This window comes from Mesorhizobium sp. WSM4841 (assembly GCF_055811515.1).
On the sequence record NZ_JBVVQC010000011.1, the window covers coordinates 1 to 57,671 of the forward strand.

50 protein-coding genes and 3 pseudogenes (1 of these 53 running past the window's edge) are annotated in these 57,671 nt (G+C 63.1%); 26 read left to right on the forward strand and 27 right to left on the reverse strand.

Features of this window, described 5'->3' with window-relative positions:
- The first annotated feature begins 85 nt into the window (after positions 1-85).
- Positions 86-250: a putative quinol monooxygenase gene (locus AC0L14_RS15200; protein WP_473749993.1), complete on the forward strand. Its 165-nt coding sequence runs from the start codon at positions 86-88 to the stop codon at positions 248-250.
- A 105-nt stretch (positions 251-355) separates the two neighbouring features.
- On the opposite strand, the gene AC0L14_RS15205 is transcribed toward AC0L14_RS15200, so the two are convergent.
- From AC0L14_RS15205 to AC0L14_RS15220, 4 genes are all read right to left on the reverse strand, one after another.
- A complete protein-coding gene (locus tag AC0L14_RS15205; RefSeq protein WP_473749994.1) occupies positions 356-1,849 on the reverse strand; it encodes an aldehyde dehydrogenase family protein in 1,494 nt (497 codons plus the stop codon).
- A 68-nt stretch (positions 1,850-1,917) separates the two neighbouring features.
- A complete protein-coding gene (locus AC0L14_RS15210; RefSeq protein WP_473749995.1) occupies positions 1,918-5,064 on the reverse strand; it encodes an efflux RND transporter permease subunit in 3,147 nt (1,048 codons plus the stop codon).
- Positions 5,065-5,313: 249 nt separating this feature from the next.
- Positions 5,314-6,453 (reverse strand): efflux RND transporter periplasmic adaptor subunit, encoded by a 1,140-nt coding sequence (locus AC0L14_RS15215; RefSeq protein WP_473750090.1) that lies wholly within the window; start codon positions 6,451-6,453, stop codon positions 5,314-5,316.
- A 71-nt stretch (positions 6,454-6,524) separates the two neighbouring features.
- Entirely contained in the window at positions 6,525-7,142 is a 618-nt protein-coding gene (locus AC0L14_RS15220) for a TetR/AcrR family transcriptional regulator (protein WP_123146932.1), read from the reverse strand.
- A gap of 274 nt (positions 7,143-7,416) precedes the next feature.
- On the opposite strand from AC0L14_RS15220, the gene AC0L14_RS15225 reads away from it, so the two are divergent.
- A complete protein-coding gene (locus AC0L14_RS15225) occupies positions 7,417-7,770 on the forward strand; it encodes a VOC family protein (protein WP_292187017.1) in 354 nt (117 codons plus the stop codon).
- Positions 7,771-7,773: 3 nt separating this feature from the next.
- Positions 7,774-8,754, forward strand: a complete 981-nt coding sequence (locus AC0L14_RS15230) for a PhzF family phenazine biosynthesis protein (protein WP_473527404.1) — start codon at positions 7,774-7,776, stop codon at positions 8,752-8,754.
- 132 nt (positions 8,755-8,886) lie between these two features.
- Here the strand turns inward: AC0L14_RS15230 and AC0L14_RS15235 are convergent, their stop codons facing one another.
- Entirely contained in the window at positions 8,887-9,405 is a 519-nt protein-coding gene (locus tag AC0L14_RS15235) for a DUF417 family protein (protein WP_473749996.1), read from the reverse strand.
- A 69-nt stretch (positions 9,406-9,474) separates the two neighbouring features.
- Positions 9,475-9,885: a YybH family protein gene (locus AC0L14_RS15240; protein WP_473749997.1), complete on the reverse strand. Its 411-nt coding sequence runs from the start codon at positions 9,883-9,885 to the stop codon at positions 9,475-9,477.
- 253 nt (positions 9,886-10,138) lie between these two features.
- Between AC0L14_RS15240 and AC0L14_RS15245 the strand changes: the two are divergent.
- Positions 10,139-10,249 (forward strand): annotated as a pseudogene (locus AC0L14_RS15245) (IS110 family transposase); the annotation flags it as partial.
- A 240-nt stretch (positions 10,250-10,489) separates the two neighbouring features.
- Here the strand turns inward: AC0L14_RS15245 and AC0L14_RS15250 are convergent.
- The 4 genes from AC0L14_RS15250 to AC0L14_RS15265 form a co-directional block, all read right to left on the reverse strand.
- Complete coding sequence (locus tag AC0L14_RS15250) at positions 10,490-10,783, reverse strand: hypothetical protein (RefSeq protein WP_473749998.1); 294 nt, start codon at positions 10,781-10,783, stop codon at positions 10,490-10,492.
- 114 nt (positions 10,784-10,897) lie between these two features.
- Positions 10,898-12,544 carry an acyl-CoA synthetase gene (locus tag AC0L14_RS15255; RefSeq protein ID WP_473749999.1) on the reverse strand — a complete coding sequence of 549 codons (1,647 nt, stop codon included), beginning with the start codon at positions 12,542-12,544 and terminating at the stop codon, positions 10,898-10,900.
- 73 nt (positions 12,545-12,617) lie between these two features.
- Complete coding sequence (locus AC0L14_RS15260; protein WP_473750000.1) at positions 12,618-12,920, reverse strand: type II toxin-antitoxin system RelE/ParE family toxin; 303 nt, start codon at positions 12,918-12,920, stop codon at positions 12,618-12,620.
- Positions 12,921-12,937: 17 nt separating this feature from the next.
- Positions 12,938-13,183, reverse strand: coding sequence for a type II toxin-antitoxin system ParD family antitoxin (locus AC0L14_RS15265; RefSeq protein ID WP_473750001.1), 246 nt, complete (start codon positions 13,181-13,183; stop codon positions 12,938-12,940).
- A gap of 163 nt (positions 13,184-13,346) precedes the next feature.
- On the opposite strand from AC0L14_RS15265, the gene AC0L14_RS15270 reads away from it, so the two are divergent.
- Both AC0L14_RS15270 and AC0L14_RS15275 read left to right on the forward strand, forming a co-directional pair.
- Positions 13,347-14,312, forward strand: a complete 966-nt coding sequence (locus AC0L14_RS15270) for a sugar-binding transcriptional regulator (protein ID WP_473750002.1) — start codon at positions 13,347-13,349, stop codon at positions 14,310-14,312.
- A gap of 87 nt (positions 14,313-14,399) precedes the next feature.
- Entirely contained in the window at positions 14,400-16,454 is a 2,055-nt protein-coding gene (locus AC0L14_RS15275) for a bifunctional aldolase/short-chain dehydrogenase (RefSeq protein ID WP_473750003.1), read from the forward strand.
- Between the two features lie 70 nt (positions 16,455-16,524).
- On the opposite strand, the gene AC0L14_RS15280 is transcribed toward AC0L14_RS15275, so the two are convergent.
- From AC0L14_RS15280 to AC0L14_RS15290, 3 genes are all read right to left on the reverse strand, one after another.
- Positions 16,525-17,580 (reverse strand): substrate-binding domain-containing protein, encoded by a 1,056-nt coding sequence (locus AC0L14_RS15280; RefSeq protein ID WP_473750004.1) that lies wholly within the window; start codon positions 17,578-17,580, stop codon positions 16,525-16,527.
- A gap of 61 nt (positions 17,581-17,641) precedes the next feature.
- Entirely contained in the window at positions 17,642-18,661 is a 1,020-nt protein-coding gene (locus tag AC0L14_RS15285; RefSeq protein WP_292186995.1) for an ABC transporter permease, read from the reverse strand.
- A 37-nt stretch (positions 18,662-18,698) separates the two neighbouring features.
- A complete protein-coding gene (locus tag AC0L14_RS15290; protein WP_473750005.1) occupies positions 18,699-20,240 on the reverse strand; it encodes a sugar ABC transporter ATP-binding protein in 1,542 nt (513 codons plus the stop codon).
- 136 nt (positions 20,241-20,376) lie between these two features.
- Here AC0L14_RS15290 and mtnK point away from each other — a divergent pair, with 136 nt between their 5' ends.
- From mtnK to AC0L14_RS15305, 3 genes are all read left to right on the forward strand, one after another.
- The gene (mtnK, locus tag AC0L14_RS15295; protein WP_473750006.1) at positions 20,377-21,648 is read left to right on the forward strand and encodes an S-methyl-5-thioribose kinase; all 1,272 of its coding nucleotides are present in this window, start codon (positions 20,377-20,379) and stop codon (positions 21,646-21,648) included.
- Positions 21,645-22,736, forward strand: coding sequence for an S-methyl-5-thioribose-1-phosphate isomerase (gene mtnA / locus AC0L14_RS15300; protein WP_473750007.1), 1,092 nt, complete (start codon positions 21,645-21,647; stop codon positions 22,734-22,736). The genes mtnK and mtnA overlap by 4 nt, the downstream gene beginning before the upstream one ends.
- Before the next feature lie 340 nt (positions 22,737-23,076).
- The gene (locus AC0L14_RS15305) at positions 23,077-23,904 is read left to right on the forward strand and encodes a phosphogluconate dehydrogenase C-terminal domain-containing protein (RefSeq protein WP_473750008.1); all 828 of its coding nucleotides are present in this window, start codon (positions 23,077-23,079) and stop codon (positions 23,902-23,904) included.
- A 178-nt stretch (positions 23,905-24,082) separates the two neighbouring features.
- Here AC0L14_RS15305 and AC0L14_RS15310 read toward each other — a convergent pair whose 3' ends face one another.
- Both AC0L14_RS15310 and AC0L14_RS15315 read right to left on the reverse strand, forming a co-directional pair.
- Positions 24,083-24,814: a hypothetical protein gene (locus AC0L14_RS15310; RefSeq protein WP_473750009.1), complete on the reverse strand. Its 732-nt coding sequence runs from the start codon at positions 24,812-24,814 to the stop codon at positions 24,083-24,085.
- A 63-nt stretch (positions 24,815-24,877) separates the two neighbouring features.
- Positions 24,878-26,575, reverse strand: coding sequence for a polysaccharide biosynthesis/export family protein (locus AC0L14_RS15315; RefSeq protein WP_473750010.1), 1,698 nt, complete (start codon positions 26,573-26,575; stop codon positions 24,878-24,880).
- 693 nt (positions 26,576-27,268) lie between these two features.
- Between AC0L14_RS15315 and AC0L14_RS15320 the strand changes: the two genes are divergently transcribed.
- The 8 genes and pseudogenes from AC0L14_RS15320 (at position 27,269) to AC0L14_RS15355 (ending at position 34,458) form a co-directional block, all read left to right on the forward strand.
- Positions 27,269-28,210, forward strand: coding sequence for a substrate-binding domain-containing protein (locus AC0L14_RS15320; protein WP_473527416.1), 942 nt, complete (start codon positions 27,269-27,271; stop codon positions 28,208-28,210).
- 94 nt (positions 28,211-28,304) lie between these two features.
- Entirely contained in the window at positions 28,305-28,979 is a 675-nt protein-coding gene (locus AC0L14_RS15325) for a DUF2291 family protein (protein WP_473527417.1), read from the forward strand.
- Positions 28,976-30,532, forward strand: a complete 1,557-nt coding sequence (locus AC0L14_RS15330) for a sugar ABC transporter ATP-binding protein (protein ID WP_473750011.1) — start codon at positions 28,976-28,978, stop codon at positions 30,530-30,532. The genes AC0L14_RS15325 and AC0L14_RS15330 overlap by 4 nt, the downstream gene beginning before the upstream one ends.
- Positions 30,525-31,589, forward strand: coding sequence for an ABC transporter permease (locus AC0L14_RS15335; RefSeq protein WP_473527419.1), 1,065 nt, complete (start codon positions 30,525-30,527; stop codon positions 31,587-31,589). Before AC0L14_RS15330 ends, AC0L14_RS15335 begins: the two co-directional genes overlap by 8 nt.
- A gap of 2 nt (positions 31,590-31,591) precedes the next feature.
- Complete coding sequence (locus AC0L14_RS15340) at positions 31,592-32,626, forward strand: Gfo/Idh/MocA family protein (RefSeq protein ID WP_473750091.1); 1,035 nt, start codon at positions 31,592-31,594, stop codon at positions 32,624-32,626.
- Positions 32,623-33,795, forward strand: a pseudogene (locus AC0L14_RS15345) (D-apionate lactonase family protein); the annotation flags it as partial. The gene AC0L14_RS15340 and the pseudogene AC0L14_RS15345, both read left to right, overlap by 4 nt.
- A gap of 47 nt (positions 33,796-33,842) precedes the next feature.
- A pseudogene (locus tag AC0L14_RS15350) lies at positions 33,843-33,956 on the forward strand (D-apionate lactonase family protein); the annotation flags it as partial.
- Positions 33,957-34,014: 58 nt separating this feature from the next.
- Complete coding sequence (locus tag AC0L14_RS15355) at positions 34,015-34,458, forward strand: D-apionate lactonase family protein (RefSeq protein ID WP_473750092.1); 444 nt, start codon at positions 34,015-34,017, stop codon at positions 34,456-34,458.
- Between the two features lies 1 nt (position 34,459).
- On the opposite strand, the gene AC0L14_RS15360 is transcribed toward AC0L14_RS15355, so the two are convergent.
- A complete protein-coding gene (locus AC0L14_RS15360; protein WP_473750012.1) occupies positions 34,460-35,173 on the reverse strand; it encodes a transcriptional regulator NanR in 714 nt (237 codons plus the stop codon).
- 140 nt (positions 35,174-35,313) lie between these two features.
- On the opposite strand from AC0L14_RS15360, the gene oiaX reads away from it, so the two are divergent.
- The 8 genes from oiaX to dhaL all read left to right on the forward strand — a co-directional run bounded on the left by oiaX (position 35,314) and on the right by dhaL (position 44,895).
- The gene (gene oiaX / locus AC0L14_RS15365; RefSeq protein ID WP_473750013.1) at positions 35,314-36,564 is read left to right on the forward strand and encodes a 3-oxo-isoapionate-4-phosphate decarboxylase OiaX; all 1,251 of its coding nucleotides are present in this window, start codon (positions 35,314-35,316) and stop codon (positions 36,562-36,564) included.
- Between the two features lie 13 nt (positions 36,565-36,577).
- On the forward strand, positions 36,578-37,912 hold the full coding sequence (locus AC0L14_RS15370) for a four-carbon acid sugar kinase family protein (protein ID WP_473750014.1): 1,335 nt from the start codon (positions 36,578-36,580) through the stop codon (positions 37,910-37,912).
- A gap of 169 nt (positions 37,913-38,081) precedes the next feature.
- Complete coding sequence (locus AC0L14_RS15375; RefSeq protein WP_473750015.1) at positions 38,082-38,966, forward strand: helix-turn-helix domain-containing protein; 885 nt, start codon at positions 38,082-38,084, stop codon at positions 38,964-38,966.
- 137 nt (positions 38,967-39,103) lie between these two features.
- Positions 39,104-39,763 carry a 2Fe-2S iron-sulfur cluster-binding protein gene (locus tag AC0L14_RS15380; RefSeq protein WP_473750016.1) on the forward strand — a complete coding sequence of 220 codons (660 nt, stop codon included), beginning with the start codon at positions 39,104-39,106 and terminating at the stop codon, positions 39,761-39,763.
- Positions 39,764-39,766: 3 nt separating this feature from the next.
- Entirely contained in the window at positions 39,767-40,753 is a 987-nt protein-coding gene (locus tag AC0L14_RS15385; protein WP_473750017.1) for an FAD binding domain-containing protein, read from the forward strand.
- Positions 40,754-40,762: 9 nt separating this feature from the next.
- A complete protein-coding gene (locus AC0L14_RS15390) occupies positions 40,763-43,048 on the forward strand; it encodes a xanthine dehydrogenase family protein molybdopterin-binding subunit (protein WP_473527426.1) in 2,286 nt (761 codons plus the stop codon).
- Positions 43,049-43,237: 189 nt separating this feature from the next.
- Positions 43,238-44,245: a dihydroxyacetone kinase subunit DhaK gene (locus tag AC0L14_RS15395; protein WP_473527427.1), complete on the forward strand. Its 1,008-nt coding sequence runs from the start codon at positions 43,238-43,240 to the stop codon at positions 44,243-44,245.
- A gap of 11 nt (positions 44,246-44,256) precedes the next feature.
- Positions 44,257-44,895 carry a dihydroxyacetone kinase subunit DhaL gene (dhaL, locus tag AC0L14_RS15400; RefSeq protein ID WP_473750018.1) on the forward strand — a complete coding sequence of 213 codons (639 nt, stop codon included), beginning with the start codon at positions 44,257-44,259 and terminating at the stop codon, positions 44,893-44,895.
- Here the strand turns inward: dhaL and derI are convergent.
- From derI to AC0L14_RS15415, 3 genes are all read right to left on the reverse strand, one after another.
- On the reverse strand, positions 44,892-45,335 hold the full coding sequence (gene derI / locus AC0L14_RS15405; protein ID WP_473750019.1) for a D-erythrulose-4-phosphate isomerase: 444 nt from the start codon (positions 45,333-45,335) through the stop codon (positions 44,892-44,894). The genes dhaL and derI overlap by 4 nt on opposite strands.
- Positions 45,336-45,363: 28 nt before the next feature.
- Positions 45,364-46,149, reverse strand: a complete 786-nt coding sequence (locus AC0L14_RS15410) for a triose-phosphate isomerase (RefSeq protein ID WP_473750020.1) — start codon at positions 46,147-46,149, stop codon at positions 45,364-45,366.
- 83 nt (positions 46,150-46,232) lie between these two features.
- Positions 46,233-47,000, reverse strand: a complete 768-nt coding sequence (locus AC0L14_RS15415; RefSeq protein ID WP_473527431.1) for a DeoR/GlpR family DNA-binding transcription regulator — start codon at positions 46,998-47,000, stop codon at positions 46,233-46,235.
- 292 nt (positions 47,001-47,292) lie between these two features.
- On the opposite strand from AC0L14_RS15415, the gene fba reads away from it, so the two are divergent.
- On the forward strand, positions 47,293-48,357 hold the full coding sequence (fba, locus tag AC0L14_RS15420) for a class II fructose-bisphosphate aldolase (RefSeq protein ID WP_473527432.1): 1,065 nt from the start codon (positions 47,293-47,295) through the stop codon (positions 48,355-48,357).
- 180 nt (positions 48,358-48,537) lie between these two features.
- Here fba and AC0L14_RS15425 read toward each other — a convergent pair whose 3' ends face one another.
- The 8 genes in view from AC0L14_RS15425 to AC0L14_RS15460 are tightly spaced (at most 49 nt apart) and all read right to left on the reverse strand, a layout consistent with a single transcriptional unit that may run on beyond the window.
- The gene (locus AC0L14_RS15425; RefSeq protein WP_473750021.1) at positions 48,538-49,479 is read right to left on the reverse strand and encodes a sugar phosphate isomerase/epimerase family protein; all 942 of its coding nucleotides are present in this window, start codon (positions 49,477-49,479) and stop codon (positions 48,538-48,540) included.
- Positions 49,479-50,996, reverse strand: a complete 1,518-nt coding sequence (locus tag AC0L14_RS15430; protein ID WP_473750022.1) for a glycerol-3-phosphate dehydrogenase — start codon at positions 50,994-50,996, stop codon at positions 49,479-49,481. The genes AC0L14_RS15425 and AC0L14_RS15430 overlap by 1 nt, the downstream gene beginning before the upstream one ends.
- 49 nt (positions 50,997-51,045) lie before the next feature.
- Entirely contained in the window at positions 51,046-52,086 is a 1,041-nt protein-coding gene (locus AC0L14_RS15435; protein WP_473750023.1) for a 2-hydroxyacid dehydrogenase, read from the reverse strand.
- A 10-nt stretch (positions 52,087-52,096) separates the two neighbouring features.
- On the reverse strand, positions 52,097-53,650 hold the full coding sequence (locus AC0L14_RS15440) for an FGGY family carbohydrate kinase (protein ID WP_473750024.1): 1,554 nt from the start codon (positions 53,648-53,650) through the stop codon (positions 52,097-52,099).
- A complete protein-coding gene (locus AC0L14_RS15445) occupies positions 53,650-54,774 on the reverse strand; it encodes an ABC transporter ATP-binding protein (RefSeq protein WP_473527436.1) in 1,125 nt (374 codons plus the stop codon). Before AC0L14_RS15445 ends, AC0L14_RS15440 begins: the two co-directional genes overlap by 1 nt.
- On the reverse strand, positions 54,771-55,889 hold the full coding sequence (locus tag AC0L14_RS15450) for an ABC transporter ATP-binding protein (protein ID WP_473750025.1): 1,119 nt from the start codon (positions 55,887-55,889) through the stop codon (positions 54,771-54,773). The genes AC0L14_RS15445 and AC0L14_RS15450 overlap by 4 nt, the downstream gene beginning before the upstream one ends.
- Before the next feature lie 5 nt (positions 55,890-55,894).
- On the reverse strand, positions 55,895-56,752 hold the full coding sequence (locus tag AC0L14_RS15455) for a carbohydrate ABC transporter permease (RefSeq protein ID WP_095518160.1): 858 nt from the start codon (positions 56,750-56,752) through the stop codon (positions 55,895-55,897).
- Between the two features lie 9 nt (positions 56,753-56,761).
- Positions 56,762-57,671: the 3' portion of a carbohydrate ABC transporter permease gene (locus tag AC0L14_RS15460; RefSeq protein WP_077381507.1), read on the reverse strand. 14 nt of this gene lie beyond the right edge of the window; only the last 910 of its 924 coding nucleotides appear in the window; the start codon falls outside the window, past its right edge — the gene reads right to left on this strand; the stop codon is at positions 56,762-56,764.

Below are 57,671 nucleotides of genomic sequence, written 5' to 3' on the forward strand. Positions count from 1 at the left end.
TTTCCGGCAAAACGAAACCCAAATTCAGGCGAAAATCTTAAATTAAATCAAAGCGTTCCGCGTTCTTCACGGACGACGCGATAAGGTGCTGGTGATTGAAGGCTACGCTGATCAAGCGGCCTATGAGGCGCACCTCACCACGCCACATTTTCTCAATTACAAGACTCAAACTGCCGACATGGTGAGATCGCTTCGGCTAATCGAGACGGACCCGATCTCGCTCAAAGCGAAAAATCAGATTTCAAACTGAGACACTACCCGAGCAACGACCCGCCGCCGAGGCGGGTTTTTTGTTTCAGGCTTTGCCGGCATCTTGGCGGTCAGCGCCGCGGTGGAGGATTGGCAGGCGGATCGCTCAATCGATCTTGATGAACACGCCCTTGGTGTTGAGATACTCGTCGAGGTGCTCGGCACCGCCCTCGCGGCCGTAGCCGCTCATCTTGTAGCCGCCGAAAGGCACGGTCGGATCTATGGCATGATAGGTGTTCACCCAGACCGAGCCGGCGCGGATCTTCCTGGAAAGCTGATGCGCGGTGGCGACATTACGGGTGAAGACCCCGGCAGCAAGACCGTAGGGCGTGTTGTTGGCCCGCTCGACCGCCTCATCGAGCGTATCGAACGGCAGCGCCGAAATGACCGGTCCGAAGATTTCTTCGCGCGCGATCCTCATGTCGTCCGAGACGCCGGCAAAGACCGTCGGCGCGACGAAATTGCCGGCGGCCAGCGAACCCTCCACAAGGCGTGTGCCGCCGGTGACGAGGGTCGCGCCCTCCGCCGTGCCGGCTTCGAGATACGAGGCGACCCGTTGCAGCTGCTTTTCGGAGACGAGCGGGCCGATCTCGGTTGCCGGGTCAATGCCGTCGCCGACCCTGAGGCCCTTGGCGTAGGCCGCCAGCCGCGCGACGAACTCATCATGGATGGAGCGCTCGACGAACAGGCGCGAGCCGGCGATGCAGATCTGGCCGGAATTGGCGAAGACCGACATCGCCGCCACCGGCACAGCTGTGTCGAGATCGGCGTCGGCGCAGACGATGACCGGCGACTTGCCGCCGAGTTCCAGCGAAACGCGCTTGAGGTTGCCGGCCGAGGCGCGGACGATCGACTGGCCGGTCGCCGTCGAGCCGGTGAAGACGATCTTGTCGACGCCCATATGCTCGGCAAGTGCGGCACCTGCCTCGGCGCCAGTGCCGGTCACGATGTTGACGACGCCTGGCGGAACGCCGGCCTCGTTCATGATGTCGGCGATCAAAAGCGGCGTCAGCGGTGCCTCTTCCGAAGGTTTCAGCACCACCGTGCAGCCGGTCGCCAGCGCCGGCCCGATCTTCCAGATCGAAGCGGCCGTCGGTGCGTTCCACGGGATGATGGCGCCGACGACGCCGACCGGCTCCTTGCGGGTGAAGGAGACGATTTCGCCCGGCAGCGAGTTCTCGATCGTCTCGCCATGCAGGGACGTCGCCATGCCGGCGTAGTAGCGGAGCATACCGATGACACGGTTGCGGTTGGCGCGGGTGCGCACGATCGGCATGCCCATGTCGGTCGTGTCCGAGCGGCTGATCTCCTCCCAGTGTTTTTCGAAGAGGTCGGCGATCCTGAGCAGCAGCACCTGCCGCTCATAGGGCTTGAACCGGCTCCATGGCCCGTCGAAGCCCCTGCGCGCCGCGGCCACTGCCACTTCGACATCCTGGCGGTCGCCGCGCGGCACCGTGGCAATGACCGCGCCGGTGGCCGGATTGCGGGTCTCCATGGTCCGGCCCGAGCGGGCGTCGACCCAGGCGCCATCGACGAACATCTGACGGTGGCGCCCGTCGATCGGCAGGCGCTGCGCCACCGGTGTCTGAGCTATGGTCATGACGTCCTCCTCCAGCGCTCCTGCCGGTGGGCGGATTTAACCCCTACACGTCACATCTGCCAACAGCTCTATTCGGCGGCCAGAGGCAGTCGCGGTCTGTCGTCGTTTTCTGCCAGCTTCGGCTTCGCCGCCTGCTCCGCGTCCCCAGCCTTCTTGCGCTCCCTGCCGAAGAACAAGGCATAGCCTGCCGGAAGGACGAGGATGGTGAGCACCGTGGCGACGAGGATGCCGCCCATCATGGCATAGGCGAGCGGACCCCAGAAGACGCCGCGCGAAATCGGGATCAGCGCCAGGACCGCCGTCAGTGCCGTCAGCATGATCGGCCGGAAGCGGCGGACCGCCGAGCCGATGATGGCCTCCGAGCGTTCCATGCCGGCCGCGATATCCTGGTCGATCTGGTCGACCAGGATGATCGAGTTGCGCATGATGATGCCGAGCAGGGCGATCACGCCGAGGATGGCGACGAAGCCGAACGGTGCGCCACTGATCAAAAGTGCCGCCGCCGCGCCGATGATGCCGAGCGGACCGGTCGCCAGCACCAGCATCGCCTTGCCGAAGTGCTGCAGCTGGATCATCAGCAGCACGACGATGACGGCCAGCATGATTGGAGCTTTCGCAGCAATGGAGGCCTGACTTTCGGCCGAATCCTCGGCGCCGCCCTGGATCTCGATGTTGTAGCCGGGTGCCAGACCGTCGCGCAGGCCTTGCATCTCGCTGTACATCTTCATCACGACATCGTTCGACTGCACGCCATCCGGCAGCGTGGCACGCACGCTGATGGTCGGCAGGCGGTCGCGCCGCCATTCGACGCCTTGCTCCAGCACCGGGACGACCTTGGCGACCTGCGACAGCGGCACGAAGCCACCGAAATCCGTCGGGACAGAGACCGAGTCGACCGCCGACAGCAGGTGGCGGCTCGCCGCCGGTTCCCGGGCGACGATCGAAACGGTCTCCTCGCCGTCGCGGAAATCATCGAGCGGCGCCCCCGACATGCTTGCCTGCAGGATCTGGCGGATGCGCTGCGAGGTGACGCCGAGCGCCCGGGCGCGATCCTGGTCGATCACCAGCTTCATCTCCGGCACCGGCTCCAGCCAGTCGTCGTGAACGGCGCCGAGCAGCGGATTTGCCTGGAACTTCGCCTTCACCTCGTCGGCGATGCGGCGCACCTCCTGGCGATCCGGGCCCATGACGCGCATCTGCACCGGCCAGCCCGTGGGTGGCCCGAGGAACAGGCGGTCGACCTTGGCGCGGACCGACGGGAAATCCTCGGCCAGAATGGTGCGCAGCTTGACGATCAGCCGTTCGCGGGCCGGTTCGTCATTGGCCATCACCAGAAGCTGGGCGAAGTTCGGATTGCGAAGCTGCTGGTCGAGCGGCAGGAAGAAGCGCGGCGCGCCCTCACCGATATAGGTGGCGATGAAGCGCTTGTCCTTGTCGTCCATCATCCTGGTTTCGAGCGCCTTGGCCTGCGTCTCGACTTCCTTGATGCTGGTGCCCTCCGGCAGCCAGAGGTCGACAAGGATTTCCGGACGCGATGACTGCGGGAAGAAATTCTGCGGGATGAACTGGAACGCCCACAGGCTGGTTGCGAAGGTCATCAGTGTCATGACCAGCACGATGATGCGGTGGCGCACCGACCAGCCGACGGTGGCGCGAAGCCGGCGGTAAAAGGGCGTATCGAAAACATCGTGATGGCTGCCGGCGTGTTTTCGCTGCTTGAGGATCATATGACCAAGCCACGGCGTGAAGTAGACCGCCACGAACCAGGAGACGACCAGCGCGATGCCGACGACGTAGAACAGCGTGCGTACGTATTCACCGGCGGTCGAGGCCGCGAAGCCGACCGGAATGAAGCCGGCGGTGGTGATCAGCGTGCCGGACAACATCGGGAAGGCCGTCGAGGTATAGGCGAAGCTCGCCGCCTCGACCTTGACAAGTCCTTCCTCGAGCTTGCGCTCCATCATTTCGACGACGATCATCGCGTCGTCGACGAGCAGGCCGAGCGCGATGATCAGCGCGCCGAGCGAAATGCGCTGCAGATCGATGCCGATCTCGTACATGATGGCGAAGGTGGCGGCCAGAACGAGCGGAATGGTGATCGCGATCACCAGGCCCGAACGCCAGCCGATCGTCAGGAACGAGACGACAAGCACGATCAGCAGCGCCTCGCCAAGCGCTTCCATGAACTCGGTCACCGCTTCCCTGACGACTTCCGGCTGGTCGGCGATCTGATCGACCGAAACGCCGTAAGGCAACGCCTCTTCGAAGCGGTGATAGGTCGCCTCAACGTCCTTGCCGACATCGGTGACGTTGAAGCCCTTGGCCATGACGACGCCGACCTGGACACTGTCGTGGCCGTTGAAGCGGTATTTGCGCTGATAGGGATCCTCGAGGCCTGTGGTCACGGTGGCGATGTCGCCGAGGCGCGTCACCTGGTTGCCGGCGCGCAGGCGAAGTTCGCGGATGTCGGCCGCCTCCGTCACGTTGCCTTCGACCGAGATGCGCACCGAACGCTGGCCGGTATCGACCGAGCCTGCCGGATCGACATTGTTCTGGCCCTTGATCGCGTTCTGCAGATCGGTGAGCGTCAGGCCACGCTCGGCAAGCACCTTGGACGAAACGTCAATGTAGAGTTTTTCCGGCTGGTCGCCGATGATCACGGCCTTTTCGACGCCGGGCGTCGTCAGCAGCATGTCACGCGCCTGGATGGCTAAGTTCTTCAGCTCGGGATAGCTGTAGCCGTCGCCGCTGATCGAATGCAAGGTGATGAAAGTGTCGCCGAACTCATCGTTGAAGTAGGGTCCAAGCAGCCCCTGAGGCAGCTCATTGGCGATATCGCCGACCTTCTTGCGTACCTGGTAAAAGGCATCCGCGACCTGCGTTGGATTGGTGTCGCCTTCCACCTGCAAGGTGATGATGGCGCTGCCGGCGCGCGTGTAGGAACGGACGAAATCGAGATGCGGCGTTTCCTGCAGCTTGCGCTCGATCTTGTTGACGACCTGGTCCTCCATCTCCTGGATCGAGGCCCCCGGCCAGACAGCCTGGACGACCATGACGCGGAAGGTGAAGTCCGGGTCTTCCTTCTGGCCCATGCGCATCAGGCCGAGCGCACCGGCAACGATGATCAAGCCGAACAGGAACCGCGCAATGCTCGGGTGCCCGATTGCCCAGCGCGAAAGATTGAAGGGCCGCTTTTCATTGGTGTCGGTGGTCATAGCGCCAGTCCATTTGTCTGATCGTCAGCGCACGCACACGGCATGCCCACGGAGCTTCTAATGCTGGCTTCCGGGCGGCGAGGCTTTCCGAGCGGAGAGACACTCATCGCGGTGGGACGCGAGGATCGATGTGGGGGGTTTACATCGACCTGACGTCTCGACAATCGGGCACCTGCCGCCCGGAAACCATGAACCGCTTGACCTCGCAGCTTGCGCCGATGCGAGGAAAAGCCGTTTTATTCTTGGCCGTCAGCGCACGCGCTTGGCGACGTCGCTATCATCGTCCGCCGATGCGGACTGTTGCACCGCATCGCCGCTCAGCTTGACCTTGAGATTTTCGGTCATGAATTGCGTGCCCGCCGCAACGACGACGTCGCCGGGTTTCAATCCTTCGGCAACATGCACGCCGTCGGCGGTGAACTCGGCGACCTTGATCGGACGCGCATGGACGGTCTCGCCGTTGCGGTCCACGGTCCAGACGATCTGCTGGCCATCTTTTTGCGCCAGTGCGCTCAACGGGATCGATACGCTTTGCGGGCTGCTGTTGGCCGCCGAAGCCTCGATGTTCGCGGTCATGCCGAGAAGCACGCGCGGATCGTTGGGCAGGCTGACGCGAACGGCAAAGGTACGCGACTGCTGATCGGCGCTGCCGGCGACTTCACGGACCTTGCCGTCGAGCGTCAGCGCATCGTCGGACCAGAAGCTTGCCCTGACATTCTTGCCCGGCCTGAACTGGGCGATATCCATTTCCGGAACGGCGATCAGCACTTCCTTTTCGCCATCAACGGCAACCGTCACAACCGGCGTGCCGGAGCCGACCACCTGACCGACATCGGCGGCGACTGATGTGACGATGCCGCTCCTGTCCGCCTTGAGGTCGGTGTAGAGGACCTGGTTTTTCGCCTGGTCTAGCGCTGAGCGGGCGGAGTTTCGGGTGGCGACCGCCTGATCATAGCTGAGCGTCGCCTGTTCGAGCTGCGATTTCGATGCAAAGTTCTTGGCAAACAACTGTTCGGCACGACGGCGGGCAAGGCCTGTCGTCTCGACCTGCCGCTCGGCCGCCTCGAGGCTGGCCTCGGCGCTGTTGACTGAAAGGTCGTAGTCGGCGGGATCGATGCGGGCAAGAACATCGCCCGGCTTCACGCGCTGGCCGATGTCGACCAAGCGCTCGGTGATCTTGCCGTTGATGCGGAAGCCAAGGTTCATCTCGGTGCGGGCGCGCACCGATCCGGAGTAGGAAAGCTCTCGGGTATCGTTCGCCTTGGCGATCTCGACGACCTTGACCGGCCGGACGATGTCCTTGACTTCCACTTTTTCTTGCGAGCAGCCGGCGAGCCCAAGCGCCGCGACGACGACCAGAGCCGGACCAATGGCCGGCAGCCTGTTCATGATGGATTTGGACAAAGGCACTTGCGTACTCCCGAACTGGATATGGATTGTCGACGACCGGCGGATGCCGGTCATTTTTTCAAGGCCCTGATCGCAAACTCGATAAGCTCGTCCGGCATCGCCCGATTCTTTTTGGCAAGGCACTGGGCGACCATCTGCGGGTGACAGAGGGTGATGATAGCGGCGCTGAAGCATCGCGAAGCGACTTCCGGGTCCTGATCGGCAAACTCGCCGGTTGCGATACCGTCGCTGATCACCTCCGCCACCAAGCCGCGGATCCTGTCGATATGCTTCTCGATGACATGCCAGTCGCGTTCGATGGCAACGACGACCATTTCGTGCACCTTCTCCTGGTCGAGCATGGTGTCGCGGGTCCACTGATAATGCGTTTGAACGTAGCGGCGAAGCTTTTCGCTGGCTGTTCCGGGACCATGGCAGGCGTCGTAGGTCAGTTGGTAGCAGGTAGCGAGCATGCGGCCGCAAACGGCCTGGTGGATCTCGACCTTGGAGGCGAAGAAACGATAGATGTTGGCCGTCGACATGCCGAGTTCACGCGCTATGTCGGCGACATTGGTCTTGCCGTAGCCGTAGTGGCGGAACAGCCGCTCTGCGCAATCGAGGATGCGCGCGACATTCTCCTGCCGGACCACGTCGGCCGCCGTGTCGAGGGTATCAAGGGTATCATTCATCGTGTTTCATTTGCTCAATTACGAGTGACGAATTTTGAATTTCGTCACTCGTAATTCGAAATCACTCGCCTGTCAACTGCGACATTATCCGTCTTGGGCGACTGGTGACATCTGTTGACACAACTTAGGCGTGAACAGCGTTAATGAAGCCTGCTGCGGGCCGTGCACGGGCCACCCGCCAGGCTCAGGTGATCGGGCGCCTTATTTTATTCAAGACGTGCTCCGCGGCGCGCAGCAATGCGTTATCATCCAAGCCGCGGAAAGGAGAGTTGGGATGACCGTGCTGCGCATCGTCTCGAATATCGCCACAGACAGCATTCCGGATGTTCGGAAGTTCTATACCGACCTGTTCGGGCTCGATGCCGTCATGGATCACGGGTGGCTCGTCACGCTGGCGTCCAGCGAAACCACCATCCCCCAGATCAGCATCGCCAGCGAGGGCGGCTCAGGCACGCCGGTGCCAGATCTGTCGATCGAGGTCGACAATGTCGACGCGGTTTATCTTCGCGCAAACGAGATCGGTTGCAGACTGGTCTATGATTTGACCGACGAACCGTGGGGCGTAAGACGTTTCTTCATTGCCGACCCGACCGGCAAACTGCTCAACGTGCTCTCGCATCTTCGCTAGAGATTGTTCTGCAATGCAGGACATTGGCAACCGTCCCAACATTCAGCCGAACGACTGAAACGGGCCCGCGGGTCATCGGAGGAAACCATGAGCAGAACAATTCCATTTCATTTCGTCGATGTCTTCGCGGTAGAGCCGCTGACGGGCAATTCACTTGCGGTGGTCGACGGCGGTGGCGAGTTGGCGCTCGAGCTCATGCAGAACATTGCACGTGAGTTCAACCAGTCCGAGACAACCTTTGTGCTACCGGCGACCCGGGAGGACGCCGACTGGAAGTTGCGCTCTTTCACGCCGAAAGGCGTAGAGGTTTTCGGTGCAGGCGGCCACAACACGCTAGGGGCTTGGTGGTGGCTCGCTGCAGCGGGGCGGCTCGATCTGGGCGATGGGCCAACATGGTTTCACCAACAGATCGGCGACTTGGTGTATCCATTGGCTATCTGGCAAAGCCAAGGGAAACTCGAAAGGATCATTATGCAGCAAGAAGCCCCAGCGGCCGGCCGGCAGCTCTCAAACCTTGGCACTCTTGCCACGGCACTCGGCCTTAATGCTGAAGAAATAGCGGCTGAGGTCGTGCCTTGCCAGGTGGTCTCGACCGGTGCTGCCCATCTCCTGGTGCCGATCCGCGATCGCGAAGCCGTCGACCGGATTTCGCCGGATGCCAAACAGCTTTTCGACCTGCTCAACCAGGTCGGCGGGGAAGGCTGCTACGTCTTCTCACTCGATCCACGGCTGCCCGAAACCACGGCGTATGCACGCTTTTTCAACCCGACTGTTGGCATTTCCGAGGATCCGGCAACCGGTACGGCGGCTGGTCCGCTCGCCGCACATCTCGTTGCACACGGTCTTGCACAGCCCGGCGCAATCAAGATCGAGCAAGGCACGGCGCTCGGACGTACCAGCATCATCGAGGTAGATGTAGATGCCGGCTCAGTGAGCGTCTCTGGACGCGGCATCGTGGTGGCGAGCGGGGCGTTTTCGATCTAGTCGAAGGTGTAGTCCGGGTGGGCGCGCAGGCAGCCTGTGCCTGTCCCACAATGTCGCAGCAGGTGGCGCCCCGCCATTTGGCGCGGCTGTGCGGATGGCGTGGTCTGCCACTCGCCTTCGGCCTGGATTCGCTTAGGTAGCCGATTTGTTTAATCTGTTCAGGCTTTCGCCCAGTATGACAAGCGCGATGCCGAGCAGCGCAATGTCCTTGATCAGGAACTGACCGGCGGGACCGAGCGCGGGAAAGCCCAACGCAGGCTCCCAGATCGGCAGGGCAACCATGATCGAACAGGTGACCAGGAAAATCAGGGCGGCCACTGCCCCGCCGGCGACACCGGCGCGCGTCGACCAGGGAGAGGCAATCAGGAGAAGCGCGGTCGCGATCTCGACGACGCCAAGCACATAAGAGGCACCGGCTTCACCAAATACCGGATACATCCAGGCGAGCCAAGGCGTGCCGCCGATCAGCGGCCTCAACGCCTCGATCTCAACAGTCGTGAACTTCATCCCGCCGATCATGAGAAGCGGCATTATGACCCCGGTCAGGGCGAGGATCCGACCGGCTTTCCTGACCGCGGCGGCTTTTCGCGCCCATGGCCGAGGAAGGGTCTCGTCTTGACCTTCAGGCTCTGATGTTCTGAGAACCGGCATGAGTTTCCTCCTCCAACCGCCAATTGCACCACCCGCGCTGTCACGATCGCTCGACCCCGATGCGCCTGCTCAGTCCGGCTTGTAAGGATACGAGTGATGCTCGTGAGCGATGATCCAAAGGTCACCTTCCTTCCGTAATCCGACGGTGAGCCGGAGGCGGGTTGCCGGGTCCTTTTCAAGCTCTTCCTTGGTGCCGCACCGCAGCAATGCGGTAGCAAAAGCAACCCGGTCGCCCGCCGTGACATCCAGCCGCTCGATCACGAAAACGCCGCCCTGCTTGAAGTGCTCGAAGAACGGGCCCCAGCTATCCCGGTAGGCCTCAATTCCCCTGAGTTCGTTCGGGGGTGGGACATCGAACATCACAAGGTCCGTCGCGTGATCCGCAATGATTGTCTCCAGGTCTTGCTGCTGCACGGCATTCGCCCAACGCTCGATGAGCGCCTGGATGTGTGCCTCGGCGTCGCGCTCCGTGTTCTCCATTGCAATGCTCCTCCTGCTAATCTTCCTCCGTCGAGTTGGTTCTGTATCGAGGACGATCGGGAGGCGCTCGATCCGACACTGAGTGATCTTGTTTGCTCCGTTCAGCCGATCCAGCCGCTGCGAGGCAATCGCGGGAGCGATCCGCCAAGGCCGGAAGGTCACGGCATTGAAGAGCGGGTGGTTGTTCCCCGATAAGATGGAGATACGGGCTCACGACTGGACGCCGGGCCCAAGCATCGAACGGAGAACAACCATGAGCGAGTATATCGGGCTCGACATGCCGTTGAAAGAGGCGGCACTTTCTGTGCGGCGCGATCGCAAGCGGATCTGGCGCGGTAAATGCTCGTCGGGACCGAGCCTGGTTGTGAGCTTGCGAGGTTGCAATTAATTGGCGCCCGAGCCGTGTCGAGGTCAATGTCCGTGCCCGCCTTCGACACTCGAAAGCAACAGCCGACCTTCGCGTCTTGGCGATGGCCGGCCGGCACCCTAAAGCGCGTCGCGTTTGACCGGCCACATGCGACGCGCTTTAGGTTATTGTTTTATGCACGTCGTTATCGCAAAACCGCTGCACACTTTTGCGCGACATGCATTAGAGCGACACGTTTTATCCCGCCGCTGTGCGAATGCAGCGCAAATCACGCGGGCCGCTACGAGGGATATTTCCCTTTTTGCGCGCGCGCTCGAAGCGGCGATTGCATTCGCGACGCGCGCGATCGCAGGCGTTGTCCAGTTTGGCGGCGGAGTCGTATCCCTGTATTGCGAGTTTTCCGGTCACGACGCCATGACCGTCATGGTACAACCGATAATAGCATCCGGCGGCTTCAGCGGGTGCAGTCGATCCAGAGACGATAACAAGGCCGAGGGCGGCTGTCCCGGCAAGCAAGAGTAAGCTCTTCATGTGTTCTATCCTCGATTTTGGATTACCTCCGCGACTGCAGAGTAATCGGAACACAGCTATGTCGTCGGGCACGACTGAAAGGTTCATTCATGCTGGATGCCAGCGGCCACTGGCTTAAAGCTGTGGCGCCTTCGCCATCTCCCTCAGCCTGAACTTCTGGATCTTGCCGGTTGAGGTCTTCGGGATTTCGGCGAAGAGAACTGCTTTCGGCACCTTGAAGCGGGCGAGCAGCGCACGGCAGTGATCGATGATCTCGGCTTCGGTCGCCGTCCTGCCCGGCTTCAGCTCGACATAGGCGACCGGCACCTCACCCCATTTGTCGTCGGGCCTGGCGACGACGCCGCAGGAGGCGACGGCAGGATGCTTGTAGAGCGCCTCCTCGACCTCGATCGAGGAGATGTTCTCGCCGCCGGAAATGATGATGTCCTTGGAGCGGTCCTTGAGCTGGATGTAGTCGTCGGGATGCCTGACGCCGAGGTCACCCGAGTGGAACCAGCCGCCGGCAAAGGCCTCGTCGCTCGCCTTGCGGTTCTTCAGATAGCCCTTCATGATGATGTTGCCGCGGAACATGACCTCGCCGATCGTCTCGCCGTCGGCCGGCGTCTCCTCCATCGTCTCGGGGTCCATCACCGTCAGATCCTCGAGCGCGGCATAGCGCACGCCTTGCCTGGCCTTCCTCGCCGCCCTGAGACCCTTGTCGAGCCCGTCCCACTCGCCATGCCATTCGTTGACGACGGCCGGGCCATAGGTCTCGGTCAGGCCATAGAGGTGAGTGACCGCAAAGCCTGCATCGGCCATGCCCGACAGCACTGCTTCCGGCGGCGGTGCCGCGGCCGTGCTGAAGGTGACCGTCTGCGGAAATTGCCGCTTGTCCTCGTCCCTGGCATTGATCAGCACCGACATCACGATCGGCGCGCCGCACAGATGGGTGACGCCATGATCGGCAATGGCGTCATAGATCGGCTTCGGCCGCACCCAGCGCAGGCAGACATGGGTGCCGGCCTGCACGGCCAGCGTCCATGGAAAGCACCAGCCATTACAGTGGAACATCGGCAGCGTCCACAGATACACCGCATGCTTGCCCATAGCGGCATGGATGGTGTTGGCGTAGGCCATCAGCGCCGCACCGCGATGGTGATAGACGACGCCCTTCGGATTGCCTGTCGTGCCGGAGGTGTAGTTGAGCGAGATCGCGTCCCATTCGTCGTCCGGCATCGACCAGGCGAAATCCTCGTCGCCACCCGCGACGAAGTTCTCGTAGTCGAGCGTGCCGATCCGCTCGCCCTTGGGATAAGGGGCATCAGTGGCGTATTCGGGATCGTCATAGTCGATGACCAGCGGTTTTACCTTAGTCAGCGCCAGCGCCTCGCTGACGACATTTGCAAACTCGCGATCGACGATCAGGACCTTGGTTTCGGCATGATCGAGTTGGAAGGCGATAACCGCGGCGTCGAGGCGGGTGTTGAGCGAATGCAGTACCGCCTTGGTCATCGGCACGCCGAAATGCGCTTCCAGCATCGGCGGCGTGTTGGACAACATCACGGTGACGGTGTCGCCCTTGCCGATGCCGCGCCTGGAGAGCGCCGAGGCAAGCTTCAGCGACCGCCGCCAGAAATCACGATAGGTCGTGCGCTCGCGACCATGGATGATAGCAACATGGTCGGGAAAGGTCTTTGCCGCCCGCTCGAGATAACTGAGCGGCGTCAGCGGCTGGTGGTTGGCTGGATTCCTGTCGAGATCCTGTTCGTAGGGATTTCCCATCCCGTCCTCCCCAATATCGAGCGCTTCCAACCACGGGACACCGCGGACGAGGCCGCCTCAGCTACTCCCGCCGCTACTCCTCGCCCTTACCTTCTGACCCTAAACTATCGATGTCCCGATGCCCTTCGACGATATTCGCTACCTCGAACCAATCGCCGTTATAGCGGAAGAAAATCACGTATCCTCTGAAAGCGAAACTTCTGATATCTGGCCGGAGATCGGGACGAGCACGGCCAATCGTCGCCGGCAAGCTCGACAGATCACGGCATTTCTGGCGCAGAGCATCCACAAAACGTCGGCCGATCGCCAAGCTGCCGCTTTCGCGAGTTATGTATTCAAAGATATCAACCAAATCTGTCTGGACCGACGGCAACATGCGCAGCCGTGGCACTCCTAGAAGCCTTCCTTTGCGAGTTGCTCAGCCTTGGCTTCCATGGCCGCATCGACATCCTGCTCGGTCGCTTCGCCGTTGTCGGCAAACGATTTGTCCAGCATGGCGCGCAAGGCCTTCAGCTTTTCCTCGCGTTCCTCGACCAGGCGCAGCCCCTCGCGCACGACTTCGCTGGCAGAGCCGTAGCGGCCACGCTTCACAATGTTGGCCACAAAGGCTTCCCAGCGATCTCCCAATGAGACGTTCATTCTCGAGCCTCCTGTTTCGTAAATGGTACTGCAATAACAATGAACGCGCAATTACTGACATAGTGGAGATCTCGCGCTCCGTTGCCTGGCGGGCGAAAAGGCCAGCACCTCGGTCGCGTTGACTTTTTTCGAGAGCCATGAATAATGTCAGCGAGGAGATGGCATGGCGATCCGACCGGCAGAACAGCTTATCCACAAGGCCGCCTGGCTCTACTATGCCCATGGCTTGCGCCAGGACCAGGTGGCCAGCCAGCTCAAGATTTCCCGAGCCTCGGTCGCCATGTATCTGCGCAAGGCGCGCGAGACCGGCATCGTCAACATCTCGACCTCGACCCAGCTTTTCACCGACGATGTCATGGCGCGCAAGCTCGAAGACGCATTCAAGCTCGATGCCGTCTGGATCGCGCCGGAAAACGGCCATGTCGCCGATCCGTCGACCGACATCGCGGTGCTGGCGGCCAGCGTCTTTCTCGAACTGATCAAGAAGGGCGATCGCATCGGCGTCGCCTGGGGACGGACCATCTATACGATCGCCGACATCATGTCCTATGCCGATCTGCAGGATGTCACGGTGGTGCAGCTCTGCGGAAATCTGGGAGCCCCCTATTCCTACCGGCCCGACCAATGCACCATGGAAATCGCCCGCCGGCTCAACGCCAAGGGGCTCAATTTCTATGCACCGCTGGTGCTGACGACGGAAGAACTGGCGCGCGGCCTGCGCGCCGAGCCGGTGATCCGCGAGCAGTTGTCGGGCATCAGCGCGTGCAATCTGGCGCTTTACTCGGTCGGTACCGTCGACGCCGACAGCCATGTCGTCAAATGCGGCGCGCTGACGGCGAGCGAAATGGAGGTGCTGCGCCGTGCCGGGGCTGCCGGCGTCATCGCCGGGCAGATCATCGACGCGCAAGGCAAGGCGCTCGACTGCAGCTACAACCGGCGGATCATTTCGGCGGAGCTGTCATCGCTGCGCAAGATCGAAAAGCGTCTCGTGGTGTTGCAGGAGGACAGCAAGTTCGGACCGCTGGTGGCGGCGATCGCAGGTGGGCTGTGCACGCATCTGGTGGTCGGCGCTCGCATGGCGCGACGGCTGCTCGATCATGCCGGGCCGGCGGCGGAAAAGGTCGCCTAGACACGCAAAACTCCGCCGCGGACGCATTGTCATCAAGGCGTCGCGGCATTCCTGTTTCACAACGAGAGCAAATCGGACGAAGCGAACATGAAGAACCTGTGGAATGACGGCGACGCGGAGAAGCTGGTTGCCGACTATGCAAAAAGGGGTGTGGCCCGCGACCTGGCGCTGCGCGTCTATACGACCAGGCTTCTGGGCGGCGAACCGCGGCTTGTCCTGCATGGCGGCGGCAACACCTCCTGCAAGACAAAGGCCACCGATCTGGTCGGCGACGAATGGGACGTGCTCTGCGTCAAGGGCAGCGGCTGGGACATGGGCGTCATCGAGCCGCAGGGCCTGCCGGCGGTCAAGCTCGGCGCCCTCTTGAAGGCGCGATCGCTCAAAAAACTCTCCGACGAGGATATGGTCGCCCTGCAACGGGTGAACCTCATCGATCCGTCTTCGCCGAACCCTTCGGTCGAGACGCTGCTGCACGCCTTCCTGCCGCACAAATTTGTCGACCATACCCATTCAACCGCCGTTCTGGCCGTCGTCGACCAGGACGACAGCGAGGCGCTGAGCAAGAAGGTCTTCGGCAGCAAGATGGGGTTCGTGCCTTACATCATGCCAGGCTTCGACCTGGCGAAGGCGGCGGCCGATGTCTTCGACGCCGACCCGACGGTCGAAGGCATGATTCTCGACAAGCATGGCATTTTCACCTTTGGCGACGACGCCAAACAGGCTTACGACCGGATGATCCATTATGTGAACGTCGCCGAGGATTTCATCGCCAGCCACGGCAAGCCGCGCACCGAAAAAGCCGCCTTGCCGGCCAGGCTGGCGAAGCCTGCGGATATCGCGCCGCTGCTGCGCGGCGCGGTGGCGGTGGCGCGCGGCGAAGGCCGCTTCGATCGCATGATCAGCGATTTCCGCACGTCGGAGGCAATCGTCGATTTCATCAATTCCGCGAGGATTGCCGACTATGCCGGGCGCGGCGTGTCGACACCCGACCTGTCCATCCGCATCAAGACCGGACCGATGGCGCTGCCGGCACCCGACGCCGACAAGATCGGCGACTACAAATCCGTCATTCGCCAACATGTCGAGACGTTCGCCAAGGACTATCGCGCCTACTTCGAAACCAACGACGCGCTCGACGATGTGGAGCGCACGATGCTCGATCAGATGCCGCGGCTGACGCTGGTGCCGGGCCTCGGCATGTTCGGCCATGGCCGTACGCTCAAGGATGCGAAGATCGCCTCCGACGTCGGTGAAATGTGGATCGAGGCGGTGCGCGGAGCCGAAGCGGTCGGCGATTTCCGCCCACTCTCAAAAGCCGACCTGTTCCCGCTAGAGTACTGGTCGCTGGAACAGGCCAAGCTCGCTTCCAACAAGCCGAAACCGCTGACCGGCCAGGTGGTGCTGGTCACCGGCGGCGCCGGCGCAATCGGTGCCGCCACCGCAAAGCTGTTCGCCGACAACGGCGCCCATGCGGTCGTCGTCGATCTCGACGCGGCAAGGGCGACGGAAGCGGCGAAGAAGGCAGGCAACAGTTCGATCGGCATCGGCGCCGACATCACCGATCCGGCGCAGATGCGCGCTGCGTTCGACAAGGCGGTCGCCGTCTACGGCGGCCTCGACATCCTCGTCTCGAATGCCGGTGCGGCCTGGGAGGGCAGGATCGGTGAGCTCGACGACGCCACTTTGCGCAAGAGCTTCGAGCTCAATTTCTTCGCCCACCAGTCGGCGGCGCAGAACGCGGTGCGGATCATGCTCGAACAGGGCACCGGCGGCGTGCTGCTTTTCAACACCTCCAAGCAGGCAATCAATCCAGGTCCGAAGTTCGGCGCCTACGGCATTCCGAAGGCGGCGACGCTGTTCCTGTCCAGGCAGTATGCCCTCGACTACGGCGCCCATGGCATCCGCTCGAATGCCGTCAACGCCGATCGCATCCGTTCCGGGCTTTTGACCGACGCCATGATAGCCAGCCGCTCGGGCGCGCGCGGCGTGTCGGAGAAGGAATACATGGCGGGCAACCTGCTCGGCCAGGAAGTGACGGCCGAAGACGTCGCCCAGGCCTTCCTGCATCAGGCGCTGGCCGAGCGGACCACCGCCGATGTGACGACGGTGGATGGCGGCAACATCGCGGCGGCGCTGAGGTAGGCTCAAGAACAGTCCAGACGCAAAAAGAGCGGCCCGAAAGCCGCTCTTTTCTTTTGCCTGCGATAAAAAGCTATTTGGCGTTGGGGTTCGGCATCCAGGCCGGCATCGCGACATCGGCATGGGCGAACTGCGGCAGCTTGGCCGATAAGTCTTCCATGTTCTTGATGTCCTTGTCGATCAGGTCCTTCTGGGTGATCAGCGTCGGCGGCACGATGACGTTGTGGCCGGGGTCTTCGCCGGCCAAAAGCTGCGCCAGCGCGCGCACCGAAACCTGGCCGACGACAGCCGGATTGGTGGCGGCGGTTGCCGCCCAAGCGCTGTCGGGCTCGCGCATTGCGGCGATGTCGGAGGTCGAGATGTCGGCCGAATAGATCTTGATGTCCTGGGACAGACCGGCCTCGTCGACGGCGATCTTCACGCCCTTGGCGAATTCATCATAGGGCGCGAACATCACCTTGATGTCGGGGTTGGCCGACAGCACCGAGCGGGCTTGGTTGGCGACGGAATTGGCGATCGGATTGTCGAGCGTGCCGAACATCGCCGCCTCGTTGATTCCCGCATATTTTTTTTTGAAGTCGACCCAGGTCTCGTTGCGGCGGTCGAGCGGCGCGATGCCGGCGACGTAGACGTAGCCGGCCTTCCAGCTCTCGCCATTGTCCTTGACCGCCTGTTCAAGCGCGAGGCGCGCGAGGTCGCGGTCGGACTGCTCGATCTGCGGTATCCTGGGGTTTTCGACATTGACGTCGAAGGCGACGACCTTGATGCCGGCGTCGACCGCGCGCTGGGCGGCTTCCTTCATCGATTCCGTCAAGCCGTGCTGGATGATGATGCCCTGAACGCCGAGCGCGATGGCCTGGTCGACCATGTCTGCCTGAAGGGCGGCGTCCTGACGGCTATCGAGGACACGCAGATCGACACCGAGCGCCTTGGCCTGCGCTTCGACGCCGGAAAGGTAGGCCTGGAAGAAGTCACCGGTCGAGAGATAGCGGACCAGCGCGATCTTGACGGCGCCGGGTTTGTCGAACGGCGCCGGCTTGTCCTGCGCCATCGCCGGGACCTGCATCAGCAGCGCGGCGCCGGCAAGCCCAAGCGCTGCCTTCCCCAAAAGTCTTCTTGTGATCTTCATGTTGTTTCCTCCACTTGTTGAACTCAAATTTCAGCCGGTCGAAATCCTATCTGTCGAAATCCTATCTCTTGCCCCTGCCGGAAAGGGCGAAGGTGAAGACAAGGGCAACCACGAGAACCAAGCCCTTGATGAAATCCTGCGTGTAGTAGGGCGCGTTCATCATCGTCAGGCCCTGCAGCAGCACGCCGACAAACACCGCACCGACGGCCGTGCCGAAGGCGTTCGGCTTGGCAGCGCCGAGGACCGCGTAGCCGATGAGCGCCGCCGCTACAGCATCGAGCAGGAGATTATTACCCGAGGCGATGTCACCGCGTCCAAGCCGGGCAGCGAGCAAAATGCCGCCGATCGAGGCAAAAACCCCTGAAATAACGTAGGCCCAGATTTTGTATGCCTTGACAGGCGCGCCGGCGAGCTCGGCAGCCCGTTCGTTGCTGCCGACCGCATACATCATACGGCCGAAACGGGTGTATTCGAGAAAGAACCAGATCAGCACCGCAAGCACGAGCAGGACGACCACCGAAACCGGGATGAGGTTGGGGATGAAGAAATCGAAGCGGTGGCGGCCAAGCGCCAGAAAGCCAGCGCCGAACGTGCCGTTGGCGACCGAGCCATCAGGCATCGTCATGCCGGTGGCGATCGAGCGGCCCTCGGTCGGGATTCGCTGCAAGCCGACGAGCAGGAACATCATGCCGAGCGTCGCCAGAAGGTCCGGTACACGCATATAGACGATCAGCCAGCCATTGATGAGCCCGACGATGACGCCGATCGCGAGACAGGCGACAACCGCGACGACAGCGTTCTGCTCCAGCACCACCATGACATAGGCGGCCGCCATCATGGCGCTGGTGGCGACGGAGCCGATCGACAGGTCGAAGCCGCCGACGACCAGGGTGGCGGTGACGCCGAGCGCCAGCACGCCGGTGATGGCGACGGACTGAAAGATGAAGACGGCGCTCTGCGGTGAGACGAAGCCATCGGCGGCGACGGCGAAATAGGCAATCAACCCGAACAGCAGAACGATGAAGCCATAGCGGATGGCATGGTCGCGCGCCGCTGCCATCCTTACCCAACCCGAACTCATGCCCTCTCCATTCCAGGTCCCATGATCTGCCCGCCCTTTACGCTGCGCTGTGCAACGGCCCGCCCGCCACTTCGGCCAGCAGGCGCTCGAGGTCGATGTCGGCATTGCGATGTTCGCCAACGATTGTCTGCTCCGACATCACCAGGATGCGGTCGGCGGTCTCCAGCGCTTCGTCGAGTTCGGTGACGAACAGCAGCGTCGCACGGCCGTTCGCGCTCGCCCGCAGCTTGGCCGCGATATCGCGCCTGGCCGAAATGTCGACGCCCTGAAACGGCTCGTCCAGGATGAACAGTTTTGCGGCCTGCGAAATCCAGCGGGCGACCATCACCTTCTGCTGGTTGCCGCCGGAAAGGGCAGACATTTCGTCCTTCTCCGAGCGGCAGACGATGCCCAGCTCCTGGATCTGCCGGCGCGCGGTGGCGCGCTCGATGCGGCGCTTGAGAACGCCCAGACGCGACATCCGCCTGTGGAACGGCAGGCTGATATTTTCCTGGATGTTGAAGTCGCCGACGATCCCGTTTTCGCCCCGGTCCTTGGCGACGAGAAACACGCCGGCGGCGATCGCCTCGCCTGTCGAACCCGGTGCATAGGGTTTGCCGTTCAGCATCATGGCGCCGGACAGCGGCTTGCGCACGCCAAACAGCGTCTCGGCGAGTGCGGTCTTGCCGACGCCGACGAGGCCGGTGATGGCAACGACTTCGCCGTCGCCGAGCGTCAGCGAGATCGGCCTGGCGCCTTGCGCAATGCGCAACCCGTCGATCGTCAGGACAGGCCTGGCCGAATTCCTGGCGACGATCCGGTCGAGGTGGATCTTGCGGCCGAGCATGGCGTTGACCGCGCCTTCATAGTCGAGCGGCTTTCGGTCGAAAACGCCTGAGATGACGCCGTCGCGCATCGAGACGATCCGGTCGGCAAGCCGCCTGATGTCCGACATGCGGTGCGAGATGTAGAGGATTGCGACGCCGTGCTCGCGAAGCCTGTCGAGCAGCGCGAAAAGCCGGTCGGCCTCGGCGCTGGACAGAGAGGACGTCGGCTCATCGAGGATCAGCACTTTCGGCTGATGCGCCATGGCGCGGGCTATTGCCACCATCTGGCGGTCGGCCAGCGAGAGATCGCTGATCCGGGCTCTCAGGTCGATGGCCAGCCCCATGCGGTCGGCAACCGCCTTTGCCTCGCGACGCACCCGGCCCGGATTGAACAGGGTCGGCGCGCCGCTGCCGCTCAGCCTGTCGAGCGTCAAATTGGTGGCGACGTCGAGGTCGGCTACGACACCATCATTGATGTTTTGATGAACGGTGACGACACCGGCGCGTATCGCCTCCGCCGGCGTATTCGGCGCGAAATCCTGGAGCGCAAAGTCCTGGGGCGCGAAGTCGTGGCCGGCAAGGCTCATCGTGCCGCCGCCGCGCTCGTAGACGCCGCTGATGATTTTGACCAGGGTGGATTTGCCGGCGCCGTTGGCGCCCATCAGCACGGTCACTTCACCAGCATGCAAATCGAGCGAGACGCCGCCAAGCACCTCGATATGGCCAAAGGACTTCCTCAGGCCGTGCACGCGGAACACGGCATTATTGCCCATTCGTTCCTCCCTGACCATGACGCTAGAGGCTGCCCCAGCAATTGTCAACACGATTGACAATTGCCAGAGAGCTTCCTAGCTTGGACCAACCGCCTTGGCTCCACTATGATGGGAGCACATCAGCGGGAGGGTGAGGATGACTGGGAAATTGCCGTTCGAAGCACTGTCGGTCGACACCCTGGCAGCACGTCTCGGCGCCAACGATGCCCTGTGTTCGCATATCGGCAAAGATACAATCCGCTGGAAGGTCCGCGAGGTCGGCGACGGCAATCTGAACCTGGTCTTCATCGTCGAGGGCGCCACGGGTGCGGCCGTCGTCAAGCAGGCCCTACCCTATGTCCGCCTGGTCGGCGACAGCTGGCCGCTGCCGTTGAAGCGCTCCTTCTTCGAGTATCACGCGCTGACGCGGCAGGAGGCGAGAGCGCCCGGTTCGGTGCCTGCGATCCATCACTTCGATGAGAGCCAGGCGCTGATCATCATGGAATATCTGTCGCCGCACATCATCCTGCGGCGCGCGCTGATCGAGGGCCGGCAGCTGCCGAACATCGCCAGAGACATCGGCCTGTTCATGGCCCGCACCCTGTTTCGCGGCTCCGACCTGCATATGGCGACCAAGGATCGTAAAGCCGATCTGGCGCTGTTCGCCGACAATGCCGAGCTCTGCGACATCACCGAGAACCTGGTGTTCTCGGACCCGTATTTTGACGCCAAGATGAACCGGCATACGAGCCCGCAGCTCGACAGCATCGTCGCAGAGTTGCGCGCGGACCGCGATCTCAAGGTCGAGGCGCAGCGGCTGAAGCACATTTTTGCGGCCAATGCGGAGACGCTGCTGCATGGCGACCTGCATTCCGGCTCGATCATGGTCACCGAGACAGAAACGCGGATGATCGATCCCGAATTCGCCTTTTACGGCCCGATCGCCTTCGACGTCGGCATGCTGCTCGCCAATTTCTGGATGGCGTTCTTCTCGCAGCGTGGCCACGAGCAGAATGGAAAGCGCGACACCATGCGCGCCTATCTGCTCGATGTGACGGTCGACACATGGTCGGTCTTCCGCACCGAGTTCTCGCATCTGTGGCGAACCGAGCGCACGGGCATGCTCTACCAGAAGAGCCTGTTCGAGGATCAGGGCGACAGGCTTGGCGCCGAACAGGCGCTCGACCACATGCTGCATCAGGTGTGGACCGACATGCTGGGCTTTGCCGGCGTCGAGGTGCACAGGCGCATTCTGGGCCTCGCGCACAACGCCGATTTCGAGACCATTGCCGACGAGGATCTGCGCGCCACATGTGAGGCAAAGGCGCTGAAATTCGGCCGTCACATCGCCGTCAACCGGCGCCAGATCCACAGCATCGACGAGGTCAACAAATTGGCCGCGCTGATCGAACAGGAGAACAGAATTTGAACGTCGGCGACCGCCACTATCGCACCATCTGGCTGAGCGACGACGGGCGTTCGGTGGAGATCATCGACCAGCGCTGGCTGCCGCATGATTTCCGCGTGGAAAAAGTCGGCACCGTTGCCGGCATCGCCACGGCGATCCGCGACATGTGGGTGCGCGGCGCGCCGCTGATCGGCGTCACATCAGCCTATGGCGTCGCCATGCAAATGGCCGACGATCCTTCGGATGCGGCACTCGACGGCGTCTGGGAGGTCTTGCACGAAACACGCCCGACAGCGATCAATCTGCGCTGGGCGCTCGATGAGATGCGAAACGTCCTGCGGCCGCTTCCATCTGGACAACGCGCCGAGGCTGCTTACCGGCGCGCCGGCGAAATCGCCGACGAGGATGTCGGCCTCAACCGCGCCATCGGCGTCAACGGCCTTGAAATCATTAAGGAAATTGCGGCGCGCAAGCAGCCGGGCGAACCGGTCAACATCCTGACCCACTGCAATGCCGGCTGGCTGGCCACCGTCGACTACGGCACCGCCACGGCGCCGATCTATCTGGCAACGGAAGCGGGCATTTCCGTTCACGTCTATGTCGACGAAACGCGCCCGCGCAACCAGGGCGCCCAGCTCACCGCATGGGAGATGGCCGGCCACGGCGTGCCGCATACGCTGATCGTCGACAATGCCGGCGGCCATCTGATGCAGCGCGGCCAGATCGACATGGTCATCGTCGGCACCGACCGCACCACCGCCGACGGCGATGTCTGCAACAAGATCGGCACCTATCTGAAGGCGCTGGCCGCTGCCGACAACGACGTGCCGTTCTATGTCGCGCTGCCGTCGCCGACGATCGACTGGACGGTGGGTGACGGGCTGGCCGAAATCCCGATCGAACAGCGCTCCAGCGACGAGGTTTCGCTGGTCTGGGGCAAGACCGCGAATGGCGAGATTGCGATGGTCCGCATCTCGCCGGAGACGACCCCCGCGGCGAACCCGGCCTTCGACGTGACGCCGGCACGGCTGGTCACCGGATTGATAACGGAACGCGGCGTCGCCAAGGCGTCGCGCGAAGGCTTGAAGGCAATGTTTCCCGGACGCTGATGATCCTGCTCCCACGAATACTGCTGAAAACGGTTGGCAGCGGACCACCGCCTAAACGTCAAGACTGCCGGTCTCGCCGGACCCTGAAAAGACCCGCCCTCGCGGGCAATGCAAAAGATCTGCGTCTACAAGACTCGGGCATTCCGATGTCGATCCACCTCATGATCCGAGAAGGCCGCCACCAAGTGGCGCAGCCAACGGCGCGGGACTGCGCCAATGGAATTGGCTCTCTTGAACTCGTTCGTCCCAAATCGGATTGCCAATCAATGGTAGTGTGATTATACCAGTTACTAAGGTGACGATCGGCAGGGCCATCGTTCGAGATCAGGAGTACGGCTAGATGACAACGATTGCGCTGTTTGGTGCCGGCGGCAAAATGGGTTACCGCCTGTCGACCAATTTTCGCGGCTCTCCCTACACCATACGCCATGTCGAGGTCAGCGCCGCCGGCCGCGAGCGGCTGAAGACGGGGCTGGGCATCGACGCGGTCAGCGCCGACGAGGCCCTCAATGGTGCCGAGGTGGTGATCCTCGCGGTTCCCGACACCCATATCGGCAAGGTTGCGGCCAGCATCGAAGGCAAGCTTGCTTCCGGCACCATGGTCGTCGTGCTCGACGCCGCAGCACCTTTCGCCGGCCATTTGCCGAAGCGGCCGGACCTGACCTATTTCGTCACCCATCCCTGTCATCCGCCGATCTTCAACGACGAGACCGACATGGCGGCCAAGAAGGACTATTTCGGCGGCGTCAAGGCCAAGCAGCATATGGTCAGCGCACTGATGCAGGGACCCGAAGAAGACTTTGCCAAGGGCGAAGCGATAGCCAAGATCATCTGGGCTCCGGTCATGCGGTCGCATCGCGTCACCGTCGACCAGATGGCGCTGCTCGAACCGGGCCTTTCGGAGACCGTCTGCGCCTCCCTGCTCGTCGTCATGAAGGAAGCGGTCGACGAGGTCGTCGCCCGCGGCGTCGACCAGCAGGCCGCGCTCGACTTCCTGCTTGGCCACATGAACGTGCTCGGCGCCGTCATCTTCGGCGAGACCAAGGGCGTGTTCTCCGACGCCTGCAACAAGGCCATCGAGTTCGGCAAGCCAGTGCTGATGCGCGACGACTGGAAGCGGGTCTTCGAGCCTGAGGAGATCGCGGCCAGCATCCAGCGCATCACCTGAGGCGGAAGTAACTGAAAATGGAAGCATTTTGAGCCGTCCGCCCCGGGCGGCTTTTCATTGATTGATTTGCTCCCTCAACAATGCGGTTGTGGCCCGGCATCGAGGAGGGGCAATCTCATGCAACGCTGGCCAATCCTGACTGTGTTTCTCGTGCTACCCTTTGCGTGACAGGCGCGTCCTATGTCACCGCGGTGACCCTGCCCGCCGCATCGAGGCGACAGCCGACTCGCGCCTGCCGAACCTCGATGCCACCTTGTCTTGCGTAGTGTATGCGCACCTCGATCCGCGCCGTGAGTGCGCCCCGACGTTGCTGCAACGGACCTGCGCTTACCGCGTGAACACGCACGGCACCAAGGGGCGCCGCAGCCGACGCGATCGCCGTGCGGCAGGCGCGCACCACAGCTTGTGGGATACCGGGTTTCGCTTTCAGTGGCGCCACAAATACCAACGGATAGCCATTGGTGATTGGCGTCAATGCGTCGCGACCAGTTCCGGAAGGCCTGAGCGCGCGCGGCAGTACGGCGAATTGTCTCGCGGCCTTGGCCTTGGCGGCGGCAGGCGTGATGCCGGCGCTGCCGCTCGCGACTTGCCCAGAGCCCGCGGCCGATCCGGACGAACGGTCGCCAACACCGACACCTGTGGATAGGCCGCCGCTTGCGCCGCCGAGGTTGCCGCTGACGCCAAGTCCGGCACTGAGCGATCCTTTGCCCGCGCCGAGCGATCCGCCAAGGCTTGCTCCCCCTACTCCGTCGACGCTCGCGCCTCCCGCCACAGAGGCGCCTTTCGAGCCGACGCTCACACCAGCACTGACCCCGACACCGCCAAGTTTACCGCCAAGCCCCGCGTCAAGAGCCGAGGCAGGGCCAATTGCGATCGCGATTGTCAATGCGGCTGCGACGTATTTATTCATTACCATATTCCTCCTGCGGCATGTATTTCGGCCCACGGAAATGCCCTCCGCCATCAGCCCTCGCTAGCGAGAGCCGAGCTTCGGCGGTCGCGTCGGGAGCAATGCGTCGGGAAGCGCGATGGTCGCCACCAGGACAGGTCGCGATGGCCTTTTGACCTTCACTTTGCGGTTTTCCCGCAACCCCGGTTGACGGGCTGGTTGTGCCCCCGAGCGTGCAGACACATCTGCACGTGAAGTTGCGGTGGCACGTGCTTTCGGAGCGCGGTTCATACGCTCAGTGCGACGCTCACCCTGGGCCTTGCTGAGGTCAATTGCCTTGCGCGCGGCGCTGAGGTCGCGGGCTAGACCGATGGCCTTGTTGCGTTCTTGCTCCAACGCTACGCTCAGCTCTATCGAGACGCGGCTCGCTTCCTGCTTTGCCGCGTCGCGTTCCCGGCGAGCCCTGTCGAGATCACGTGCGGCTGAATCTGCCCGTTCGCGTTCCAGTTCGAGTGCGTCGCCAGCTCGCTTTAAAGCCGCCTCGGCCACCTGTCGGTCCTTGATGGCGTTGGTCTGCGCGACCACAGCCAGATTTGCGCTTGTCTTAAGAGCGTCGATAGTTTGGCGCGCCGCGCTGAGTTCGCGTTCGAAGCGCTCAGCCTTGTGCCTCTCCTCATCAAGCGCTCGCTGCGCCTCAGCCAGATTGGCCTCCATAGAGTGACGCGCTTCAAGCATGGCGGCCTTCTCGTGATCCGCGAGAATGGCTTTGGCCTTTAAGCCTTTGACTTCGCGTTGCGCCACTTCCAGATCGAGCGCGAGCTCTTCGGCTCTTCGCCGCTGCTGTTTTAGGGCTTGTCCTTGTTCAGCCATCATGTCGGCTACCGCACGTGCCTGCGCGCTGGCGTCGCGTGCGCCGCGCTGCATCGCGCCCAGTTCCGCTCGCGCCGCCGCCAATTCGCGGCGCTCATGATCACCGCGGGCCGGCTGCACGCTCTTCCTGAGCGCGTCGACTTCCCTCCGCGCCGCAAGGAGCTTCTGTTCCAGTGCGCCGCGGTCAGTCCGCACCGCATCGAGTTCCTGCACCAAGGCGGCAGCCCGTTGACGCGCCGTCGCAAGGTTCTGATTGTCTCGGACGGCATCGTTGCGAGCAGTCTGGCGAGCCGCAAGTGCTTCCCCGCGAGCTGCCGCGACTTCCATACGAGCGGCCGACAGCTCATTCAGCAATTCATTCATTTTCAACCGTTCCCCTTCCAGAGCTTGCTGCTGCTCCGCTGCAGGCTCCCAACGTGTGTGGGAACCGCGCACGCTCGGTTGCGTCCCGGCCTGGCCCTTCTCGACACTGGCGCGTTCCGAAGCCACGGCCGAAGAGCTGTCGTCGGCTGCGTCTGCCGGCGGTTCGGGCGCTTTTTGTTTGCCCGGGTGTTCCACCGAACCTGTGATGTCCGAGGGCGGATTTTGTATCAGTTTGACGGTTGTATCCGCCCGTTCTTGACGGCCGCTCCTGGCTTGCAAGCGATCGGAAATCAGCTCTGCCAGCTCCTCCTCACGCAGACCTGCGGCGGCAATGTTCCCGATCACTGGAAGGTCAAGCGTGCCAGCCGAGTCGATGGTGAAAGTATGGTTGAGCTGCAACGCCTCCAAAACGCCATCGCGCAAGGCAGTCCATCGCCAAACGTGCAGTTCGATCGTGTCTCGCGGGGCAAGTCTGTCGTCAGCCTTCGGCCGACCGTGTGCAGCGGATTCCAGCAGCAGGATGATACAGAACGAAATGAGGCACAACATGGCGCTGCAGCTCCTGCCGCAGATGCCACGAAATGAAGCCAAATGCCGTCGGTCAGCAAAGCTTAGCGCGGGGCTGCAGGATGACGGCCTGGAACTCTGCACAAAATTCATAGCTGAACCTCACCGGCAACGCGATCCTTGCCGCGAACGGATTCATAAGAAACCCGCGCGCAGGCTGGGGCCGCGGAGAAATTCCACAACCAAAGCGCGATACTAGCAAAGCCCGCGCGTACCGCTGAGCACCGAATAAGGCTTAGGAGTGTCTCCTCTTTACTTACTTATTACGCTCTCACCCCGCGTATCATACCCCTTACGGTGGTGGTTATCCGGCTTGGCCAGCTGCCGGCGCATCGTAGGGAACGAAGTATCGCTCTTGGTGGATGACTCTCCGATGGCCGGTGGCTGATGCAGGAGCCGCTCGCTGCTCATCAGATACATATCATCTGAATTTGTGGTTGACTCATTATACCAGCTGGCTTAGCTGTTGGAATGGCTTTGGCCAGCCGAGGCCGGGCTGAAAATTGGGTAGATGGCAGGTGGAGGGGCAGCCTGGGGACGGAATCGAACAGGATGATCCGCCCAGGTGAGCCGGCAAATGACCGATCCGCGACACGGACGCGATCCGCCTGGCGAACTGGGATGCATTTTAGCCTGGGCCGCGGAGGCACAGGCTTTTTCAAACGGGAGGAAATCATGAAACTCACTCGCAGAATGACACTTGCGGCTTTCGCCGGCATGCTGGCGCTTGGCACCGCCGCACCCGCCTACGCGGCGGATCTCATTGCCATCATCACGCCCTCGCACGACAATCCATTCTTCAAGGCCGAAGCCGTCGGCGCGGAAGCCAAGGCCAAGGAACTCGGCTACGAAGCACTGGTGCTTGTCCATGACGACGACGCCAACAAGCAGTCCGAGCTGATCGACACCGCGATCGGCCGCGGCGCAAAGGCGATCATCCTCGACAATGCCGGCGCCGACGCCACCGTTGCCGCCGTGCAGAAAGCCAAGGATGCGGGTGTTCCCTCGTTCCTGATCGATCGCGAGATCAACGCCACCGGCGTCGCCGTCGCGCAAATCGTCTCCAACAACTACCAGGGCGCCCAGCTCGGGGCGCAGGAGTTCGTCAAGCTGATGGGCGAGAAGGGCAATTTCGTCGAGCTGGTCGGCAAGGAATCCGACACCAATGCCGGCATCCGCTCCAAGGGTTACCACGATGTCATCGACGACTATCCGGACCTGAAGATGGTGGCGCAACAGTCGGCCAACTGGAGCCAGACCGAGGCCTATTCCAAGATGGAATCGATCCTCCAGGCCAACCCGGACATCAAGGGCGTGATCTCCGGCAACGATACGATGGCGATGGGCGCCTATGCAGCGCTTGCCGCCGCTGGCCGCAAGGACGTCATTGTCGTCGGCTTCGACGGATCGAACGACGTGCGCGACTCGATCGCTTCAGGCGGCATCAAGGCCACAGTCCTGCAGCCGGCCTATGCGCAGGCGCAGATGGCAGTTGAGCAGGCCAACAACTTCATCAAGAACAAGAAGTCTCCGGCCGAGGAAAAGCAGCTGATGGACTGCGTCCTGATCAATGGCGACAATGCCGCCAAGCTGGAAACCTTCGCGCTGACCAACTGAGCCGGCGTGACATCAATAGCAAGGGACGAGCTTCCGGCTCGTCCCTTGCTTCCATTTCCTGGGTGCCCCTGACCGCCATGCCGAGCAAGCCGACATGTTGAACAAGCTGATTTGGCCGACCGTTGCCTGGCCGATCCTCGCAGCGCCGATGCTTGCCGTTACCGTCGGCATCAGCCTGACCGCCTGCAAGATCCTGCCGACACCATCCGGAGAAAACGACGGCAAAGCGCCGGCCTTCAATGCGGACAAGATGGTCGGGGATATCTGGGCTGCCAAGGTGGTGCCCTATCTCCAGCAGAAGGCCGGGCCATTTCCCGAAGTTCATGCCTTGGCGAAAGCCGCTCCAGCGGCTGCCGGCGCCAAGTATGGCAATCCGAAGAAGCAGGCGAACTCGCCATGGACCTTTGCGGTTCACCTCGAAGGCAAGGTGGTCACGGCGAATACACAGTCACGCGCGGCGACCATGGACGTCGATGCCGACGGCGACGGCAAGGCGGATGCGCGGGTGCAGATCGGACCGGCGATGCGTGGCACCGCGCTGCGCGACAGTCTCGACTTCATCCAGTTCAACGATTTCACCAACCAGATCGACTTCGCCCAGTTCGGCAAGGCGTTCAACATCTATGCCGACAGGACAGTGCTTTCCAAGCTGCCGCGCGAAGCGCTGGAGGGCCGGAGCGTTAGGGTTGTCGGTGCCTATGCCATGGGCAGCGGCCAGGACCTGCCGCTGGTGACGCCGGCGGAGGCAGAGATCGGGCCGAAGCCATGAATGCCGCCGTCGATCACGATGTCATCCTGAAACTGGAAGACGTCTCGAAGGTTTACTCGGGCACCGTCGCGGTCAAGCGCGCGAATTTCGAGGTGCGCAAGGGCGCGGTCAACGTGCTGGTCGGCGAGAACGGCGCCGGCAAATCGACGCTGATGAAGATCATCGCCGGCGTCGAACAGCCGACGCTCGGCCGCATTCTCCTGGAGGGCGAGGAGGTTTCCTTCTCATCGTCGGGGGACGCGGTGAGCCGCGGCATCGGCATGGTGTTCCAGGAGCTGAACCTGTTCGGCAATCTCACGGTCGCCGAGAATATTTTCGCCACGCGCGAGATCACCAACCGGTTCCGCAAGATCGACAGCCGCGAACAGGAGCGCCGCGCGGCGGAATTTCTCGAGCGCCTGGAAGCCGGCATCCGGCCCGATATGCTGGTCGAGGATCTGCGCATCGGCCAGCAGCAGCTGGTCGAGATCGCCAAGGCGGTTTCGCTCGATGCGCGGATCCTAATCATGGACGAACCGACCTCGGCGCTGAGTGCGGCGGAAGTCGAGATCCTGTTCAAGGTGATCGCCGACCTCAAGGCGCGCGGCGTGGCGATCGTCTACATCTCGCACCGGCTCGAGGAGCTGATCCGCATCGGCGACTACATCACCGTACTGCGCGACGGCCGCATCACCGGCCAGGAGAAGATGAAAAACGTCGACACGCAATGGATCGTGCGGCAGATGATCGGCTCGGACGCCAAGGACTTCGCCAAGGCCGACGGCCACGTTCCGGGCGAAGAGATATTCCGCGCCGAGGACGTCTGCCTGCCGCGCGTGACGGGCGGGCTTGCGGTCGATCATGTCTCGCTGTCGCTGCGTGCCGGCGAAATCCTTGGCATTTACGGGCTGATGGGCGCCGGTCGCAGCGAGTTGTTCGACTGCATCATGGGTCGCCACGGCCATGCAACCGGAACGATCTTCATTGCCGGCAAGAAGGTGAAGGAGCGCGACACGACACGGCGCATCCGGCGCGGGCTGGCGCTGATCCCCGAGGATCGCCAGCGCGAAGGTCTGGTGTCGATCCTCTCGGTCGCCAGCAATCTGACGCTGGCCAGCCTGTCGCGGTTTGTCCGCCTGTTCCATATCCGCAGCGCCGGGGAAAACCAGGCCGTGGCGCAGATGGTGCGGGAACTGGCGATCAAGGTCGCAGACCCGGCGCAGGAGGTCTCGTCGCTGTCGGGCGGCAACCAGCAGAAGGTGGTGATCGGCAAGGCGCTGCTCACCGGACCGAAGGTGCTGCTGATGGACGAACCAAGCCGCGGCATCGATGTCGGCGCCAAGGCCGACGTCTTCCGCACCATGCGCAAACTGTCCCGCGACGGACTGGGCATACTTTTCGCCACCTCGGATCTCGACGAGGTGATGGCGCTGTCAGACCGGATCGCGGTGATGAGCAATGGAAAACTGACCGGCATGTTCGATCGCGCCGAGGCGACGGAGGCGGCACTCGTCGCCGCATCGGCGCTTGGTCACGGGCCGGTCCCGCACACGGAGAGCCACGCCCATGACTGATATCCCGGCCAAGGCTTCTGTTGCCTCCGCCTCGAACGGCTCCGTGCTGCTGACGCTGATGAAGGCGAGGACGTTCATCGCGCTGATCGCCGTCCTGATCTTCTTCTCGATCGCAGCGCCGAATTTCCTGTCGGCCGCCAATCTGATCCTGATGTCGAAGCACGTGGCGCTGAACGCCTTCCTGGCCATGGGCATGACCTTCGTCATCATCACCGGAGGCATCGACCTGTCGGTTGGTTCGATCGTCGGCCTGTGCGGTATGGTCGCCGGCTATCTCGTGCTCAACGGCATCGACCTGCAGATCGGCTACACGATCTATTTCAACGTCTTCGAGATCGCACTGATCACACTTGCGGTCGGCATACTGATCGGCGCCGTCAATGGATTGCTGATCACCAGGCTGAATGTCGCGCCGTTCATCGCCACGCTCGGCGTGCTCTACGTCGCGCGCGGCCTGGCGCTCCTCTCGTCCGATGGCCGCACCTTCCCGAACCTCGTCGGCAGGCCCGATCTGGGCACGACAGGATTCGGCTTTCTCGGCGCCGGCCGGCTGCTCGGCCTGCCGGTCTCGATATGGATTCTTGTCGTCGTAGCACTTGGGGCGGCTTATCTGGCCAAATACACCCCGCTCGGCCGCCACATCTTCGCCGTCGGCGGCAACGAACGGGCGGCGCGGATTTCGGGCGTCCGGGTCAACATGGTGAAGATGTTCGTCTACATGTTCTCCGGCTTTTGCGCGGCGATCGTCGGCCTGATCATCTCGTCCGAGCTGATGGCCTCGCATCCGGCGACCGGCGAAAGCTTCGAGCTCAACGCCATCGCAGCGGCGGTGCTCGGCGGCACCTCGATGTCGGGTGGCCGCGGCACGATCGGCGGCACCATCGTCGGCGCCTTCGTCATCGGCATTCTCTCCGACGGGCTGGTGATGATGGGCGTTAGCTCGTTCTGGCAGATGGTGATCAAGGGCCTCGTCATCATCGTCGCCGTCGTCGTCGACCAGGCGCAGCGCCGGCTGCAGAGCCGCGTGACGCTGATGCAGATGGCAAAGGCAGGCTGATGGTGGCGGAACTGCGTGGAGCGCTGATCGGCTGCGGCTTCTTTGCCGTCAACCAGATGCACGCCTGGCGCGACATCGCCGATGTCTCGATCGTCGCCGTCTGCGACCGTGACCCGGAACGGCTCACGGTTGTCGGCGACCAGTTCGGTATCGCGCGACGCTACACCGACGCGGCAGCACTTTTTGCCGGCGAAAGCCTGGATTTCGTCGATATCGCCACCACCGCGCCGAGCCACCGTTCGCTCGTCGAGATGGCAGCACGGCACGGCGTTCCGGCGATCTGCCAAAAACCATTCGCGCCGTCGCTTGCCAATGCCAAGGCCATGGTGAAGGCATGCACTGACGCCGGCGTGCCGTTGATGGTGCATGAGAATTTTCGCTGGCAGTCACCGATCCAGGCGGTGCGTGCCGTGCTCGACAGCGGCGACATCGGCACGCCCTTCTTCGGACGGGTCTCGTTCCGCTCGGCCTATGACGTGTTTTCCGGCCAGCCCTATCTGGCGACGGGAAAGCGTTTCATCATCGAGGACCTCGGCATCCATAGTCTCGACATTGCCCGCTTTTTGCTGGGCGACGTGGCGACGATCACGACACGAACCGCTCGCATTAATCCCAACATTGCCGGCGAGGACGTCGCTACCATGCTGATGGACCACAAGAGCGGCGCAACGTCTGTGGTCGATTGCAGCTATGCGACCAAGCTCGCTACTGAGCCGTTTCCGCAGACGCTGGTCGAGATCGACGGCAGCGATGGCACGATCCGGCTTGCACAAGATTACCAGCTTACCGTCACCGGCAGAAACGGAACGATGGTCAGCGACGTCTCGCCGCCGCTGCTGCCCTGGGCATCGCGCCCATGGCACAACATCCAGGAAAGCGTCGTCGCCATTCAAAAGCACTGGGTCGACTGCCTGGCGAACGGGACCGAGCCGGCAACCTCGGGAGCGGACAATCTTAGGACTTTGGCACTGGTGGAGGCCGCCTATGCGGGTGCTGCGAGCCGGGAACCGGTGCAGCTCGACGCTTTGCTGAGATGATCGCCGACGCCTTCCTCCTCTATGGCACGCATGCGGTCGAGGCCGAGCCGGTCGGGCTGCGCGCCGGCGCGCTCACCGCCGACTTCGTCAACGGCAATCTGCGCACCATCCGCCATGGCGGCATCGAAGTGCTGCGCGCCATCGCCTACATCGTCCGGGATCGCGACTGGGGCACCTATGAGCCGGCGCTTACGGATTTAGTCATCGACCAGGGCGCCGACACTTTCTCCGTCAGCTATTCGGCAAGTTGTGCCGGACCAGAGCGAAGCCGGCTCGACTTTCGCGCGACGATCAAGGCTTCCGCCGACGGCCATCTGGCTTTCGACGTGAGCGCACTCCCCGAAAGCGATTTCGAAACCAATCGCTACGGTTTCTGCATCCTGCATCCGATCGCCGGCCTGGCCGGCAGCCCGGTCACGGTCGAGCACACCGACGGCAGCGTGGTGGAAACAAAGCTTCCGCATCTGATCGACCCTTGGCAGCCTTTCAAGGATCTGCGGGCGATCACCCATGAGGTCCGGCCCGGCGTTATCGCCGAATGCCGGATGGAAGGCGATGCGTTCGAAATGGAGGACCAGCGCAACTGGTCGGATGCGTCCTACAAGACCTATGTCCGGCCGCTCGCGCTGCCGTGGCCCTATATGCTCCCCGCCCGCGAGACTCTGCGCCAGACGATCAGTCTGCGTGTGACCTGCGACGGGAAAGTGCCTGCTGCCGAAGCAGCCGACGAACCTGTCCGCATCGAGCTCGGCGAAGCCGGACCGCTGCTGCCGGATATCGGCGTGATCATCTATCCGGGCGAGGTCGAGGCAGCGCTGGCGAACCTGCCGGCACTGTCGGCGCTTAGCCCGCACCAGCTGATGTTCCACTACGATCCGACGCGCGGCCACGACCTCGACGTCTTGCAGTCCTATGCCCGGCTTGCCGCCGCCTACCCGGTCGAGACGACGCTTGAATGCGTCGTTTCCTGCGAGGGTGATCTCGACGCGGAGCTTTCAGGCGTCGCCGGCATGGTGCATCACGCCGGGCTGAAGCTCTCAGACATTGCCGTTTCACCTTCGGTCGACCGGCAATCGACGCCGCCGGGCAGCGCCTGGCCTGAATGTCCGCCGCTTGAAGACGTCTATGCCGCGGCGCGGCGGGCCTTCCCCGACATCCGCCTCGGCGGCGGCATGTTCAGCTCACCGAACTCAACCGCAAGCGCGTTCCCGCCGGCCTGCTCGATTTCGTCACCCACTGCACCTGCCCGATCGTGCACGCCGCCGACGATCTCAGCGTCATGCAATCGCTGGAGGCGCTGCCGTTCATCACCGCATCGGTGCGGGCGATCTTCGGGGCAAAACCCTACCGGATCGGCCCGTCGACCATCGCCATGCGGCAGAACCCTTATGGCGGCGCGACCAAGGCCAACCCCGCACAGTCAGCGCATCGCCATGGCCGACCGGGATCCCCGCCATGCCGGCCTGTTCGCGGCAGCATGGACGATCGGCTATGCCGCGCGAGTCGCGCCGGCCGGACTGGAGATGCTCACGCTGTCCAGTTTTACCGGATCCCTCGGCGTGCTGGCGGCATTCGGGGAACCCGTCGGCGAAGGTGACGCCAGGCCGATCTTCCGGGCCGTGCAGGGGCTTTGCGAACTGGCCGGCTTCAGGCACGTGGCGGCGAGGACGAGCGATGAGACGCGGCTGCTCACGCTGGCCGCCCGTTCTCCCTCGGGCAAGAACGTCATGTGGCTAGCGAACCTGACGGCGAGCGAAGTGACGGTTGATATTTCCGGGTTCGAACGACGCCACCTTGTGATGACGCCTTACGCGATCACCCGGATCGGGTGAATCAGCTGCCGGAATTCAGCACGTAGAGCGCGCGTGAGCGCTCGAGGTGCTTGATCATCGCCTTCTCGGCGCCGTCCGCATCCTTCTGCTCGATGCGGCCGATGATCTCTTCATGCTCGGTCAGCGTGAACTTTTCCTTGCCGGTCCAGATTAGCATCTCGGTGTGATATTCCTTCAGCCAGCCAAGCATCGCTTCGCTGACCGCGACATAAATCGGGTTGCCGGATATTGCCGCGATCTGGGTATGAAACTTCATGTCAGCGGATATGAAGGCCTCGGAATCGCCGCGGAAGCTCCGCTGTTCGGCAACGGTTGCCCGCAGCCGCTGAACGTCCTCTGCTGTGGCCTTTTCGGCGGCCTCCCTGACCATGCCGCGCTCGAAGAAGATGCGGGCGTTCTTGAGGTGCTCCAGCGTGTCCTTCGATGACGACAGGATGATCTTGGCCGCGCCGTCGACCTGTTTGATGATCGACTTGGCGGTCAGCTGAAGCACTTTCGCCCGCTCGCCATGCGAGATCGCGACGAGACCCATATTGCTCAACGCCTGCATCGCTTCGCGGATCGCCGGCCTGCCGACCTCGAAGCGTTCCATCAGCTCGCGCTCCGACGGCATGTCATCGCCCGGCTGCAATTCGCCGCTGGTGATCAAGCGCTTCAGTCTCAAAAATACTTCGTCGGAAAGTTTGCGCCGGACGATCGGCTCCGAACGGTTCATCGTCGCGATCACTCCCTTGACCGGTCTCTGTTTAGCATTGCCATCACGAATCCCAGAATGCCTGCCGAGCAGGATATCGCTTGCAATACTTATGTACTCATTATACCAGATTTCCAGGATCAGGGAATTTTTTTCGAACTATGATCACCCTCACCTACCGCATCGAAACCTCAGGCAGCATCGAGGCGCTGGCGGCCAAGATCGCCAGCGACCAGTCGACGGGAACCTTCGTCGCGCTGGCCGGCGAGACCGAAGAGCTCAAGGCGCGGGTAGCGGCGCGTGTTCTTGCGATTAGGCATCTGCCGGACGCCGATCGCTCGTCCCTTCCCGAAGCCGGCGACGGGCCTTTCAAGCGCGCGGATGTCGATATCGCGTTTCCGCTCGATGCCATCGGCACCGACCTTTCGGCGCTGATGACCATCGCCATCGGTGGCGCCTTTTCGATCAAGGGCCTGTCAGGCATCCGCGTCGTCGACATGAAGTTGCCGGACGAATACCGGGAAGCGCATCCGGGCCCGCAATTCGGCGTCGCCGGCAGCCGCCGGCTGACCGGCGTCGAGGGCCGCCCGATTATCGGGACGATCGTCAAGCCGGCGCTGGGGCTTCGACCGCACGAAACGGCGGAGATGGTGGGTGAGCTGATCGCCGCCGGCGTCGATTTCATCAAGGACGACGAGAAGCTGATGAGCCCGGCCTATTCGCCTCTGTCGGAACGGGTGAAAGCGATCATGCCGCTCGTCCTCGACCATGAGCAGAAGACCGGTAAAAAGGTCATGTATGCCTTCGGCATCTCGCATGCCGATCCTGACGAGATGATGCGCAACCACGATCTGGTGGCGAAGGCCGGCGGCAATTGCGCGGTGGTCAACATCAATTCCGTCGGCTTCGGCGGCATGGCTTACCTCAGAAAGCGCTCCAGCCTCGTGCTGCACGCCCACCGCAACGGCTGGGACATTCTCACCCGTCACCCCGGCCTCGGCATGGATTTCAAGATCTGGCAGCAGTTCTGGCGGCTGCTCGGCGTCGATCAGTTCCAGATCAACGGCATCGCTTCGAAATACTGGGAGCCGGACTGGTCCTTCATCAGTTCCTTCGAGGCGGTGACCACGCCGATCTTTTCGCCTGATGATTGCGCGCTGCCGGTCGCCGGCTCCGGCCAATGGGGTGGACAAGCTCCCGAAACCTACCGGCGAACCGGCCGAACGGTCGATCTTCTCTATCTCTGCGGCGGCGGCATCGTCAGCCATCCTGACGGGCCGGGCGCCGGCGTGCGCGCCGTGCAGCAAGCCTGGCAGGCGGCCGTCGACGGCATACCGTTGGCGGACTTCGCCCTGAGCCACCCCGAACTGGCGCGGTCGATCGAGAAATTCGGCGACGGCAAAGCGTCCTGAGCAAAGCGACGCAATGCGAAACCTGCTCCTGAGCTATTATGGCGATGATCTCACCGGCTCGACCGACGTCATGGAGGCGCTCGAGCTCGGCGGCGTGCCGACCGTGCTGTTCATGCGTCAGCCGGACGAGGCTCTGCTTTCGCAGTTCAGGCATTGCCGTGCCATCGGCCTGGCCGGCACCAGCCGAAGCGAGACGCCGCAATGGATGGACACGCATCTGCGCGGCGCCTTCGCCTGGCTGAAGACCCTGAACGCCGAGATCTGCCACTACAAGGTCTGCTCAACCTTCGATTCCAGCCCGGCGATCGGCAGCATCGGCCGGGCCATCGAGATCGGCCGCTCGGTGTTCAGCCAGGACAGCGTGCCGCTGGTGGTCGGCGCGCCGCAGCTCAAGCGCTATACCGCCTTCGGCCATCTGTTTGCGGCCTATCGCGAAAGATATTTCCGTATCGATCGCCATCCCGTGATGAGCCGCCACCCGACCACACCGATGGATGAATCCGACCTGCTGATCCATCTGTCGCGGCAGACGGATCTCGCCTCAGGGCTGGTCGATCTCGCGACGCTGCAGTCGGCGTCCCGCTCGGAAGCGTTCGATCGCTTGCTCGCCGACGGCATCAAGATCGTGCTTTTGGATGTCGACAGCCTGGAAACTCAGGCGCTTGCCGGCAAGGAGATATGGCGCGTTCGCAAGCCGGGCGGCGCTTTCGTCGTCGGCTCTTCGGGCATCGAATATGCGCTACTGGCCGAATGGGCGTCCAACGGGACCGTCCGTGCCGAGCCCGGCTTTTCGCCGCCGGGTGCGGCCGACCGGATCGCGGTGGTCTCGGGCAGCTGCTCGCCGACAACGGAACGACAGATCCGGCATGCTTTGACGGACGGTTTCGACGGGATCGCGGTGGATCCTGTCGAACTCGTTTCCGAGCTTTCTGATGAAGCGATCGCGCGTGCGGCAGCAAGCGGTCGCGCCAGTCTGGAAGCCGGTCGCAGCGTCGTCCTCTACACGGCGCTTGGACCAGCAGCCGACCGGAGCGCCGAAATCGACCGGCAGGAAGACGCCCGCCACAAGCTTGGCCGCGGCCTCGGCGAACTTCTTCGCGAGCTGACGATCGAGCAGAAATTGCAGCGCGTGGTCATCGCCGGCGGCGACACATCGAGCCATGCACTCGGCCAGATGGGTGTCGATGCGCTTACGGTGCGAATGCCGCTGCCCGCCTCGCCAGGCTCGCCGCTCTGCGTCGCCCACTCGCGCGTCAACGCGATCGACGGACTGGAGGTTGCCCTCAAGGGTGGCCAAGTCGGAACCGATCGCTATTTCTGCGCCATCCGCGATGGGCTCGGCGGCTGACAGGAGGCACCCGGATCTGCCTGATCTCACGACTTCTTGAATACGGCGCGGTTACCAACGCACGATGCCTGCCCCACATAAGGCGCCGTATGCGTAGCGGCGGGGCGGCGCACAACGCTCAAGCGGGGGCTGGCCACGGCCCCGCCGACTGAACCAGCGGGATGCCGGGATGTCATTCAGACCGTTGCTTGGTGACGGACGGGTTCGGAGCCAGGAGGAGAAGTCGGAGCCCCTGCAAACCGCGTCATGGGGTAGCTCCTCGATCGTTTTCGACAATCGGCGATGGGCGTGCCGCGAGGCGGAGCTCCGCTGGACAGCCCCTCATCATCTGATCGTGCTGACTGATGAAGGCGGAACCTCCCATACATCTATCCGGCACGAGGCAAGATCGCTCTACGACGGCATGGACCGGCCCGGAGCCCTCACCTTCGTCCCCGCAGGCGCGGAGCGGCAGGGCTTTTATCGCGACGTAAACCTATCCTACTCAGCCTTGTGGATCGATCCCGATATCAGGCTTCCTGGCTGCGAACGCCTGAGAGACCTGCCGATCCTGGTGAACAGAAAAGACGTGGTGATCGCCACGCTGCTGAGTTCGCTTCGCGACGAGATGGCGCTCGGCCACAAGCCGGACACTGCCTATATCGAGCATCTGGTCGCCCTGGTCAGCCTCCGCGTGGCCAACCTGAACCGAGAGCAACAGCCGCCTGTACGTCACGGCTGTCTCAGCCGTCGCGCGCTCGGTCGAGTTCGGGCTTACATCGATGCCCATATGAATTCCGACGTTTCGCTAAGCGAGCTGGCAGCTGTCGCGGACATGGCCGTCGACAGTTTTGCACGCCGATTTAAGGCAACGACCGGGCTTGCACCCTATGCCTATGTGATCGAGGAACGCGTGCGGCGAGCGGAGACGCTGCTGCGCGAAACGGGTTTGTCGATCGGTAGCATTGCCTTTCGGCTCGGTTTTTCAAGCCAGAGCCACTTCACCACGACGTTCCGGCGTCTCAGGGGCATGACGCCTCGGGCCTATCGGGTGAATTCTTCTCCGGAATCCTGATATTGCCGCCGGTTTCCTGAAAGAAAGCCGCCGCGCGCGTTCCCACCTCCAGGGTCGATGAGTGACAGAACCCGACGGTACGCCATCGGGTCAAGTCGCCGTCTTCCGTTCTTGTCATTGCGACTGGGAGATCATGCATGGCCGAAACAGACATCAGAAACGGGCCGACTCGTCGAACGGTTCTGGAGGGCGGGGTGGCGACCGGCGTGCTCCTGGCTACCGGTATACCGGTTGGCGCCGAGCCGGCCGACAGCGTCACGGCGGCCGCCTCGCCCTCGCCGGTACCGACGATGCCGATATCTTTGCGGATCAACGCGAAGGATTTTGCCGTCGAGCTCGACCCGCGGACGACGCTGCTCGACGCGCTGCGCAATCATCTCGGCCTCACCGGCTCGAAGAAAGGCTGCGACCACGGCCAGTGCGGCGCATGTACGGTGCTCGTCGATGGGCGCCGGATCAATTCCTGCCTGACGCTTGCCGCAATGCATGAAGGCGACGAGATCACCACGGTCGAGGGCCTTGCCGAGGGTGACCGGCTGCATCCGGTGCAGGCCGCCTTCGTCGCCCGCGATGGGTTCCAGTGCGGCTATTGCACACCGGGCCAGATCTGCTCCGCGGTCGGTATGCTGGGCGAGGCCAGGGCCGGCTGGGCGAGCCATGCGAGCGCCGACGTGGCGGCGGCTTCCATCGCCCTCACCGATGCCGAGATCCGCGAGCGGATGAGCGGCAACATCTGCCGTTGTGCCGCTTATCCGAACATTGTCGCTGCAATCCGCGATGCGGCAGAGGGGGCGTGAGCAATGCAGTCCTTCACTTATGAACGTGCGGCAAGTGCTGAGCAGGCAGCTGCCGCGGTCGCGGCGCGGCCGGACGCCAAATTCATCAGCGGCGGCACCAATCTGCTCGACCTGATGAAGCTCGAGATCGAGCGCCCAGCGCATCTCGTCGACATCAGCCGGCTGCCGCTCGATCGAATCGAGGAAACGGCGGCAGGCGGGCTTCGGGTCGGCGCCCAGGTCCGCAACAGCGATCTTGCCGCCGATCCGCGGGTGAGATCGCGCTATCCGATGCTCACTCAAGCGCTGCTGGCGGGAGCATCCGGCCAGATACGAAACAAGGCCTCGACCAGCGGCAATCTCCTGCAGCGCACGCGCTGCCCCTATTTCTACGACCGCAACATGCCTTGCAACAAGCGCGAGCAAGGTTCGGGCTGCGCGGCGCTGCAGGGCTTCAATCGCATGCACGCCGTACTCGGCGCGAGCGAAGCCTGCATCGCGGTCCATCCCTCCGACATGGCCGTCGCCATGGCCGGGCTCGACGCCAGGATTGAGACCATATCGCCCGGCGGCGAGACCCGCACGATCCCGATCGGCGATCTCCATCGATTGCCCGAGGCGACGCCGCATGTGGAGACCGCGCTCGGCCACGGCGAGATGATCGCCGCGGTCACCCTGCCGCCGCCGCCGGCCGGCCGGCAGGTTTACCGCAAGGTGCGTGACCGTGCCTCCTACGCCTTCGCCCTAGTGTCGGTGGCAGCAATCGTCGAGAAAAGCGGCGATCGTATCCGAAGCGCTCGGATCGCCATGGGCGGCGTGGCAGCGAAGCCCTGGCGCGCAACGGAGGCGGAGCGCACGCTCGCAGGAGCCGCGGCGTCCGACGGCGCCTTTACCGATGCGGCCGAAGCCGCGCTCGCCGGAGCCGTCGGGCATGGCGGCAATGATTTCAAGATCCCGCTGGCGAAACGGACGATGCGGCACACGCTCGCTGCTGCCGCCGAGAGTGCGTGAGGTGACATGATGACAGAGACGAAGACCTCAAACCGTTCTCGCGAAACACGCAGCGGCGTCATCGGGCGTCCATTCGATCGCATCGATGGTCCGCTCAAGGTGAGAGGCGATGCCACCTACGCCTACGAGAATACGCTGGAGGGTACCGCCTTTGGCTATATTCTCGGCGCCGCCGTCGCCAAGGGGCGCATTGCCGAGATCGACACGGCCGAAGCCGAACGAGCGCCGGCAGTGCTGCTCGTCATGACGCACCGGAATGCGCCGGCCCAGCCGGATTTCGGTCCGGCGGTCACGCCGACGGTGCCCGAGGTCTTCACCCGCGCCCGGCCCGCGCTCAACAGCGAGCGGGTGCGCTATTACGACGAACCCGTCGCGCTGGTCGTTGCGGAGACGTTCGAGGCGGCACGTGCTGCCGCCGGCCTCATCAAAGTGCGCTACGACGAGGAGCCGGGCCTCTACGATTTGCCGGCGCATGTGGCCGACGCCTACGCACCAAAACGGACCAATGCCGGCTTCGAGACCGACAGCGTGGTCGGCGACTTCGAGAGCGCCTTTGCCGCGGCTCCGGTCAAGGTCGATGTTACTTACCGGACGCCCTTCGAACATCACAATCCGATGGAACCCCATGCGACGCTCGCCGCCTGGTCAGGCAACGAGCTGACGATCCATACATCGGCGCAGACCTTGGCGAATTTCCGGGCGGGGGTCGCAAGCACGCTTCGCATTCCGCCCGAGCGTGTGCGCATCATCAGCCCCTTCATCGGCGGAGGCTTCGGCTCCAAGCTGATTGCCCATTCCGATACAATCCTGGCCGCGCTTGGAGCGCAGGTCCTGCAGCGTCCCGTCAAGATCGCGCTGACGCGACAACAGATGTTTGCCAATGCCGGTCACCGCGCAGAGATGATCCAACAGGTACGTCTCGGTACGGACACCGACGGGCGGCTCACCGGGATCGCGCACGACGTCTGGTCGGCAACGTCCAGCTTCGAGGAGTACTGCGAGCAAACGGCAGTTTTTGCCCGCTCGCTTTATGCGGCGCCGAACCGTGTCACCCGCCATCGCCTGGTTCCGCTGGATATCAACCGTGGCGAATGGATGCGCTCGCCCGGCGAAGCGCCCGGCATGCTGGCTTTCGAATGCGCCATGGATGAGCTCGCTGAGCGGCTCGGCCTGGACCCGATCGAACTCAGGATCCGTAACGAACCGGCACAGGATCCCGAGCGCGGCGTGCCGTTCTCCACCCGCAACCTCGTCGCCTGCATGGAGGAAGGCGCCAGCCGTTTCGGTTGGCAGCGGAGAAACCCGACGCCGGGCAGCACCCGAGAGGGCCGCAAGCTCATCGGCTACGGCATGGCGGCGGCGATCCGTCCGAACTACATCGGCGCGGCGACGGCGCGGGTTGCGATCGACCGGGACGGCCGGGTGACGGCGCGGCTCGACATGACGGATATCGGGACCGGCACTTATACGATCCTGACCCAGATCGCTGCGGACAGCCTCGGTCTGCCGATCTCGTCCATCAAAGTGGAGCTTGGCGACAGCCGCTTCCCGCGCACCGCCGGCTCAGGCGGGTCCTGGGGCGCGGCGAGCGCGGGGTCGGCGCTGCACAACGCCTGCAACGCCCTCAAGGAACGGATCCTGAAGGCGGCGCAGTCGAGCGAGGCCTCACCGTTGCGTGGCGCGAACGCCACCGAGGCAAGCTTTGCTAACAGCGAGGTGAGGGTCGGCCAGAGGTCGGCAAGTCTGGCCGATCTCATCCGGCGGATCGCTCCCGACGGGTTCGAGGCCGAAGGCTCGATAGCCGCAGGCGCTACCACCCAGTCATACAAGGCTTACTCGCAGCATTCCTATGGCGCGCATTTCGCCGAGGTCGCAGTCGATTGCGATACCGGTGAGATCCGCATGCGCCGGATGCTGGCGGTGATAGGCGCGGGCCGTATCCTCAACGCCAAGACTGCGCGCTCGCAAATCATCGGCGGCATGACCTGGGGGATCGGTGCGGCGCTGATGGAACAGACGGTGCTCGATCCGCGCTATGGCCACTTCGTCAATCACGACCTTGCCGAGTATCACGTCGCGATCAACGGCGACGTCCCCGAGATGGAGGTCGTCTTCCTCGAGGAGCATGACGACAAGGCCAATCCACTTGGCGCGAAGGGTCTCGGCGAACTCGGCGTCTGCGGTGCAGGGGCTGCAGTCGCCAACGCCATTTACAACGCAACCGGCGTGCGGGTGCGTGAATTTCCCATCACCTTGGACAAGCTGCTGCCTGCCTTGCCGGTGATCGCCATTTGACGGGGCAAGTTATCAGCTCTTCCCACCGCTTCTTCTTCGAGCACTTCAGGGGCAAAAGAGGCAGCCCACGCCTGCATGCAGATCCTGGCCGCGCGGGAACGTATTGCCGCGTGAAATGTCCGTCCCTGGGTAGAAATCCCGGTAACACGCTGTACTATCTGCGAAAATACCGAAATCGGGAGGATGCAAGTGCAGACCAAGAAGATCATCAACGACGGCAACCGCACTGTCGACGAGATGCTGGAGGGTATCCTGGCCGCGCATCCCCGCCATCTCAAAAGCGCGGAGGGCAGCCCACGCTCGATCATCGCCCGCGATGGACCTCGCCAGGGCAAGGTCGGCCTCGTCATCGGCGGCGGCTCCGGCCACGAGCCGACATTCCTCGGCTTCGTCGGCAAGGGGCTGGCCGACGCGGCGGCAATAGGCAACGTCTTTGCGTCGCCGCCGCCGGACCCGATCCTCGAATGCGCCAAGGCGGCCAGCGGCGGCGCCGGCGTGCTGTTCATGTACGGCAACTATGCCGGCGACGTGATGAATTTCGATATGGCCGCAGAGATGGCGGCGATGGACGACATCGAGGTGCGCACGGTGCTGACCACTGACGACGTCGCATCGGCGCCGCGTGACCAGAGGCAAAAGCGCCGTGGTGTTGCCGGCAATTTCTTCATCTTCAAGGCTGCGGGTGCCGCCTGCGACCGGATGCTGTCATTCGACGAATGCCAGCGTATCGCCAGGAAGGCCAACGATCACACCTTCACCATGGGCGTGGCGCTGTCGCCCTGTTCGCTGCCGCAGACCCGCCGGCCGAATTTCGAAATCGGGCCCGACGAGATGGAGATCGGCATGGGCATCCATGGCGAGCCGGGCATCGCGCGCGGAAAGCTGAAAACGGCCGACGAGATCACCGATGAGATGCTGGACAAGATCCTCGACGAGATGGCGCCGGCGCGTGGCGACAAGGTCGCCGTGCTCATCAATTCGCTCGGCTCGACGCCGCTGATGGAGCTCTACATCATGAATCGGCGCGCCAAGCAGAGGCTCGATGACATCGGTGTGTCAGTTCATGCAACCTGGGTCGGGAATTATTGCACCTCGCTCGAAATGGCCGGCGCCTCGGTGACGCTGATGCATGTCGACGGCGAATTGCAGACGATGCTCGACCATCCTTGCGACTGCGCCATGTTCCGCGCCGGATGAAAGTAGCATCCATGACATCCATCGATACGGCCGACTTGAAAACAATGTTCGATGCGATCGCGGTGGCGATCGAAGTCGACAAGGACCGGCTCTGCCAGCTCGACGGCGTCATCGGCGACGCCGATCACGGCATCGCGATGGCGCTCGGCTTCGGTGCGGTGCGCGATGCGCTGGCGCCGCTGGACCTTTCGGCGACCGAGCCGACAGCTCTCCTCAACACCGCGGCGAAATCGTTCCTCAACGCCGTCGGCGCTTCGTCAGGCCCGCTCTATGCGACGGCCTTCATGCGCGGCGCGGCCGCCGTCAAGGGCAAGGCGACCTTGGCGGGTGCCGATTTCATCGCCCTGTTCCAGGCGATGGCGCAAGGCATCCAGGATCGCGGCAAGGCGGAGATCGGCGAAAAGACGATGGTCGACGCCTGGCTGCCGGCGGCGCAAGCAGCGGCGGCCGCGCATGCCTCAGGCAAGACCGTGTCCGAAAGCCTTGAGGCAGCGCTTCAAGCAGCCGAACGGGGCGCCGAGGCGACCAAGGATATGATCGCCGCGAAGGGCCGCTCGTCGCGGCTCGGCGAGCGGTCACTCGGGCACGTGGACCCTGGCGCCGCGTCGGCAGTCACCGTCATCGGCGCGATCCGGAAAAGCCTGGCTTAGCCCAGCTTCGCCGCGTCGAGCCTGTCGATCGCCTGGACATTGCCGGCCGACGGTCCCTTTTCATCGAACTCCGATGCGAGCCAGGCGTCGACGATCGACTTGGCCAGTTCCGGGCCGATGACACGGGCGCCCATTGTGATGATCTGGGCATTGTTGGATTTGGCCGCGCGCTCCGCCGAATAGGTGTCGTGGGTGAGTGCTGCGCGAATGCCGGGCACCTTGTTGGCCGAGATGGAAACGCCGATACCGGTGCCGCAAAACAGGATGCCGCGATCGTTCTCGCCGTCGAGGATGGTCTGGGCGAGCTTCTGCGACAGGTCGGCATAGCAACCGGCTTGGCTGAGATCGCTGACGGCGAGGCCGGGTTTGGTGGCCAGATGCGCGGCGATGACGTCGAGCAGCGGCTTGCCGGCGCTGTCGGCTCCAATAGCTATTTTCATTTTTTCTGTCCTTTCCTATTCGATTGATTCAGATCGCCGCCGAGGCGCGTTGAAGGATGTCGATGTAACCATCCGCCTGCCAGGCGGAGCGGCCAATGAACAGTCCGTCGATATGAGGCTGGCCGATCAACTCGGCGGCATTTTGCGGATTGACGCTGCCGCCATAAAGCACCGGCGGTATGGACGGCAGAAGATCGCCGGCGATCTTCTTGATCAGCGCCTGCTGCCTGTCGGCATAGTCGGCACTTGCCGGAATGCCCTTGTCGCCGATCGCCCAGACCGGCTCATAAGCAAACACGATCGTCGCCGCCTTTGCCTGGCCTTCGAGATATTGCAGCGCGCCATGCACCTGCAAGGCCAGCACCGCATCGGCCTGGCCGCTGTTGCGTTGCGCCAATGTCTCGCCGACGCAGATGAGCGGCACAAGCCCGTGCTTCACCGCCGCTGCGGTTTTAAGGCCGACCGCGTTGTCGGTCTCGCCGAAATGCTCGCGCCGTTCGCTATGGCCGAGCTCGACGAGGTCGAGCCCGCAATCCGTCAGCATCACCGGCGAGATCTCCCCGGTCCAGGCTCCGGCGTCGGCCCAGTGCATGTTCTGGGCGCCGACCTTGACCCGCGTCGTCGCTAACGCTTTCTTGACCTCGCGGACCGCCGTGAAGGGCGGGATGACGAAGGGCTGGATGCGGTCGTCGAGACCGGGAACGAATCCCGCCAGCGCCTTGGCGAAGTCAGTCGCCTCTGCAAGCGTCTTGTTCATTTTCCAGCTTGTGCCGACCCAGTAAACCACGCGTCCTCCTTCTAGAGCCTGTTCCATCCCGCGAAGCGGGATGGGGCTCTATCTCCTTCTTTGACCATGATCTTTTCCGAAAACCGGTTCCCACTTTTCGGGATCATGGTCTAGTCCTTCTCGACTAGCGTTAGCGAAACACCGGCGCCATCCAGCGCCTCGCGCATCTGGGTTTCCAGTTCGCGACCGGTGAAGACGGCGTCGAACGCCTTGAGATCGGTCAGGAAATGCAGGGCCGTGCGGCCGAACTTGCCGTGATCGACCAGCAGATATTTGCGGGCGGCGGCGGCCATCATCAGCCGCTTGGTGTGGACCACTTCCTGGTCCTGGTGGAAGGCGGAAGCGCCGTGGATGGCCGACGACGACAGGAAGGCCACATCGGCGCGCAACGATCTCAACGTGTCCTCGGCAAGCAGGCCGAAGAAACCGTGGAACTTCTTGCTGTACTGGCCGCCGAGCGCGATCAGGGTGATCCCTCCAACGCCTGCCAGATCCTGGATGACGGCCAGATTGTTGGAGATCACCGTCAGCGGGCGCAGATCCGCAAGGTGGCGCGCAATGCCGCCCGCCGTCGAGCCGTCGTCGATGATCACCGTCTGGCCCGGTTCGATCATCGCCACGGCGGCAACCGCCAAGCGCTGCTTCTCCTCGGCGGCCTGCTTCTGACGGTAGCGGAAATCACTCTCGAAAAGGCCGCTCGGCTGGATCGAGGCGCCGCCGCGCACCTTGCGCAGGAAGCCGCTTTCCTCGAGCTCGTCGAGATCGCGATGCACGGTCATCTTCGACACGCCGAAGCGCGTGGCAAGCTCATCGACACTCGCCGTGCCAGTGTCCATCAGAAAATCCATGATGCCTTGCCGCCGGCCGTCGCTCTTCATTGCCCAGCCTGTTTCCTGAATTCCAGTCCGCTGCGAATCCGCGGTGGCGGAAACGGCGAGCGAAAGCCATTATAACAGAGGAAATCGCATAGGTATCTAAATTTTTGTGATCATGTTACATTTCTTTGGGATATTATTCGCTTTCGATTGCTGTCTTGTAACAAGAATTGCTCCCGGCGCCTTGGCCAAAGGTTGCGGTTCTCCGGAAATCCGGCCAGAAGCATCAGTGGGCTGAACGACGAACGAACGGCTCGCAACCATAGGCTTGAAATCAAATACGGGAGACTATTGGGTGGCTCGCATCACATTGAGACAATTGCTCGACCATGCCGCCGAACACGGCTATGGCGTGCCTGCGTTCAACATGAACAATATGGAACAGGGCCTCGCCATCATGGAGGCCGCCGAGGAGACCAAATCGCCTGTTATCCTGCAGGCGAGCCGCGGCGCCCGCGCCTATGCCAACGACGTCGTGCTGGCCAAGCTGATCGACGCGCTGGTCGAAATCCACCCCGATATCCCGGTCTGCATGCATCTCGACCACGGCAACAACGAAGCCACATGCGTGACCGCGATCCAGTATGGCTTCACCTCGGTGATGATGGACGGATCGCTGAAGGAAGACGGCAAGACGCCGGCCGATTACGATCATAATTCCGGTATCACGCGGCGCGTCGTCGATATGGCGCATTGGGGCGGCGTGTCGGTGGAAGGCGAGATCGGCGTTCTCGGCTCCCTGGAGATGGGCGGCGGCGAACAGGAAGACGGCCACGGCGTCGAAGGCGCCGTCAGCCACGACCAGTTGCTGACCGATCCGGAGCAGGCGGTGCAGTTCGTCAAGGACACGCATGTCGACGCGCTGGCCGTCGCCATGGGCACCAGCCACGGCGCCTACAAGTTTTCGCGCAAGCCGGACGGCGCGGTTCTGGCCATGAATGTGATCGAGGAGATCCATCGCCGCCTGCCGAACATGCACCTCGTCATGCACGGCTCGTCCTCGGTGCCGGAAGAGCTGCAGGAGATCATCAACAAATATGGCGGCCAGATGAAGCCGACATGGGGCGTGCCGGTCGAGGAGATCCAGCGCGGCATCAAGCACGGCGTGCGCAAGATCAACATCGACACCGATAACCGCATGGCGCTGACCGGCGCGATCCGCAAGGTGCTGACCGAAAACCCGAGCGAGTTCGACCCGCGCAAGTATCTGACGCCGGCAATGGCCGCGATGAGGAAGCTGTGCAAGGAGCGCTTCGAGCAGTTCGGCACCGCCGGCAACGCCCCCAAGATCAAGCCGCTGCCGGTCTCGGAAATGGCCAAGCGCTACAAGTCGGGCAGTCTCGACCCGAAATTCGGCTGAGTGAGGCTCCCCCTCATCCGGCCGCTTCGCGGCCACCTTCTCCCCGCTGGGGAGAAGAGGCTGGCGGCAACGCCGGCGATCTCCTCTCCCCTCGGGGAGAGGTCGGATTGCCCCGAATTGCCCTTTGCAATTCGGTTGGCAATCCGGGTGAGGGGGATTCGTCCAATTGCCCCGCCGGTTCTACTCGGTTCGCGGCAAAATCGCCGCCCTGCCGGTCTCGATAAACGGCGCCCAGTAGTCGACCGACTCGCGGATCATGGCGACGACCTGGTGGTCGACCGGCTCGCGTTCACGAAACGAAAGTTCGAGGCAGATCTCGTTGTCGACGCCGCCGCCGCGGCGAACCGTCTCCAGAAGCTTTTCCGGCGTGATGCGGCCGTCCTTGTTGTAGGCGGCGATGAACGGCCAATGGCCGCCCTTGTTCATCGACGACTGTTTGATGTGGATGATCGGCGATACCCTGGGAAAGGCTTCGGCCCAGGCATAGGGATCGATGTCGGCCGGGTTGCTCGAGGTCACGTCGCCATGGTCAATATCGACCATCATCTTCAACGGGATGGCCATGCCGGCCGCTTCGATCTGGTTGTGCAGGACCCGACAGCTTTCGATCGTATGACCGAATTCGCGGCCGACCGACATCGGCTCCCAAAACAGGTAGGTCAAACCCGCCGCCTTGGCGTGCTCGGCGACCTCACGCCAGCATTCCAGCGCGATGTCGAAAAGCCGCGTGCGACGCTCCGGATCGTCGAAATCCCTGTGCGTGAAGATCGCGAACTGGGTGCCCATGCCGCCGGCGCCGAGCTCGGCCGATATGTCGGCAAAGGTCTTGAACCAATCGACGTAGTAGCGGCGCACGTCGGCGTCGGGATGGCCGAAATGGTTGAGCCGCCCATAAGGGCCGGTCATCCCGGACGTCACGCGCACGCCAGTGCGGTCGAGCGCCGTGCGGAACAGGCGGATGAATTTCGAAATCGTTGCCGCCGGCCAGCCGGGATTGACGAATTCATGTGTGAGCTGCACGTCCCGGATGCCGATGTCGTAGGCGATCGCGTCGATCAGATCGTCCGGTTCGGCAAAACGGTTGACCAGCGGATTGGTGTTGAGGGAAAGCGTAAACGCCATCAGCTTGCTTTCACCAGCCGACCCGCGCACCAGTCCTCGAAGGCGGCTCTTTCTGCGGCGGACAGATGCAGGCCGTGCTTGGTGCGCCGTTCGAGAATATCGGCAGCGGTCAGCGCCCATTCGTGCTCGGACAAATAATTGGCTTCGCGTTCGAAAAAATCCTTGCCGAAGCACCGCCCCAGATCGGCGAGCGACCTGGCCGCCCCGACCAGAACGCGCGTCCTGGTGCCGTAGAGCCGGCCATAGTGCTTGACCAGCGATGCCGGCATCCAGGGATATTCGCGGCCGAGATCGCCGAGAAACTGCTCAAAGTCAGCATTGGCGATATCGCCGCCCGGCAGATAGCCTTTCGACGTCCATGGCTTGCCCATTTTCGGAAAGAACGGGGCGATCCGGTCCAGCGCGTGCTCGGCCAGTTTGCGGAAGGTGGTGATCTTGCCGCCGAAGACGGAGAGCAGCGGCGCCTGCCCGGCCGACGCGTCGAGCTCGAAAATATAGTCGCGCGTCACCGCGCTCGGATTGTCGGCGTTGTCGTCATAGAGCGGCCTGACGCCCGAGAACGAGTAGATGACATCGCTCCGCGCAAGCTCACGCTTGAAGTAGCGGTTGACCACCCTGATCAGATAGTCGACCTCGCTGATATCAGCCTTCACATCTTCCGGCCGCCCGTCATAGGGAATGTCGGTGGTGCCGATCAGGGCCAGATCGTTCTGGTAGGGATTGATGAAGATCACGCGCTTATCGCTGTTCTGGACGAGATAGGCCTGCCGCCCTTCCCAGAATTTCGGCACGACGATGTGACTGCCCTTGACCAGGCGCACGTTCCGCTTGGAGTTCTGGCCGGCCACGCGGTTGATGATGTCGTTGACCCAGGGACCTCCGGCGTTGATCAGTGCCCGTGCCCGAACCGTGGTCCTGACGCCGGTTCGGCTGTCGCGCATCTCGACCGACCACAGGTCGTTTTCACGGCGGGCGGCGGTGCAGGCGGTCCGGGTAAGGACCTTGGCTCCCTGTTCCGCCGCGTCGAGCGCATTGATGATGACGAGACGGGCGTCGTCGACCCAGCAATCGGAATATTCGAAACCGCGCTTGAACGCATCCTTGATCGGCGCGCCTTCGGGCGCGGTGCGCAGGTTGAGTGTGCGGGTGGCCGGCAGCCGCTTGCGGCCACCGAGATGGTCGTAGAGGAACAGGCCGAGCCGGACCAGCCAGGCCGGCCGGTCGTCAGGGCTGTGCGGCAGCACGAAGCGCATCGGCCAGATGATGTGCGGCGCCGATTCAAGCAGCACTTCGCGCTCGATCAGCGCCTCGCGCACCAGCCGAAACTCATAATATTCGAGATAGCGCAGGCCGCCATGGACGAGCTTTCCCGATCGCGAACTGGTGCCTTCGGCCAGATCGTCCTTCTCGCACAGAATGACGGAAAGCCCGCGGCCGGCCGCGTCGCGCGCGATGCCGGCGCCGTTGACGCCGCCGCCGATGACGAAGAGATCGACGATTTCAGCGGCGCCGCTCATCTCGCCGGGTCCTCAGTGCCTGGATTGTGTTTCATGGCTGCCGCGACCTTCAGCATGGGTTGACCGGCGGGAGCCCGGCGATAAAGCGGCGCACCTCTTCGGCCGCCTGCTCGGCCGCATAGGTCACCGTGCGCACCGACGCGCCGGCGATATGCGGCGTCAGCGTGACGTTCGGAAGCTGCAGCAGCGGCCAGTCCGCAGGCACCGGCTCGACCGCGAACGTCTCCAGCATGGCGCTGCCGATATGGCCCGAGACCAGCGCATCGTAGAGCGCGTCGTAGTCGACCAGCGGCCCGCGCGCGGTGTTGATGAAAATCACCCCCGGCTTCATCCGGGCGATGGTGTCCTTGTTGATCAGGCCGCGGGTTTCCTCAGTCACCCGGGGATGAAGCGTGACCACATCGGAGCGGGACAGGAGATCGTCGAGCGCGACCAGTTCGACGCCGTCATTGCGGTCTTCGGCGCTCAGTTGCACATAGGGATCGGTGACCAGGATGCGGCAGCCGAACGCGCGCAGCAGGCGGACAACCTTGGTGCCGATATTGCCGTAGCCGATGACGCCGACGGTCATTTCGTTGAGCTCGCGGCCGGTACGGTCGGCCCGGTAGAGATCGCCGCGCCATTCCCCCTTGCGCAAGGCTTCGTGCCCGACCCGGATCAGCCGCGTCTCGGCAAGGATGGCGCCGATGGTGAACTCGGCCACAGCACTTGCATTGCGGCCGGGCACATTGACGACGGTGATGCCGTGGGCCCTGGCGGCGCCCATGTCGATGTTGATCGGGCCACCGCGCGAGACCGCAACCAGTTTCAGAGTAGGCAGACGCTGCATCATGGTCTCGGAGAGCGGCGCAAGCTGGGTGACGAATATCTCGGCGTCGCCAATGAAATCGACCACCTCGTCCGGATCGCCAAAATACTCCTTCACCTTGTCGAGGCCGAGCGCCGCATTGCCGAATTCCATCGGCTCGTCGGGCCAGGCCGCCTCAAGGGTGCGAATGTCGAGATTGTCGCCGCAGGCGTTCTCGATTTTCTCGCGAAAGACTTCGGGGAGCATGAAGCGGTCGCCAATGATTGCAATCTTCTTACGCATGCTCGACTTCTCAGTTTGTCCTGGATGCGGCCATCGATCGCCAGACCGGCCGCAGCGCCTCATGCGCCAAAGTGTAGGACGGAACCGCCCGCTCATAGATCGCGGCAAGTTTTGGGTCGCTCGGCTCCGCCGCACCCAGCAGCGGCGTGACCCACTCGCCGACGCATTCGTCCATCGACTTGTATTGGCCGACGCAGACCGCAGCGATCATGGCGGCGCCCGCCGCACCGGCTTCCTCGCGCTGGCTGGTGCGAATGGCGGCGCCGACGACAGCACCCAGGATCTTGCGCAGAGCCGGACTTCTGGCCGCACCGCCGGTCAGCCGGATTTCGCTCGGCAGCGGCCCCATGGCGGCATAGCAATCGCGCGACGCGAAGGCCAGTCCCTCGAAAACGGCGCGGACCATGTCGGCATAACCGTGCCGCGACGAAATGCCGACGAAGCCGGCCCTGGCATTGGCATCGACGAACGGCCCCCGCTCGCCGGCCTCCGACACGTAGGGCTGATAGAGCAGCGATGCGGGCTCCGATGACGATATCCATTCATCGACCAGCGCGATCATCTCGCCATTGCTGCGCGTAATGCCTTGCGAAGCGAGAATGCCGGAGGCGAGGCTAAGAACCCAATCGATGTTGAGCGTCGCCGCCATGTTCGACTGCATTTGCGCAAAGACGCCGGGCGCCGGCATCGTCATCGTGTAGCCGGTCGCCGCCTCGTTGAGCAGCACCTCGTCCGGCGTCTGCGCAAGCCGCATATGCATGCCGGTGGAGCCGATGATGGAGCAGCCGGGCTTGCGCTCGCGGTCGAGCAGGCCGGCGCCGAGCGCGGTGCAGGCCACGTCGACATAGGCCAGCACCACCGGCGTACCGGAAAGCAGCCCGGTCACTTCGGCAGCCGCCGCCGACAGGCCGGCGCTATGCCTGGTGCCGTCGACGATCGGCGGCAGCAGATGCCTGAGATCGGCGACGCCGAGCACCTCAAGCACCTCGTCGCAATAGCCGCGGGTGCGGAAGTCGCCAAAGGTGAAGGTGCCCTCGGACGGATCGGTGGCGCGTTCGCCGGTCAGCTTGAAATAGAGCCAGTCCTTGCAATGGAATGCCGTCGCGGCGCCGGCAAGCCTGTCGGGCGCGCTGCGCTTCATGAAGGCAAGCTGCGGCCCCTGCTGACAGGCGGCGAGCCCGCTGCCGGTCTTTTCGAAACGAAGCCGGTCATCGGGCCGCGCACGGATCTCCTCGACGATCGCGGCAGCGCGCGCATCGAGCCACAGCCAGCCCTTGGCGACCGGCTCACCGTCCTTGTCGATCAGCCAGGTGCCATCGCCCTGTCCGGTCACGGCGATCGCGATGGTGCGGCTGGCGAGGTTCGGAACCTTGTCGGCAAGTTCGCGCAGGGTGGTCGCGGTATCGGCCCAGGTGCGCGCCAGATCCTGCTCGGCACCGCCGCCCGGCAAGGTCTCATACCGGTTCGGCACCGCCGCAGCCGCGAGCTGCCGGCCCGCCGTGTCGAAGGCGACGGATTTGATGACAGACGTGCCGGCGTCGATGCCGATCAGCACATCCCGCATCAGGCGAGCTCCATGCCGTGCGAAATGGCCATGCCGCTGGACTGATCGAAGACGTGCAGGTTTTTCGGATCGATGCTGATATTGATCGGCGCGCCAAGCTCCAGGCGGGTTCGGTCGTGCTCGACCAGGACCAGCGAACCGCCGGCGAAATCCGCCGCGATATGCGTCTGGTCGCCGAGCCATTGGTTGGCCGAAACCGTGGCCGGCACGCCGTCCTTCGAGCGGCGAACAGCATAGGGCCTGATGCCGATGACGACCCGCTGCCGTTTGAGCAATTCGTCGCGAACCGAGCCGCTGAACGCGTCCTTGTCATAATCGAGCGAAAGTCCGTCGGGCAGTCGCAGATTGATCTTGTCGGCAGCCGTGCCGACATAGGCTTCGAAGACATTCATCGGCGGCTCGCCGACAAAGGTGCCGGTGAACAGGTTGGCCGGCCGCTGCTTGAGCATGTCGGGCGTGTCGAACTGCTGCAACACGCCGCCTTCCATCACCGCGATCCGGTCGGCAAGCGCGTTGGCCTCGGTCTGGTCGTGGGTGACCAGGATCGCGGTCAGGCCGCGCTCCTTGATGAAGTGCTTGATACGGCCGCGCAGCACGGCGCGAAGCTGCGGTTCGAGCTGGCCCATCGGTTCGTCCAGCAGATGCAGGTCGGCCTCGCGGATCAGCGCCCGGCCGAGGCTGGCGCGCTGCTGCTGGCCGCCGGAGATGGAACTCGGATAGCGCTCAAGAACGTCCTCGATTTCGAGCAGCTTGGCGATGCTGGCAACTTTCGCATCGACGTCACTTTTCCGCAGCTTGGCCGCCTTCAGCGCAAACGCCATGTTCTCGCGCACGGTCAGCGGCGGATAGAGCGAATAGCCCTCGAACGCCATCGCCACATTGCGCTTGACCGGCGGCAGCGCATGCACCTTGCGGCCGGCGACCGAGATGGTGCCGCGCGAGACCTCCTCGAAGCCGGCGATCATGCGCAATGTCGAGGTCTTGCCGCAGCCGGACGAGCCGAGCAGTGCGACGATCTCGCCTTTGTCAATTTCGATCGTCAGGTTCTGGACGGCGTGCACGCCCCTGTCGATCGGGCCGTAGAACTTGTCGACGCCTGAGATGGCGAGTGCGCTCTGGCTCATGCCGCTTCTCCGCTGCGCAGATTGACCACGTTGCTGGCGCCGATGCGATCGCCGCTGGCATGATCGAACAGCAGCGCACTTTTGCCGTCGACGGCAATGTGGGCCCTGCCCTCGGTTTGACCCGGTGTTCCGGCCGGCCGGGAGACGAGGATTTCGCGGCCGCGCACGGTGCGCACCAGTGTGACGATCTTTTCGTTGAGCGGCGTCTCCGCCTCGACGGTCACCGGTATGGCAACGGGCGTGCCTTCGTCGACGAAGCGCAGCGCTTCGGGCCGCAAGCCGATCACGCAATCGCGGCCGACCGTCGCGTCATAGGCGCCCGTCAGATGGACCTGAACATTCGACAGGCCGATATAGATGCCCTTGGCATCGCGCGACGGCTTGACGTCGAGCAGGTTGATCGTCGGATCGCCGAACAGCCGCGCGATCTCGATGTTGGCCGGCTCGCGATAGATCTGCTCGGGCGTGCCGAGCTGCTTGATGACACCTTGCGACATCACCGCGATGCGGTCGCCGAGCGCCATGGCCTCCTTGTAGTCCTGGGTGACGTAGACGACGGTCGCGCCACGGTCGGCCAGCAGCCTCGGCAGTTCGAGCCGCATCTCGAAGCGCAGCTTGGCATCGACGTTGCGCAAGGGGTCGTCGAGCAGGAGCACCGGCGGCGCGCCGACCAGAGCGCGGGCGAGTGCGGTGCGCTGCTTCTGGCCGTTGGACAGCGCCCGTGGCTTATGGCTGAGCACGTGGCCGATCTTCAGCAGCTTGGCAACGCTCTCGACGCCCGACTTCATCGCACTTTGCGACGATCGCTTGGCCTGAAGCGGTGTCGCAATGTTGTCGAAGGCGGTCATGTGCGGAAACAGCGCGAAATTCTGGAACGCCATGCCGACGCCGCGGAACTCGGCGTCAAGGTCGGTCATGTCCTCGCCGCCGATAAGTATCTTTCCTTCATCGGGGTCGATGACGCCGGCTATGAGCCGCAGCAGCACCGTCTTGCCGGCGCCGGACGGTCCGAACAGGACCAGGGTTTCGCCATCGGCGACGCTCAGCGACAGATTGTCGAGCACAGTCTGGCTCTTGTAGCGTTTGACGACATTTCGCAATTCAAGGCTGGCCATCGGAGCTATCCTTTCACCGCGCCGAGCGACAGGCCTTCGACGAGATAGCGCTGCGCGTAAAGCGCAAGCGCCAGCGTCGGGGTGATCGACAGCACGATCGCTGCCGAGATCTGGCCGTACTGGATGCCGGAGGAGGTGATGAAGGCGAGCGCGCCGACTGTCACCGGCTGCTTGTCGGCCGAGGCGAGCACGAGGGCGAAAACGAAATTGTTCCAGGCGAAGATGAAGGCGAGCAGGCCGGCCGCCGCAATGCCGGGGCCGGCGAGCGGTAGCGCGATCTTGCGGAAGGTGGCGAACCAGGAATGGCCGGCAATGCGATAGGCATATTCGATATCGGCCGGGATGTCCTCGAAATAGCCGCGCACGATCCACAGGATCAGCGGCAGGCAGATCAGCTGATAGACCCAGATCAGCCCGATATAGGTGTTGGCCAGTCCAAGTTTCTGGAAATAGAGGGTCAGCGGCAGCAGCACCAGCAGCGCCGGCGCGAACCGGAACGACAGCAGCGTGAAGGCAATGTCCTCCGACCCGCGGAACTTGTGCCGGGCAAAGGCGTAAGCGGCGGGAACGCCGAGCAGCAGCGCGACGGCGACCGAGGTGACCGACAGGAACACCGAATTCCAGAGGTTGCGCATGAAGGCGATGTCGAGCGTGCCGGCTGCCGTCGTCAGCTTTCCGGTGATCAGTGCGGTGTAGTTGGCCAGCGTCGGCTTGAAGACAAGCTGCGGCGGAATCCGCAGGATGGTCTCGTTGGTCTGGAAGGACATCATGAGGATCCAGACGATGGGGAACATGAAGAAGATCACGACCAGCGTCAGCGCTATGCCGCGCAGGATGCGTTCGAGAAGCGAGGTGTGTTCCATCTCAGCCTCCTATGCCTGGCCGCGAGCGCGTTCGCGCAGCCGCAGCCAGTTCTTGATGAAGATGTTCGAGAGGAAATAGGTGATCGCCCACAGGATGATCATCAGCGCCGCCGAGCGGCCGACATTGGTCGACTGGAAGAAGTTGAGGTAGGCCTCGACCTGGAAGACAGTCAGCGTATCGCCCGGACCGCCCTGGGTCATGGCATAGATGATGTCGAACTGCTGGATGGAATCCAGCAGACGGAACAGAGTCGCCGTCAGGATGTAGGGTGTCAGCATCGGCAAGGTGATGCGGAAGAACACGAAACTCCGCGGCACGCCGTCAAGTGCTGCCGCCTCGAAGGGCTGCGTCGGCAGGCTGCGCAGGCCGGCAAGCAGCAGGATCATGATGAAGGGCGTGTAGACCCAGATATCAACAAGGACCACCGTGAAAAGCGCGGTCGACGGCGACGAGGCCCAGCGGAAATCCTGCAGTCCGATCAGGCTGGCGAGATAGCTCAGCACGCCAAAGCCGGGATTGGTCATCAGCTTCCACATCAGCGCGGCAAGCGCCGGCGCCGTCATCAGCGGCATCAACAGCATGATCGAGATGAAGTTGTTTAGCGTCGAGCGCTTCTGCAGCAGCATGGCGATGCCGAGACCGAGAAGCAGTTCGAGCAGCACGGTGATGCCGGCATAGAGCAGCGATATCTCCAGCGTGTTCCAGAACCTCGGGTCCGTGAAAAACGAGATATAGTTGTCGCCCCAGTTGAACTGCCGCGCCCAGGGCTGGCTCAGCCGGTAGCGCTGGAACGAATAGACGACCGATGTGAAGAACGGGATCAGGATGCCGATGCAGACGAGCAAGGCCGGCAGGCTGAGGACATAGGGCAGCACTTTCTTGCTGATCCTGAAGCCGGAAGGCCTGTTTCTTTGCATT

Bases quoted from the DNA above. Each gene is read 5' to 3' on its own strand.
- AC0L14_RS15205 (WP_473749994.1), bottom strand. From the start codon at position 1,849: ATGACCATAGCTCAGACACCGGTGGCGCAGCGCCTGCCGATCGACGGG.
- AC0L14_RS15210 (WP_473749995.1), bottom strand. From the start codon at position 5,064: ATGACCACCGACACCAATGAAAAGCGGCCCTTCAATCTTTCGCGCTGG.
- AC0L14_RS15215 (WP_473750090.1), bottom strand. From the start codon at position 6,453: ATGAACAGGCTGCCGGCCATTGGTCCGGCTCTGGTCGTCGTCGCGGCG.
- AC0L14_RS15220 (WP_123146932.1), bottom strand. From the start codon at position 7,142: ATGAATGATACCCTTGATACCCTCGACACGGCGGCCGACGTGGTCCGG.
- AC0L14_RS15225 (WP_292187017.1), top strand. From the start codon at position 7,417: ATGACCGTGCTGCGCATCGTCTCGAATATCGCCACAGACAGCATTCCG.
- AC0L14_RS15235 (WP_473749996.1), bottom strand. From the start codon at position 9,405: ATGCCGGTTCTCAGAACATCAGAGCCTGAAGGTCAAGACGAGACCCTT.
- AC0L14_RS15240 (WP_473749997.1), bottom strand. From the start codon at position 9,885: ATGGAGAACACGGAGCGCGACGCCGAGGCACACATCCAGGCGCTCATC.
- AC0L14_RS15250 (WP_473749998.1), bottom strand. From the start codon at position 10,783: ATGAAGAGCTTACTCTTGCTTGCCGGGACAGCCGCCCTCGGCCTTGTT.
- AC0L14_RS15255 (WP_473749999.1), bottom strand. From the start codon at position 12,544: ATGGGAAATCCCTACGAACAGGATCTCGACAGGAATCCAGCCAACCAC.
- AC0L14_RS15260 (WP_473750000.1), bottom strand. From the start codon at position 12,920: ATGTTGCCGTCGGTCCAGACAGATTTGGTTGATATCTTTGAATACATA.
- AC0L14_RS15265 (WP_473750001.1), bottom strand. From the start codon at position 13,183: ATGAACGTCTCATTGGGAGATCGCTGGGAAGCCTTTGTGGCCAACATT.
- AC0L14_RS15270 (WP_473750002.1), top strand. From the start codon at position 13,347: ATGGCGATCCGACCGGCAGAACAGCTTATCCACAAGGCCGCCTGGCTC.
- AC0L14_RS15275 (WP_473750003.1), top strand. From the start codon at position 14,400: ATGAAGAACCTGTGGAATGACGGCGACGCGGAGAAGCTGGTTGCCGAC.
- AC0L14_RS15280 (WP_473750004.1), bottom strand. From the start codon at position 17,580: ATGAAGATCACAAGAAGACTTTTGGGGAAGGCAGCGCTTGGGCTTGCC.
- AC0L14_RS15285 (WP_292186995.1), bottom strand. From the start codon at position 18,661: ATGAGTTCGGGTTGGGTAAGGATGGCAGCGGCGCGCGACCATGCCATC.
- AC0L14_RS15290 (WP_473750005.1), bottom strand. From the start codon at position 20,240: ATGGGCAATAATGCCGTGTTCCGCGTGCACGGCCTGAGGAAGTCCTTT.
- mtnK (WP_473750006.1), top strand. From the start codon at position 20,377: ATGACTGGGAAATTGCCGTTCGAAGCACTGTCGGTCGACACCCTGGCA.
- AC0L14_RS15305 (WP_473750008.1), top strand. From the start codon at position 23,077: ATGACAACGATTGCGCTGTTTGGTGCCGGCGGCAAAATGGGTTACCGC.
- AC0L14_RS15310 (WP_473750009.1), bottom strand. From the start codon at position 24,814: ATGAATAAATACGTCGCAGCCGCATTGACAATCGCGATCGCAATTGGC.
- AC0L14_RS15315 (WP_473750010.1), bottom strand. From the start codon at position 26,575: ATGTTGTGCCTCATTTCGTTCTGTATCATCCTGCTGCTGGAATCCGCT.
- AC0L14_RS15320 (WP_473527416.1), top strand. From the start codon at position 27,269: ATGAAACTCACTCGCAGAATGACACTTGCGGCTTTCGCCGGCATGCTG.
- AC0L14_RS15325 (WP_473527417.1), top strand. From the start codon at position 28,305: ATGTTGAACAAGCTGATTTGGCCGACCGTTGCCTGGCCGATCCTCGCA.
- AC0L14_RS15330 (WP_473750011.1), top strand. From the start codon at position 28,976: ATGAATGCCGCCGTCGATCACGATGTCATCCTGAAACTGGAAGACGTC.
- AC0L14_RS15335 (WP_473527419.1), top strand. From the start codon at position 30,525: ATGACTGATATCCCGGCCAAGGCTTCTGTTGCCTCCGCCTCGAACGGC.
- AC0L14_RS15355 (WP_473750092.1), top strand. From the start codon at position 34,015: ATGGCGGCGCGACCAAGGCCAACCCCGCACAGTCAGCGCATCGCCATG.
- AC0L14_RS15360 (WP_473750012.1), bottom strand. From the start codon at position 35,173: ATGAACCGTTCGGAGCCGATCGTCCGGCGCAAACTTTCCGACGAAGTA.
- oiaX (WP_473750013.1), top strand. From the start codon at position 35,314: ATGATCACCCTCACCTACCGCATCGAAACCTCAGGCAGCATCGAGGCG.
- AC0L14_RS15370 (WP_473750014.1), top strand. From the start codon at position 36,578: ATGCGAAACCTGCTCCTGAGCTATTATGGCGATGATCTCACCGGCTCG.
- AC0L14_RS15375 (WP_473750015.1), top strand. From the start codon at position 38,082: ATGTCATTCAGACCGTTGCTTGGTGACGGACGGGTTCGGAGCCAGGAG.
- AC0L14_RS15380 (WP_473750016.1), top strand. From the start codon at position 39,104: ATGGCCGAAACAGACATCAGAAACGGGCCGACTCGTCGAACGGTTCTG.
- AC0L14_RS15385 (WP_473750017.1), top strand. From the start codon at position 39,767: ATGCAGTCCTTCACTTATGAACGTGCGGCAAGTGCTGAGCAGGCAGCT.
- AC0L14_RS15390 (WP_473527426.1), top strand. From the start codon at position 40,763: ATGACAGAGACGAAGACCTCAAACCGTTCTCGCGAAACACGCAGCGGC.
- dhaL (WP_473750018.1), top strand. From the start codon at position 44,257: ATGACATCCATCGATACGGCCGACTTGAAAACAATGTTCGATGCGATC.
- derI (WP_473750019.1), bottom strand. From the start codon at position 45,335: ATGAAAATAGCTATTGGAGCCGACAGCGCCGGCAAGCCGCTGCTCGAC.
- AC0L14_RS15410 (WP_473750020.1), bottom strand. From the start codon at position 46,149: ATGGAACAGGCTCTAGAAGGAGGACGCGTGGTTTACTGGGTCGGCACA.
- AC0L14_RS15415 (WP_473527431.1), bottom strand. From the start codon at position 47,000: ATGAAGAGCGACGGCCGGCGGCAAGGCATCATGGATTTTCTGATGGAC.
- AC0L14_RS15425 (WP_473750021.1), bottom strand. From the start codon at position 49,479: ATGGCGTTTACGCTTTCCCTCAACACCAATCCGCTGGTCAACCGTTTT.
- AC0L14_RS15430 (WP_473750022.1), bottom strand. From the start codon at position 50,996: ATGAGCGGCGCCGCTGAAATCGTCGATCTCTTCGTCATCGGCGGCGGC.
- AC0L14_RS15435 (WP_473750023.1), bottom strand. From the start codon at position 52,086: ATGCGTAAGAAGATTGCAATCATTGGCGACCGCTTCATGCTCCCCGAA.
- AC0L14_RS15440 (WP_473750024.1), bottom strand. From the start codon at position 53,650: ATGCGGGATGTGCTGATCGGCATCGACGCCGGCACGTCTGTCATCAAA.
- AC0L14_RS15445 (WP_473527436.1), bottom strand. From the start codon at position 54,774: ATGAGCCAGAGCGCACTCGCCATCTCAGGCGTCGACAAGTTCTACGGC.
- AC0L14_RS15450 (WP_473750025.1), bottom strand. From the start codon at position 55,889: ATGGCCAGCCTTGAATTGCGAAATGTCGTCAAACGCTACAAGAGCCAG.
- AC0L14_RS15455 (WP_095518160.1), bottom strand. From the start codon at position 56,752: ATGGAACACACCTCGCTTCTCGAACGCATCCTGCGCGGCATAGCGCTG.